Genomic DNA, 57,671 nt, shown 5'->3' on the forward strand with positions numbered 1-57,671 from the left:
CCCCATGGGTGAGGGCGCTTTGCTTGCGAAGCACTGCTTCGCAAGCGCCCGAACGCACAGCCGCCAGCGGCTGGGCCGGACCCCGGAGGGGGGTTTACGGCGTGTCCTGCCCACCCACACCGCGCCGCCATCCCTCAGCAAGCCCGCTGTTGCTGTGGCTGTTGCTCCGGCTCTGAGCAGGTGCAGGGCTGCAAGCCCTGCCGAAACACCCCCAACCATGACTGCAGTCACTTGCCCGGATGCCCCGCGCTGGCGAAAGTCGAGTGGTTGACGATCGGCTCGGCCCGTTGCCGGCCGCACGCAAGCGAGAGAGAGAAACGCTGTGCAACGACGTGAGTTCCTGGCTTTTTCCGGTCTGGGCCTGGCGGGCCTGCTGCTGCCGCATTCCCGTGCCATCGCCGCCGAGCAACTGCTCGCCCCGGTCGACACCCTCCAGCGCAGGCGCCTGGCGGACGTGGCGCTGGCCACCGCACGCACGGCCAAGGCCAGCTACTGCGATGTGCGCATCGGCCGCTACCTCAACCAGTCGGTCATCACCCGCGAGCATCAGGTCGGCAACGTGACCAACCGCGAATCGTCCGGCGTGGGCGTGCGGGTGATCGTCAACGGGGCCTGGGGCTTCGCTGCCACCCACCAGCAGACCGAGGCCGCCGTACGCGCTGCGGTCGAGCAGGCGGCCGCGATCGCCCGCGCCAACGCCAGCATCCAGACCCGGCCGGTGCAGCTGGCGCCGACGCCGCCGGTCGGGGAGGTGCGCTGGCAGACCCCCGTCCGCAGGAACGCGATGGCGGTGCCGATCCAGGACAAGGTCGAACTGCTGCTGGCCCTCAATGCCGCCGCGCTGGATGCGGGCGCCGACTACATCAATTCCACCCTGTTCCTGGTCAACGAACAGAAGTACTTCGCCTCCAGCGATGGCTCGTTCATCGACCAGGACATCCATCGCATCTGGCTGCCGTTCACCGCCACCGCCATCGACAAGGCCAGCGGCAGGTTCCGCACCCGCGCCGGCCTGTCCTCGCCGATGGGCATGGGCTATGAGTTCCTCGATGGCGATGCGCGCGGCAAGGTGCACCTGCCCGGTGGCATCACCGCTTACCGCGATTCCTACGACCCGGTCGAGGACGCCATTGCGGCCGCCCGCCACGCGCGCGAGAAACTGAAGGCGCCGTCGGTGAAGCCCGGCAAGTACGACCTGGTGCTGGACCCGTCCAACCTGTTCCTGACCATCCACGAAAACGTCGGCCACCCGCTGGAGCTGGACCGCGTGCTCGGCTACGAAGCCAACTACGCCGGCACCAGCTTCGCCACGCTGGACAAGCGCGATGCGGGTTTCCGCTGGGGCAGCGACATCGTCACCTTCTTCGCCGACAAGACCCAGCCGGGCAGCCTCGGTGCGGTCGGCTACGACGACGAGGGCGTCAAGACCCAGCGCTGGGACCTGGTGCGCGACGGCATCCTGGTCGATTACCAGGCCACCCGCGATGAAGCCCATATCCTCGGCCGCGATGCATCGCATGGCTGCAGCTACGCCGATTCCTGGTCCAGCGTGCAGTTCCAGCGCATGGCCAACGTCTCGCTGGCGCCGGGCAAGCAGCCGCTCAGCGTCGAGGACATGATCAAGGACGTGGAGAACGGTATCTACATCCACGGCCGGGGGTCGTACTCGATCGACCAGCAGCGCTACAACGCACAGTTCGGTGGCCAGCTGTACTACCAGATCAAGGACGGAAAGATCGCCGGCATGGTCGAGGATGCGGCCTACCAGATCCGCACGCCGGAATTCTGGAATGCCTGCACGGCCATCTGCGATGAACGCGATTTCCGCCTGGGCGGTTCGTTCTTCGACGGCAAGGGCCAGCCCGGCCAGGTCTCGGCGGTCTCGCACGGTTCGTCCACCACCCGCTTCAACGGCATCAACATCATCAACACCGCGCGCAGTCTCGGCGCTTGAGCCACCCATCCTTCGACATGGAGAGCAGCCTTGCAAAGACGTGACTTCCTGGCCCTGACCGGGCTTACCGCGGGCGGGCTGATCGTGCCCTCCTTCTTCGGCAAGGTGATCGCCGCCGAGCAGCTGCAGTCCAGCCTCGACCCGGCATTGAAGAAGCGCCTGGCCGACGCGGCGCTGCAGGCGGCGCGCAGCGCCGGTGCCACCTACTGCGACGTGCGCATCGGCCGCTACCTGCGGCAGTTCGTGATCACCCGCGAGGACAAGGTGCAGAACGTGGTGAACACCGAGTCCACCGGCGTGGGCATCCGCGTGATCGTCAACGGCGCCTGGGGCTTTGCCGCCACCAACGCACTGGGTACCGCCGACGTGGCCAGGGCCGCGCAGCAGGCGGCGGCCATCGCCAAGGCCAATGCCGGCGTGCAGACCGCACCGGTGCAGCTGGCCAAGGCGCCGGGCGTGGGTGAGGTGAGCTGGCGCACGCCGATCCGCAAGAATGCGATGGAGGTGCCGATCAAGGACAAGGTCGGCCTGCTGCTGGACGTCAACGCTGCCGCAATGGGCGCTGGTGCCAGCTTCGTCAACTCGATGCTGTTCCTGGTCAACGAGCAGAAGTACTTTGCTTCCACCGATGGTTCCTATATCGACCAGGACGTGCACCGCATCTGGGCGCCGATGACGGTCACCGCCATCGACAAGAGCAGCGGCAAGTTCCGCACCCGTTCGGGCCTGTCCTCGCCGATGGGCCTGGGCTACGAGTACCTGGACGGCGCCGCCGCCGGCAAGGTGGTCAGCCCGAATGGCGTGGTCAACTACAGTTCTTCCTACGACATGAAGGAAGACGCCATCGCCGCCGCCCGGCAGGCGCAGGAAAAGCTGAAGGCCCCGTCGGTGAAGCCGGGCAAGTACGATCTGGTGCTCGATCCGTCGCATACCTGGCTGACCATCCACGAGTCGATCGGCCACCCGCTGGAACTGGACCGCGTGCTCGGCTACGAAGCCAACTACGCCGGCACCAGCTTCGCCACCCTGGACAAGCGCGAACAGCATTTCCAGTACGGCAGCGAGCTGGTCAACATCTTCGCCGACAAGACCCAGCCCGGCAGCCTCGGCGCGGTGGCATACGACGATGAAGGCGTGAAGTGCAAGCGCTGGGACCTGATCAGCAACGGCAAGCTGGTGGACTACCAGACCATCCGCGACCAGGCCCACATCCTCGGCAAGACCGAGTCCGACGGCTGCTGCTATGCCGACTCGTGGTCCAGCGTACAGTTCCAGCGCATGGCCAACGTGTCGATGGCACCGGGCAAGACGCCGCTGAGCGTGCCGGACCTGATCAAGGACGTGGAGAACGGCATCTACATCATCGGTGATGGCTCGTTCTCGATCGACCAGCAGCGCTACAACGCGCAGTTCGGCGGCCAGCTGTTCTACGAGATCAAGAACGGCCAGATCACCCGCATGCTGGAAGACGTGGCTTACCAGATCCGCACGCCGGAGTTCTGGAACGCCTGCACCGCCGTGGCCGACGAACGCGACTACCGCCTGGGCGGTTCGTTCTTCGACGGCAAGGGCCAGCCGGGACAGGTCTCGGCGGTCTCGCACGGCTCGTCCACCGCGCGCTTCAACGGCATCAACGTCATCAACACCGCACGCAGCCTCGGCTGACCGGTCAGGAGCCCTTACACCATGAGTATCTTCACCGAAGCCCAGGCCAAGGCCATCCTCGACAAGGTCATCGCCCTGTCCAAGGCCGACGAGTGCACCGCCGTGCTGGCCGGCGCGATCAGCGGCAACATCCGCTTCGCGCTGAACAATGTCTCCACCAGTGGCATCGTCGACAACACCGAACTGGCAGTCACCGTCGCCTTCGGCAAGCGCGTCGGCACCGCCTCGATCAACGAGTTCGACGATGCCGCGCTGGAACGCGTGGTGCGCCGTGCCGAAGACCTGGCCCGCCTGGCCCCGGAGAACCCGGAGTTCATGCCGGCCATCGGCAAGCAGAGCTACCGCGCCAGCCCCACCTTCAGCGAATCCACTGCTGCCATCGATCCGGCGTTCCGTGCCAAGGTCGCCGCCGATTCGATCGCCCCGTGCCGTGGTCACGGCCTGATCGCCGCCGGCTTCCTCGAGGACGGCCAGGGCTTCCAGGCCACCGCCAACAGCAACGGCAACTTCGCCTACCAGCGCACCACCAACTTCGATTACACCTGCACCGTGCGCACTGAAGATGGCCGCGGCTCGGGCTGGGTCGGCCGCAACCTGAAGGATGCGGCCGACTTCAAGGCCGACCAGGACATCCACATCGCCATGCGCAAGGCCACCGAGTCGGCCGAAGCCAAGGCGCTGGAACCGGGCAAGTACACGGTGATCCTGGAGCCGGCCGCAGCGGCAGGCCTGATCAGCTTCATGATGAACTTCTTCAGTGCGCGCTCGGCCGATGAAGGCCGCAGCTTCCTGTCGAAGAAGGGTGGTGGCAACAAGCTGGGCGAGCAGGTCTACGACCCGCGCGTGACCATGATCGCCGATCCGTGGCATCCGGACGCACCGGTGCTGCCGTGGGACAACGAAGGCCTGCCGCGCGAGCGCATGGCCATCATCGAGAACGGCAAGATCGCCAACCTGGACTACTCGCGCTTCTGGGCGCAGAAGCAGGGCAAGACCGCCAAGGCCTCGCCGGGCAACCTGCTGATGAGCGGTGGCGACAAAAGCACCGCCGAGCTGGTGCGTGGCACCCAGAAGGGCATCCTGGTCACGCGTACCTGGTACATCCGCATGGTCGATCCGCAGACGGTGCTGCTGACCGGCCTCACCCGCGACGGCACCTTCTACATCGAGAACGGCCAGATCAAGCACCCGGTGAAGAACTTCCGCTTCAACGAGTCGCCGGTGATCATGCTCAACAACATCGAAGAGCTGGGCAAGCCGGTGCGTGTGGCCGGTGATGAGTCCAGCTACGTGATGATGATCCCGCCGATGAAGCTGCGCGATTTCACCTTCACCTCGCTGTCCGACGCCGTCTGATGGATCGCCGGGCCTGCCTGCGCTGGTTGGCCGCTGCCGCTTCGGCGGCGGCGCTGCCGGCCTGGGCACAGGCAGGCCCGCGCAGTTCGCGCTACGACTTCTGGTTCACCCGCCTGCAGTACGACTCCGGTGACTGGGACGTGGACGCGCGCATGCCGTCCAACCTGATCACCTCGCTGATCGACTACACCTCGCTGCGCGTGGACCCGCAGGAGCACGTGGTGGCACTGGCCGACCCGCGCATGCTGGAAGCGCCGTTCTGCTACCTGGCCGGCCACACGCTGGTGGAGTTCAATGCCGCCGAGCGGCAGAACTTCGTGCGCTATGTGCGCAATGGCGGCTTCGTCTTCGTCGACGACTGCAACCACGATATCGATGGGCTGTTCGCCACCTCGTTCGAGGCACAGATGGGCCGCCTGTTTGGTCCCAGGGCACTGCAGAAGCTGCCCAACAGCCACCCGCTGTACCGCAGCTTCTTCCGTTTCCCCGATGGCCCGCCGGCCACCAGCTTCGAACTCAACGGCTGGGGCGACGACCTGGTGCACGACTACCTGAAGGGCATCGAGATCGATGGCCGCCTGGGGCTGCTCTACAGCAACAAGGACTACGGCTGCGAGTGGGACTACGACTGGCGCAACAAGCGTTTCCTGGCCGAAGACAACACCCGCTTCGGCGTCAACATCGTGATGTACGCGTTGAACAATTGATAGGACCGGCACGCCCATGACTTCCCCCGACCTCGATTCCCTGTTGCCACGCCTGGATGCGCTGCGCGCCACGCTTGCACGCGCCGTGGTGGGCCAGCACACCGTGGTCGAGCAGCTGCTGATCGGCCTGCTGGCCGGCGGCCACTGCCTGCTGGAAGGCGCGCCCGGGCTCGGCAAGACCCTGCTGGTGCGCTCGCTCGGGCAGGCGCTGGAACTGCAGTTCCGGCGCGTGCAGTTCACCCCCGACCTGATGCCCAGCGACATCCTCGGCACCGAGCTGCTGGAGGAAGACCACGGCACCGGCCATCGCCATTTCCGTTTCCAGCAGGGCCCGATCTTCACCCACCTGCTGTTGGCAGACGAACTCAACCGCACCCCGCCCAAGACCCAGGCCGCACTGCTGGAAGCGATGCAGGAACGCACGGTCAGCTACGCCGGCACCACCTACGCACTGCCGGCGCCGTTCTTCGTGCTGGCCACACAGAACCCGATCGAGCAGGCGGGCACTTACCCACTGCCGGAAGCGCAGCTGGACCGCTTCCTGCTGCACGTGCTGGTGGATTACCCCAGCGAGGACGAGGAGCGGCAGATCCTGGAACAGACCACCGGCGGCGCCACCGACGCGGTGCCGAAGGTGATGGATGCAGAGGCGGTGATCGCGCTGCAGGCCGCCGTACGCCAGGTGCATGTCAGCCCGGATGTGCTGGCCTGGATCACCCGCCTGGTGCGCGCCAGCCGCCCAGGCGAAGGCGCACCCGCCGCGATCAACCAGTGGGTGAAGTGGGGCGCGGGCCCGCGCGCCGGACAGTCGCTGGTGCTGGCGGCAAAAGCGCGCGCATTGCTGCAGGGCCGCTTTGCCGCCACCCGCGAGGATGTGCAGGCACTGGCCGCGCCGGTGATGCGCCATCGCCTGCTGCTGTCGTTCGCCGCCGAGGCCGAGCAGAAGCGTGCCGACGACGTGGTCGCCGCCCTGCTGCAGGCCGTGCCGTTCCCGGGTTGAGCCACCCGTGAACGCCGGTACCCCGCTGACCTTGCCACCGGAACTGCGTGCGCGCCTGCGCACGCTCCGCGTGCGGCCACGCCTGGCCAGTGGCGCCAGTGGCATCGGCCAGCACGCCAGCCGCAGCCGCGGTGCCGGCCTCGAATTCGCCCAGTACCGTGCCTACGAACCAGGCGATGAGCTGCGCCAGATCGACTGGAAGCTGTATGCACGCTCGGACCGCTTCTTCGTGCGCGAATCCGAACGCGAAAGCCCGATCACGGTCTGGCTGCTGCTTGATGCCACCGCCTCGGCCGGCCAGGCCGATCGCGCGGCACCGCAGCGCACCCGCCTGGACCACATGCGCGGTGTGGCCGCCTGCGTGGTGGAACTGGCCCTGCAGCAGAGCGACCGTTTCGGCCTGCTGGCGATCAATGGCGATGGACTGCAGTTGGTGCCCGCAGCGAACGGCGCACGCCAGCGTGATCGCGTGCACCTGCAACTGCATGCACTGCAGGCGCGTGGCGGCTGGCCTGTGGCCGATCGCCTGCGCCCGCTGTGGGAGCGCGTGCGCCCGGGCGATCTGCTGCTGGCGATCGGCGACGGTTTTGACGAGGCCGGCATTGTGCTGCTGGAACAACTGGCCAGCGCACGCCGCGAAGTGGCACTGCTGCAGATCCTCACCGCCGACGAGCGGGACTTCCCGTTCGGCGCAGGCCATCGCTTCCGCGATCCGGAGACCGGCGAGGAACTGCTGGGCGATGGCGCGGCGATCCGCACCGACTACCTGCAACGCTTCGCTGACGCACGCAACGCATTGCAGTCGCGCCTGCAGGCCAGCGGCATCGCCAGTGCCACTGGCTGGCTCGACCAGCCGCTGGACCAACCACTGCAGGCACTGTTTGGCCGCAGGGGCGGCGCATGACCCTGCTGTTCCCGTTGGGCCTGGCCGCGCTCGCTGCAGGGTTGCTGCCGCTGCTGATCCACCTCGCCCGCCGCCATCCGTACACACCGCTGGATTTCGCCGCGCTGCGCTGGCTGCGTGCACAGATCCGGCCGCGCCAGCGCATCCGCTTCGATGACTGGCCGTTGCTGCTGGTGCGCCTGCTGTTGCTTGCCGCGTTGGCCTTGCTGCTGGCACGACCTGCATTGACCGGGCCTGCGCCAGCCCTCACTGCGTGGACGGTCGTAGCCCCAGGGCTGGACGCGACCGCACTACGCGGCACCGCCGAAGCGGGCAACTGGCATTGGCTGGCGCCCGGCTTCCCTGCCATTGATCAAGTGCCACCCGCGTCCACGGCTTCCCTGCCCAGCCTGCTGCGCGAACTGGACGCACAGCTGCCTGCGGGCACCGCATTGACCGTGCACGTTCCCGATCCCCTGCCCGGCCTGGACGGCGCACGCCTGCAGCTGTCGCGCGAGGTGCAGTGGCGCCCGCAGCCGATACCGGTGAGTGAGCGACCGAGTGCCGCAACGTTGCCGCGCCTGCGCGTGCACAGCGATGCTTCGGCCGCCGTCCAGCACTGGTTGAATGCACTGCAGCGCGCGTGGGGCAGGCAGGCGCCGCTCGCGCCTCTGGTGGCGGATGCGCTGCCCGAACGCGGCGAGATCGGCGTGTGGAGCCGCACTGGCGCACTGCCGGCGAACTGGCAGGCGTGGCTGCAGGACGGCGGACGTGTAGTGACTGCCGGCAAGCCTGCCGCCGAGGCCAGCATCCTGCTGCGCAACACCGAGGGCTCCCCGCTGCTGTGGCAGCAACGCATCGGCCACGGTGTCCTGCTGTCTCTGCCCGGCGACTGGGATGCCTCAGGCAACGCTGCGCTGCGCGATCCGCAGTTGCCACGCGCGCTGCTGCTGGCTCTGCAGCCGCCTCCGCTGCCACGCCTCGGCGATGCCCAGGACCAGGCCCCCCGCCAGGCAGCACTGCCTGCGGCAACGCCGCCGCTGCGCAAGCTCACCCCGTGGTTGCTGCTGGCCATCGTGCTGCTGTTCGCGCTGGAACGCTGGATGGCCAGCAGTCATCGACGCAGGGGGCCCGCATGAACACCCTGCAGCTCGCCTGGCAGCACGCGCGCCGCCGCCGTGCGCTCGTCACCCTGCTGCTGGGCCTGCCGTGGGCGCTGGCCGCAACGGTGCTGGCGCTGCGCCTGGCGGGCTTCGATATCGCCTGCGTGATCGGCACCATCGGCCTGCTTGCCTGCGCAGCGCTCGCCACGGCACGCTCCCGCCAGCTGGACCCGCAGTGGTTGCAGCGCCAGCTCGATGGCAGCGGCGCCAGTGAGGACAGTGCCGACCTGCTGTTTGCCGATGCGCTTACCCTCAATCCGCTGCAGCAGCGCCAGCGCGCGCATGTGCTGGCCACGCTGGAACGCGCGATGCCGGAACTGCGTCCGCGCTGGCCGCGTGGAGCATTGGCGCTGTGCTGGATCGCAGGCCTGGCCATCGTTGCGCTGGCATTCGGCTGGCCACGTTCCAGCCCCGGCTCCGCGCCGGCCCGTGCGTCGGCGCCTGGCAGCACGGCTGCCGCGGGCCCACTGCACCTGCAGTCCACCCGCATGCGCATCGACGCGCCGGCCTATACCGGCCAGGCCACGCTCACCCAGAACGCACTGGATGCCAAGGTCGCCGCCGACAGCCGGCTGTCGTGGTCGTTGCGCTTTGATCGCGCACCGGACAAGGCATGGCTGCAGTTCCACGATGGTCGCCGGTTGCCGCTGAACGAACACGATGGCCAGTGGCAGGCACAGGATGTGGCGCGCACGCCGGTGCTGTACCGCGTGGTGAGCGAGCCGGCGTTGGCCGGAACCGACCTGCATCGTCTGGACGTGGTCGCCGACCGCGCGCCCGGCGTACGCGTGCTGGAGCCGGCCGCCAGCCTGGTGCTGGGCACGCCCGGGCAACGCCAGTGGTCGTTGCGCTTCGAGGCCACCGACGACTACGGCGTAGCCGCGCAGGCAACGCTGTCGGTCACCACCACCCAGGGCAGCGGTGAGAACATCACCTTCGTGAAACGCAGCGTGACGCTTGCCGGCAGCGGCGAAGCCACCGCGCGGCGTTTCGCCCACACGCTTGATCTGGCTGCGCTGGGCGCGCAACCGGGCAACGATGTCATCGCCCAGCTGGAAGTGTGCGACAACCACGCGCCAACGCCGCAGACCGGGCGCAGCAGCAGCGTGATCCTGCGCTTGCCTAGCGCCGAGGTTGCACTCGGTGCCGAACTGGAAGGCCGCATCAAGAAGACCCTGCCGGCCTATTTCCGCAGCCAGCGGCAGATCATCATCGATGCCGAGGCGTTGATCCGGCAGCGACGCAGCCTCGCCGCCGAGGACTTCGTGAAACGCAGCGATGCGATCGGTGTCGACCAGCGCATCCTGCGCCTGCGCTATGGCCAGTTCCTGGGCGAAGAAAGCGAAGGTGCACCGAAGCCACCGCCGACCAGCGACCTGCCCACCAGCGATGCGCCGACCGCAGACAGCCACGACGACGAACACGATCACGACCATGGCGCCGAGGCCGGTGCGCACGACGCGCATGGCCACGACCACGGCGGCAAGGCGTCCAATGCCGATGCGCCACCGGTGTTCGGCAGCGCCACCGATGTGCTGTCGGAGTACGGCCACACCCACGACCATGCCGAGGCCGCGACCCTGCTCGACCCACAGACCCGCGCCACGCTGAAGGCCGCGCTGGACCAGATGTGGTCGGCCGAAGGCGAGCTGCGCCAGGGCCGTCCGGAGCAGGCACTGCCGTTCGCCTACAAGGCACTGGGGTTCATCAAGCAGGTGCAGCAGGCCGAGCGCATCTACCTGGCACGGGTGGGGCCGGAGCTGCCGCCGATCGATGAAGGCCGCCGGCTGGGTGGCGATCGCGCTGGGCTGGCCAGCCGTGAACTGCCGTTGGCCGCCCGCACCCCGCCCGATCCGGCCATCGTCGAAGCGTGGCAGCGCCTCGGCGATGACACCAGCGTGCCCGACCTCGACGCACTCGCCAGCTGGCAGCAGCGCAATGCCGCCTACCTGCCCGACGCACTCGATCTGGCTGCCGCCATCGAGCAGCTGCGCATCGAACCCGGCTGCCGCGACTGCCGCCAGCGCCTGCGCGCACAGGTATGGCGCGCGCTGCAGCGACCCCTGCCGCAGGCAATGCGGCGCAACGCCGCCGATGCGATGGGGCAGCGGTACCTTGATGCGCTGGAGGTGCAGCCATGAACGCCTCCGCTGTGAACCTGTGGATTGCGCTGGCACTCGTCCTGATCGTGGTCATCGCCAGCGTGCGCCAGCTGCGTGGCAATGCCGCGCGTCGTGGCCGCCAGTGGATCGTGATTGCGCTGCAGCTGATCGCTGCCACGCTGCTGTACTTCTGCCTGGTCCCGCCCACCGGCCAGCAACCCGCGGTCGGCCTGGTCGTGCTGGGAATCGATGCCGACAAGGCCGGCGCGCTGCCGGCCAGCGCAGGCCCGCGGCTGCTGTTGCCTGAGGCTGCCGATGTGCCTGGGGGCCAGCGCGTGCCGGACCTGGCCACGGCGCTGCGCCAGCATCCGGCTTCCACGCTGACGCTGGTCGGTGCCGGCCTGGTCGCGCGTGACCGCGACGCGGTACTGCCACGCGACGTGCGCTGGCAGCCGGTAGCTCCGACGCGCGGGTGGATCGCGCTGCAGCCACCCGCCGACACCGCGCCCGGCGCACGCTTCGACGTGCATGCACAGGCGCGCGGCGTCGCCAAGGCCAAGGCGGAACTGCTTGACCCCGCCGACAGCGTGGTCGATCGCGTGGACGTTGCCGAGGACGGTCACGTGCAGCTCAGCGGCATCGCCCGCGCCGAGGGCCGCAGCGTGTTCCAGCTGCGCCTGCTCGATGCCGGCGGTCATGTGGTGGACAGCGCGCCGGTACCGCAGCAGACCCTGCCGGCGGCACCGCTGCGCATGCTGGTGCGTGCCAGTGCGCCGGGCCCGGAGCTGAAGTACCTGCGCCGCTGGGCCGCCGATACCGGCATCCGCGTGCAGGTACAGGCCGATACCGGGGCAGGTGTCAGCGTGGGGGATGGCGCGGTCGCGCTGGATGCAGCGTCACTCGCGCGCAGCGATCTGTTGCTGCTGGACGAGCGCAGCCTGACCGCATTGAGTGCCGGCCAGCTGGCTGCCGTGCGGCAGGCGTTGCGTGACGGCCTTGGCGTTCTGTTGCGTAGTGCAGGCGCACCTGCAGCCGGCGCGCGCCAGCGCCTGCAGGATCTGGGCCTGCCGGTGCAGGGCGATGGCAGCAGCCACGCCCTCGAACTTCCCGGCGACGGCGACAGCGCGGTCCTCGCCGCACGACGCGGCCCGCTCGCCGCCGGAACGCTGCCGACCGGCTACGGCGAGGAGGCTGACCGCAGCTCGCACAGTGCGCCCCTGCCCGCGCTGGAAGCACTGGCGCTGCAGGCGCCAGGCAGCAACGCCCTGCTGCGGGATGGGACGGGCAAGGCCGTCGGCGGCTGGCGCGCGGTCGGCAAGGGCCGCATCGGCCTGCTGCCGATCACCGACAGCTGGCGCTGGGTGCTGGCCGGACGCGATGATCGCCACGGTGAACTCTGGAGCAGCGTCGTCGCCACGCTGGGGCGTGCGCAGGGCAGCGGTGATGCGCTGTGGTCGCCGCAGACGCTCGGCTGGGCGGGCGAACGGCAGGCGCTGTGCGGCGTGCAGGCGCCACTGCAGGTCTTCAACGCGCGCGGAGACAGCGTGCCCCTGATCGTTGACGGCGCAACGTCGACCCTGCGCTGCGCCGGCTGGTGGCCGCGCGAGGCGGGTTGGCAGCGCCTGCAGCACGGCGACACCACGGTCTGGCGCTATGTGTTCGACCCGAAGGCCGCACCTGCACTGCACCAGCAGGCGATGATCGATGCAACCACGCGGGCGTTGTCCGTCAGCGGGCCGACGAACACGGCGATGATGCAGCCCGTGCCGGGCTCGCGCTGGCCCTGGTGGCTGGCGTTCACGGTGTGCGCTTCGCTGCTGTGGTGGCTGGAGCGGCGGCGCTGACCCGGGGTCGGATCCCTTTCGCCCGCGACAGGGCTCTGACCCCCTCCGTCATGCGTCCTTCAACGCGTGCCCGCGCGCCGGTAAACGCCGTTGAAGCGCACGTTCATGCCACCGCATTCGCTGTTGTCGGCCACGATCAGCACCTCGCCCAGCGAGTGCACGCGCACCCGGCACGTGTCCTCGACGAACTCGACATCAGCACCACGCGGCGTCGCGCGCGCTTCCACCTGGCCCATGTTCGGGCCATACGGGCGCTGTTCCGGCGTGGGGTTGGCAGAAGGCCAGTAGGCGTCGCCATCCACATGCAGTTGTCCACCCTGCACGGTGATGCGCAGGCCGTTGTCGCCGTCTTTCCAGTGGCCCACCCAGTCCTGCAGCGTTGGCACGGCCACCGGCAACGGCTGCAGCTTGCTGCGGTCCACCCAGCCGGCGCTGCCGCCCACCTTGTTCGGGAAGAACGCACAGCGGTAGCGGCCAAGGTCGCGACCGGTCACCACCGTATCGCCGTTGACCACATAGCTGCGCTGGCGGCAGGCCGGTTCGCCCTTGGCGGGGCACCCGTCCATGTCGCCGAGCAGATACAGGCGCGGTGCGTCGACCACCCGCGCCAGCGCGAACCGGCTCTGTTCGGAGGGGAACGCGCCATTGCGGCACGCGCCATCACCGGCGATGCCGGCAGCAAAGGCGGACGCGGGCAGCAATGCAGCCAGCAGGCAGAACGAACGCAGGAACATGGCAGCGCTATCGGTTGAGGAACCGGCAGGATATACCGGCCTACTTCACCGGCGGTGCATCACCGGCATCCTGCTGCTGGGAGAACCGCAGCGCACGCTGCCGCTGTTCGGCACTGAGCTCAGGCGGTGGCCGGGCGATGGCGGACTGGATCTGGTCGGGGCCACCGGTGAGCTTGTTCAGGCCCCGGCCCGCCGCCAGCACGCCCTTGACCACGCCCATCATGATGTAGCCGCCGCCCATGCTGACCTGCTCCGGTGACGGTGGCTCGCTCCAGTCGCGGCTGAAGCGGTTGTCGCCGAACTTCACCGGGTTCTTGAAGCGGTACAGGTCCAGCGGCTCGTCGTCGGGCTTGAGTGCACGCACCTCGCCGAGGGTGGTGACGTTGTCCTGCGGCAGGGCGGTGGAGATCGGCGCGGTGGCTGCTGCCGGGGCATCAGCAGGGGGAACGGGTGCAGGATCGGGCACCGATACCGGCGCGGCCTGCTGCGCCTGCGCGATGCCGGCCAGCAGCATGCCGGCCAGGAGTGCTCCCTGCGTTCCACGTCGTGCCACAGCCATCCGCCCTGTTGGTTGCGTCCAGCGCCCAAGGATACGGATGCCGGCTTCAGATTTCGTTGCTGCACTGGCAGCTGTTCAGCCAGGGGAGATGCGGCGGCGCCACGGGACGCGAGCACTGAACGGTTCACGCCCTCCGTGTGCGATGTCTCACATCCTGAGACGTGGATGTGGTGCCATGTGACCCCTCGCAATCCGTCCCGGCTCCACTTTCCATGGCTTACGAACTCGCCAAGCGCACCGCCGATGCCGAGCAGAAGCTCGCCACCCGCGATGGCCTGCCCGCCCGTGACGGCGCCCTGCTCAGCGCGCGCCTGCAGCGCCGCTACCAGGACCGCATCACCGGCAGCTTTGCCATTCCCGGCCGCGAGGGCCGCTATGCCCCCATTCCCGATGCGGTACCGTCGGCCCTGGCCGCGGCCCTGAAGGCACGCGGCATCGAGCAGCTCTACAGCCACCAGGCCGAGGCCTGGGAGGCCAGCCAGCGTGGTGAGCACGTGGCCATCGTCACCCCCACCGCCAGCGGCAAGTCGCTGTGCTACACCCTGCCCGTGGTCAGCGCGGCGATGCAGGACAAGGCCAAGGCGCTGTACCTGTTCCCGACCAAGGCGCTGGCACAGGACCAGGTGGCCGAGCTGCTGGAACTCAACCGTGCCGGCGATCTGGGCGTCAAGGCCTTCACCTTCGATGGCGATACCCCGGGTGATGCGCGCCAGGCGATCCGCCTGCATGGCGACATCGTGGTGTCCAACCCGGACATGCTGCACCAGGCGATCCTGCCGCATCACACCAAGTGGGCGCAGTTCTTCGAGAACCTGCGCTACATCGTCATCGACGAAGTACACACCTACCGCGGCGTGTTCGGCAGCCACGTCACCAACGTGCTGCGCCGGCTCAAGCGCATCTGCGCGTTCTACGGCGTGCAACCGCAGTTCATCCTGTGCTCGGCCACCATCGGCAATCCGCAGGCGCATGCCGAGGCGTTGATCGAGGCACCGGTCACCGCGATCACCGAATCCGGTGCGCCCAGCGGACCGAAACAGGTACTGCTGTGGAACCCGCCGGTGATCAATCCGGACCTGGGCCTGCGCGCCTCGGCACGCTCGCAGAGCAACCGCATCGCGCGCATCGCGATCAAGTCCGGGCTGAAGACCCTGGTGTTCGCGCAGACCCGGTTGATGGTCGAAGTGCTGACCAAGTACCTGAAGGACATCTTCGACCACGACCCGCGCAAGCCGCCGCGCATCCGCGCCTACCGTGGCGGCTACCTGCCCACCGAGCGTCGCGAGACCGAGCGTGCGATGCGCGCCGGCAACATCGACGGCATCGTCAGCACGTCGGCGCTGGAACTGGGCGTGGATATCGGCAGCCTGGACGTGGTCATTCTCAACGGCTATCCCGGCAGCGTGGCCGCCACCTGGCAGCGCTTCGGCCGCGCCGGTCGCCGCCAGCAGCCGGCGCTGGGGGTGATGGTGGCCAGCTCGCAGCCGCTGGACCAGTACGTGGTGCGGCATCCGGACTTCTTCGCCGAGGCCTCGCCCGAACATGCACGCATTGCACCTGACCAGCCGCTGATCCTGTTCGACCACATCCGCTGCGCAGCCTTCGAACTGCCGTTCCGGGTTGGCGATGGCTTCGGCCCGATCGATCCGGAAGTGTTCCTGGAAGCGCTGGCCGAAACCGAAGTCATCCACCGCGAAGGCGAGCGCTGGGAATGGATCGCCGACAGCTATCCGGCCAACGCGGTGAGCCTGCGCGCGGTGGCCGACGGCAACTTCGTGGTGGTCGACCGCAGCGACGGCCGCCAGCAGATCATCGCCGAGGTCGATTATTCCGCCGCCGCACTCACCCTGTACGAAGGCGCCATCCACATGGTGCAGTCCACGCCCTACCAGGTGGAGACGCTGGACTGGGACGGCCGCAAGGCCTATGTCACCCGCACGCATGTGGATTACTACACCGACAGCATCGACTTCACCAAGCTCAAGGTGCTGGACCGTTTCGACGGTGGCGTGGCCGGCCGTGGCGATTCGCACCATGGCGAAGTGCACGTGGTGCGTCGCGTGGCCGGCTACAAGAAGATCCGCTATTACACCCACGAGAACATCGGCTATGGGCCGGTGAACCTGCCCGACCAGGAACTGCACACCACTGCGGTGTGGTGGCAGCTGCCGCAGGCGCTGCTGCTGCGCGCGTTCGCCAGCAAGCAGGATGCGCTGGATGGGTTCCTCGGCGCCGCGTATGCCCTGCACATCGTCGCCACCGTGGCGGTGATGGCCGATGCGCGCGATCTGCAGAAGTCAGTCGGCAACGGCGATGGTGCCTGGTTCGCGATCGCCGACCAGAGCGGCCGTGGCCAGCTGCGCGGCAGCGAAGGCGACCCTGGCGCGGTGGAGCTGCTGCAGGAGTTCGTGCCGACCGTTTATCTGTACGACAACTTTCCTGGCGGCGTTGGCCTGAGCGAGCCGCTGTGGCAGCGCCAGGCCGAGCTGGTGCAGCGCGCGCGCGAACTGGTGCAGCGCTGCGACTGCAAGGCCGGTTGCCCGGCCTGTGTCGGCCCGGTGCTGGCTGCACAGGAGGAAGATGAAACCTCGCCGCGCGCGCTGGCGCTGCGCGTGCTCGACCTGTTCGACGCAGAAGCCTGCCAGCACGTGCGCGACGTGGTGGTGACCACGCGCGAGCCGATGGAGCTGCTGGCACCGTGAGCCTGAGCCTGGACAAGCTGCGCCTGCTGCGGAAGCAGGCCGGCGACCCGAAAGCAGTCACGCCGGTGGCACCCGAACCGCCCCCCCCGGCGCCGGCCCCGGTAGCCGCCAGCGATGCACGGCAGCCACCGGCGGAGCGCTCGGTGTTCGCCTGGGTCGAACAGGAAATCCGCCACAAGCCGACCGGCGCTGCCGCGCCTGTGACGGCCGCCGCACCGTTGCGTCGACCGGAAGTGGGCAGCCTGCACCGCCTGCTCGGCCTGCGCTCGCGTGGTGGAGCCGCACCGGCACGCGCCAGTGCCCAGGATCGCCAGCTCCCCGGCGAGGAAATCGCGCCGGGACTGTTCCTGATCGAGTCGCTGCAGCCGCAATCGATTCCCGCGGAACCGCTTTCCCTGGCGTTCGCCAGGCGCGAGCACGAGCACGTCGCCGCGCGCGACCTGCTGTTCTTCGATACCGAGACCACCGGCCTGGCCGGCGGCACTGGCACCCGCGCCTTCATGATCGGCGCCGCCGACTGGCATGTGTGCCCGCAGCGTGGCGAAGGCCTGCGCATCCGCCAGTTGCTGATGTCGACGATGGCCGCCGAGGACGCGATGCTGGCCACCTTCGCCCGCTGGCTGCAGCCGTCCACCGTGTTCTGCAGCTACAACGGGCGCAGCTACGATGCGCCGCTGCTGAAGACGCGCTACCGGCTGGCCCGCCAGCGTTGCCCGATCAGCGCGCTGGATCACGTCGACCTGCTGTACCCGACCCGCCGCCGCTATCGCGGCACGTGGGAGAACTGCAAGCTGTCCACCATTGAGCGCCAGCTGCTGCGCGTGGTGCGCGAGGATGACCTGCCTGGCTCCGAAGCCCCGGGCGCATGGCTGCGTTTCCTGCGCGGCGGCGATGCGGTGAACCTGCGTCGGGTGGCCGACCACAACCATCAGGACGTGGTCACCCTGGCCCTGCTGCTGCAGCGACTGGTGCGCGAGGAGCAGCGCGAGCGCGAAACACTGGCGCTGGTCGGGCAGTAATGGCCAAGGGCCGCGTTGACATGCCCTGACGGTGGCAGCGGTGACACTGCCGCCACCATCCACGCCTGGAGTCCGACGATGCGCCTCAATCCGCTTGCCCTGCTCGCCATCCTGCCGCTGGCCGCCTGCAGCCACGCCGGCAGCAGCACCACCCACGATGCCGCACCGGCACCGGTGGCCGATGCCGCCCACGAATGCAGGCCGGAAGCGCTGGAAGCCTTCACCGGCAAGACCGCCGACGAGGCCACCATCAAGAAACTGGTCGCCGACAGCGGTGCCCGCAACGCGCGCGTGGTCAAGCCGGGCATGGAAGTAACCATGGACTTCCGCCAGGACCGCGTGACGGTGCAGGTGGACGGTCAGAACCGGATCGAGCGCGCCAGCTGCGGTTGATCAACCCAGTGGGTGCCGGCCACTGGCCGGCACCCCACATTGCCGGCCAGCGGCCGGCACTACCAGTCAGAGTCGCTCGGCCTTGCCGCTGGCCAGTGCGCGCGCGATCACCTGCTGCGCCTGCCGCGACGCCTGCTCATGCACGCGTGCCTGACGCTCACCCAACGCAGCCTGCCGGCTGCCCAGCGCCGCCTGGCGGCTGGCCAGTTCAGACTGCTGGCTGGCCAGGCGCTGCATGCCGCGGGTGTGGGTGGCCCGCGCGGTTTCGTTGTCCACTTCCTGCATCGCACGACGTGCCTCTGCAGCAGCCTCACGTGCAATGGCCGCATCGTTGGTCGCGCCCGGCGCCGCCTTCGCCGCTTCTGCCGCCGCTTCGCGGTTGATGTCATGCGCGGCCATCGCGCTGCGCGCAGCCTCGGCAGCGGCCAGTGCCATGCGGCGCGCCTCCTCGCCCTGCAGGCGGCCCATCTCGCCCATCTGCCTGCCGAGTTCGCCCTGCTGGCGACCCAGCGCACTCTGTTGGCGGCCCAGTTCGCTCTGCTGGCGGCCCAGATCCGCCGCGCCGCTGTAGGCACGCTGCAGGCTCTGGATCATCATCGGGTCTCGCACCACGTAGCGCTTGTCGCCCTTGCGGAACCACAGCGCCGGGCCCTTGCCGAGCTGTCTGCGGGCCACCGTCACGTCGTCCATGCCGCCGTTGGCGAAGGTCGAATCGCCATCTACCAGCACGAAGGCCTCCGGCGGCGATTTGCCCAGGTCCAGGCGGCCGTAGGTGGTGATGGAAGTGGTGCGGGAGGTCGTGTGTTCACTGTGCATGCCGGTATCGACATCGACATCCGCATCCACGTCGACCGCCACATCCGCATCGTCCGGACCTGACAACGCCTCGACATCAGCCGGCTCGGCGGGCGGCGCGGGCGCCACCGGCACGGCCGGAACGCGCGCGGACGAAGGCGGTGCGGGCGGCGCTTTCGGAGCCTTCGGCGGCGGCGGCGGCACGACCTTCGGCGCCGCAGGAGGCGCGGGCGGTGCCGGCGGCACCGGCGCTGCGACCAGCCGCATCGGCGCCACGCCCACCACCAGCACCATCGCAGTCAACGCCATCGCCAGGATGCGCGGGCAGGACCGGCGCGACTGCAGCGAGAGCAGGCGGCGCTTGAGGCTGGTGGTATCCGGTGCGGCACTGGCCACGCCCAGATGCGGCTGCGGTGCCACGCCCAGCTGCAGCAGCAGACGGCCATAGGCCTGGCGGCTGGCACCGTGCTGGCCAACCACCGCTGCATCCACCGCTTCCTCGCGCGCCTGTGCATATTCACGCACCGACAGGCGCAGCAGCGGGTGGAAGAAGAACAGGTGCTGGGCCAGTGCAGGCAGCAGGCCCCATTGCAGGTCACGCCGCTGCAGGTGCTGCAGTTCGTGGGTCAGGGCCAGGTCCAGCGCGTCGCCCTGCAGGGCGTTGTCGCCCGCCGGCAGCAGCAGCACCGGGCGGAACGGCCCGACCAGCTGCGGTGCGTCCACCTGCGTGCTCATCCACAACCGCGGCGCAGGACGCACGCCGTGCGCATCGGAGGCCAGCTGCAGGGCCTGCACCAGCGCCTCGTCCTCGCAGGGATAGGCCGCTGCCAGCAGCGCGCGGCAGCGACGCCACTCACCGAAGGTACGCAGGGCCATCAGCAGCACGCCGGACATCCACAGCGTGGCCAGTGCGACGGCCCACCATGCCACCGCCGGCACGTCCGCGGCGGGCATCGGCATTGCGGCCAACAGCTGTGCCGAGGCCTCCGGGGCCAGCGGGTAGACCATGTCGGCGGCCACATCGGTCGCGCTCATCGCCACCGCCTGCGGCGCCGGCAGCCAGGCCAGCTGCAACGGCTGGCTCCAGAACAGGCCGAGCACAGCCTGCAGCGAGACCAGCCACCACAGGCGGCAGCGGGTCGCCGCCGACAGCGACGGCAGCGCGCGGCATACGCCATACACCAGGGCCACCAGCAGCACGGTCTGCAGGCTGGTCCAGCCCAGCCGTTCCAACATCGGGATCAGCATCGTGGTGTCCATGGCTCAGCCCTCGTGGCGGCGCGATTGGAGTTGGGCAACCAGCGCTTCCAGCTCGGCCAGCTCGTTGTCGCTGACCTCCTGGCGCTGCGACAGGTAGGCCACGAACGGCGACACCGAGCCCTGCAGGGTGTTGTCGACGAACTGCGCCACCGCGCCCTGCAGCACGCTCTGCGGGCCACGCGTGGCCTGGTAGCGGTAGACACCGTCCTGCTGCTGGCGCTGAAGATACCCCTTCGCCCGCAGTCGCTCCATCATCGTCAGCACGGTGGAGCGGGCCAGCCCACGGGCCTCCCCATAGCCACTGGCGACCTCGCCGACCGTGGCCGGCGCATGTTCATCGATGTACTGCAGCAGGGCCAGCTCCTGGTCCCCGATCGTCTTGCCACGCATGACACCACTCCCTTGACTACACGTGTCGCCACTGTCTGCGTGACGACAACTGTAGTCAACCCCCCGGAAGTCATGGGCCGACGAACGGTAGGCACCACCGCGCCCTTAAACCTTTGACGCGCCGTCTGCATCCGATCCGCAACGTCCCAGTGGAATGCCGCATGTTCCGTCCCACGCTCCGAGTGCTGCTCATGCTCATCAGTGCACTGCCCTTCGCTGCCATCTCTGCCAGCCACGACCCGGCCAACGACCAGACCCGCCGCCTGATCCGCCAGGTCATGCTGGAACAGCGCATCCCCGGCTTGCAGGTCGCCGTGGTCAAGCAGGGACAGATCGTGCTGTCAGAGGCCTATGGCCTGGCCAACGTCGAGAATGGCGTGCCTGCCACGCGCGACACCCGCTTCCCGCTCAATTCGGCCACCAAGGCGTTCACCGGCGTGGCCGCCGCACAGTTGGCACAGCGGGGGCAGCTGGATCTGGACGCGCCGGCGTCGCGCTACCTGGATGATCTTCCACCTGCGTGGAAAGACGTACGCGTGCGCCAGTTGCTGGCGCATGCCTCAGGCCTTCCGGACATCCTTGATGCGAACGGACTGCTGGGCGGTGGCTCCGAAGCACAGGCGTGGACGGCGGTGACAGCGCGGCCGCTGGAAGCGGCGCCCGGGCAGCGCTTCGCCTACAACCAGACCAACTATGTCCTGCTGGCACGGATCATCGCGCAGCAATCCGGTATGTCCTACGAACGTTTCCTGGCCACACGCCAGTTCAGCAGCGCGCGCATGGCCCGCACCACCTTCGGCGACAGCTACGACCTGATTCCGGATGCGGCGACGATGTACAGCCTGGCCCCGCGTGCCACCGATGCTGTGGATGCACCGTCCCGCCTGTCGCACTGGTTCTACGACATACCGCCTTCGCTCTGGGCCGGTGGCGGCATCCTCACCACCGCCGACGACACCGCGCGCTGGCTGGTCGCGCTGACCGAAGGCCGTTTGCTGCAGGACCCGGCCCGGCAGCGGATGTGGAGCGCAGAGCGCCTCGCTGATGGCCGCGCCGGCCCGTGGGCGGGTGGCTGGGCGGTACTGCGCGCATCGCCCGACCTTCAGGTGGCCGGTATCGGCGGTGCGCGCTCGGCCTTCGTGGTCTATCCCGAGCGCGGCGTGGCGGTCGTGGTGCTGACCAATCTTGTCGGTGCCAATCCGCAGCAGTTCATTCCGCGCATTGCCGACTTCTATGTGCGCGATGCCTCAACGCCCCGTCACGAACGGGTCGGCCTTGCACGGCCGCAAGGGGCTGTCATCGCAGGGCCATAGCGCGGCGGGAACGGCCCTGGCCACTTCGAAGTGATCCTGGTTCCAGTGCAGGAAACCGCCGTGGATGGCATTGCCATGGTCGAAGCTGCGTGCATCGGCGGCCAGTGGCTGTTCGGGGTCGGCTTCGGCCACCCAGCGCAGTACTGGCACTTTGTCCAGCACGCCGATGAAGGCGAACAGATCGCCCGCGCCCTTGTCCTGGTAGGCCGTCATGGTCGCCGCATCGGGCAATCCGGCCTGCGCCAGGATGGATGCGGTGACATCCTGCAGCGGTGCGGCTCCCTGTGCGATGTAGGCGCGCATGCCCGTGGTGGTTGCCGGGCAGCCCTGCAGCTGCACCAGATAGCCGGTGGTACCGCCACTGCCGGAGAACGACCGCATCCAATAGCGGAAACGCGGCCCGCTGCGATCAGTAACCATCAAATCCTGCTGGCCATCCTGCGCGGGAATGGAGAGCACCTCCACCTTGCTGGCGCTCTCCACGTTGCACTTCAACTGCGCCAGCACCTGCCTGGCAGGTTCGGGCAGCGTAGCGTAGCGGCCGCCGGGATGGCCGCTGCCGGAAGCCTTCGGCAATGCGGGCAGTCCGCGGTCCGTGGGAAGGGTCTGCGCAGGCAGGGCCTCCGGTTTCGCGGCCGAGCTGGCAGTGGGCGCCACCGGCGCGACGCGCTCTCCAGCGGGCGCGCAGGCACTGCAGGCCAGCAGCAGCATCAATGGAACGCTCGGCGTCAGCTGCGATCGGATCATCGATCAACGCCCTCCCATCACCGGCGCGTCCTGCTGCTGTGCCGGCGCGGGCGCAGGTGCAGCCTGTTCGCGCGATTGCTGCTGCAGCTGGCGCAGGCTGGATTCCACCGCGGTCTCGCGCACCTCGGCCGCATTGACCCCTGCGCGCAGCGCCGCAGGATCGCCCGGGCTGCCCTGCACCAGGAACAGTGTCTCGCCAGCCGCACGGCCGGCGCTGGGATTGCTGGCCACGATCTGGTCGACCCGGGTGATGCCCGCGGCCTTCGCTTCGCGCAGCATCACCAGGCTGTAGTCCTCGGCATGCTCGGCGTAGCGTCCGCCCAGGGCCTGCAGGCGCGTACTGATCTGCTGCTGCAGGGCATGATCGCGATGCTGCGGCTGACGGGGGTCATCGTTGGCCGCGAGCGGCACGTCCTGCCCCAATTCGCGCGTCTGGCCGGGTGCAACCGAGGTCAGCACGTACTGCCAGCGGTTCTGCCCAGGCGTGCCGCGCACCGTCGACACGAAGTCGTCATACTCGCCGCCACCGATGGTCTGGCAACCGGCCGAATCGGTGTTGGAACGGCTGCCACGATGGATCTTGAAGGTGTCGTTGAGGTCCTGCACGCCCTGGGTATCACGCGCATCGAACCAGCCATCGCCATTGCTGTCGCGCTCCACCCGTCCGGCGCCCGCAGTGATCGCGTCCTGCGAAGGACGCAGCGCGAACTCATCGGGATGGCCATTGCGCGGATGAGTGGTCGCGCGCATCTCGATGGTGCCCTCGCCCAGGCGCCCCAGATCCTTGACCCGGTCGCCGTTGACGTCCTCACCCTCGGTCTTGGCACGCGGCGCCACATTGCCAAAGCCCGGGCTGCGCGGCGCGGTCTTGGCATGGCCGTCGTACTGGGCGGTCGGCTCGGTCGTGGCCTGGTTGAACTCGCGCACATGGCCGCGGCCCTGCGCATCCTTCCACAGCACCACGATGCGGTCATCGTAGACCCCACGTCCGCGCGCCTCGGTCGTGCGGTTCTCATCGCGCAACCCCAGCACCACGCGGTCCTGGGTTGCCATTGCATCGTTCGCTGCGATGTTGCCGCGCTGGGCCACGATGCTGCCATAAACGTCGTACTGCTGGGCCTGGCTAAATCCCGCTGTCTCGGCAGCATCGGGCATCCGGGGCGGGCGCGTCGCCTCGCCCAAGCGATCCAGCATCGGATTCACCGTAGCTGCATCCGCTGCGGCCACGCCCCCGTTCCGGCGCAAGCCCTCAAGCTCGGCGGCCGCACGCGCCGAGATATAGCGATCCAGCGATTCCTGCACCACTGCGCTCTGGCCGTCGTGCAGGGCCTGGAGGCGGGTGGCGGCAGCACGCGCATCGTTCCGCCGCAGCAGGGCGACGACCTCGTTGGCTGCGGCATTGATATCCATTTCGGGCATGGTCGGTCCTTGAACATGGTCGGTACAGGATCAGCCTACCCCAATCGCACGGTGTGGGGCCTTTGACAGGCCGCACACCTTCGCTGCCGCCGGATCCAGGCGGGAACCGACACGACTCAGCCGCGCGGTCCACCCATCACCGGCAGGATCGCCCCGCTGATGTAGCTTGCACAGACCGGCGAGGCCAGGAACACATACGCCGGTGACAGCTCTTCAGGCTGTGCAGGCCGGCCCATGTCGCTGTCCTTCCCGAACTCGGCGACATCCCCGGCCTGCTTGTCGGCCGGGTTCAGCGGCGTCCATACCGGCCCCGGCGCCACGCAGTTGACCCGGATGCCGCGCGGCAGCAGCTGGCTGGCCAGAGCCTTGGTGAACGCATGGATCGCGCCCTTGGTGGCCGAGTAATCGATCAGCGCCTTGCTGCCGAAGAGTCCGGTTTCCGAGCCGGTGTTGATGATGCTGGCGCCCTCGCCCAGATGCGGCAGTACCGCACGCGCCATCTGGATGTAGCCGCCGATGTTGGTCTGCAGCGTCTCCTGCAGGTGCGCGTCTTCCAGATCCTCCAGCCGCTCGCAGTGCAGCTGGAACGCGGCGTTGTTGACCAGGATGTCGATGCCACCGAAGGCCTTGGCCACCTGCTTGACCGCCTTGTTGCAGAAGCGCGGGTCGCGCACGTCACCGGCGATCACCACACAGCGGCCACCTTCGCGCTCCACGTGCTGGCGGGTGATGTCGGCATCTTCGGCCTCGTCCAGGTGCAGGACCGCCACATCGGCGCCTTCGCGTGCGAACAGCACGGCCACAGCACGGCCGATGCCGGAATCACCGCCAGTGACGATCGCGCGCATGCCCTGCAGCTTGCCGCTGCCGGTGTAGTCCGGCGCGAGGAAGCGCGGTGCCAGCTCCAGTTCGTGTTCGCGCCCCGGCTTTGCCAGCTGCTGGGCCGGCATGGCCTCCGGCTGGCGGCGTGCGCCGGCCTGGGTCGCGGTCTTTTTCGTGGCCTTCTTGGCCGCGCGGGCATCCTTGGCCTTTTCCTGGTCCTGCAGGCGCCGCTGCCGGGCGGCAACGCGGGCGGCGCGGGGATCACCAGCCGCCGCCTTGCGGGTTGCGGTCTTCACCACCCGCGGGCGAGCGGGGTCGGCAGCGGTCTGGGTCGCGGTGCTGCCCTTGCGCACCTTGGGTGAGGCTTTGCGGCGGGCGGGGGTCTTTCGGGTGGTGGCCATGCAGGTCTCCTCGGGGAGGGAATGGGATCGCCGGCCAGCGGCCGGCACTACCGGGCGCGTGCGCCGCAGTACCGGGGGCGGCATCCGCCGCGACTGCAGTGTCTCCACCCAGGCTGTTGGCGGGGGTGAGCGCACCGTATCCACGATGTGCACGGTGTTCATTCCGCCACCACGTGCGCCGTCGCACGCTGCACGCAACCACACCAAGGAATCCTTCCATGAAGCATGCCATCGCCACCGCCGCCGTCTGTCTCGCCCTCGCCGCCTGCAGCAGCACGCCGGTAGCCCAGGTGCAGCCGATCGACGGCGTGATTTCCGGCCAGTGCCACAGCGACAGGGTGCGTGGTGCGCTCGGCCTGGCCGCCTCCGCCGCAACCGTCGAGCGCGCGCGCGTGGACAGCGACAGCCTGCACGTGCAGGTGCTGCGCCATGACGGCCCGCGCGTGCCGCCGGCACACGAAGGCGGTGACCGCCTGACCATCGAGAAGGGCCGCACCAACAACATCACCGCGATCTATTGCGGCTGACGCCTGCGGCTGAGCCGGCGCGCCCTGCGCAGCACGCGCAGGGTGGCCTGTTCCCACTGGCGCGGCCCACGCAGGCCGGCTAGTTCCGCCAGTTCGCCGCGCTCCCAGCCGGCGAACACGCAGGGGTCGATGTAGGCCTTGCGGCACACCGCAGGCGTATTGCCCAACTGGGTCGCCACCTTGCACACCACCTCACGCTGTACCTTGGCCAGCGCACGCTGGCTGGCCGGTTCGGGCAACTCGGTGGCCGCGAACGCTTGCACCGCGGCCAGGGTGCCGCCCCAGGTGCGGAAATCCTTGGCGGTGAATTCCTCGCCCATCACCTCGCGCAGGTAATCGTTGACCGCACCGGAGTCGACCGGCTGGATGGCACCGTCGTCGTCGCGATACTGGAACAACGCCTGGCCCGGCAACTGCTGCACGCCGCGCACCAGCGTGCCCAGCCGGCGGTCACCTACCGTCACTTCGTGCAGCTGCCCGGATTTGCCGCGGAAGCGCATCCGTACGCGCCCGCCGCGCAGCAGGTCGAGGTGCCGGTTGCGCAGCGTGGTCAGGCCAAAGGATCTGTTTTCCTTGGCATAGGACTCATTGCCTACCCGCACCAGGGTGTCGGCCAGCAGCGCGACCACGACCGCCAGCACCTTTTCGCGGGGGAAGCCGCTGTGCTTGAGATCGCGGCTGAGCCGGCGCCGCAGCGCGGGTAGTGCTTCACCAAAGGCGATCACCCGGTCGAACTTGCCGGCGTCGCGCACTGCGGCCCAATCGGCGTGGTAGCGGTACTGCTTGCGCCCGCGGGCATCGCGGCCGGTGGCCTGCAGATGGCCATTGGCGTGGGCGCAGATCCATACGGCGGTATAGGCCGGTGGAATCGCCAGCGCGCGGATGCGCTGCAGGGTGGCGGCATCGCGCACCGCATGGCCATCGGCATCGCGGTAGCTGAAGCCCTTGCCGGCGCGGCGCCGGCTGATGCCCGGCTGGGTGTCATCGACATAGCGCAGGCCCGCAGCGCGCGCGGCCTGTCGTTCGGGGGTAGAGGGGGTCGGCATGCGTGCAGTGTCGCTGCCGCGCTGCCGCGATCCTGTCGATAACACAAGACAAACACGTGAGGATCGGTTCGCCGCTATGCTCGGGCTTTCACAATCCCTTCCGGAGTCATGATGTCGTTCCCGATTCGCGCCCGTTCGCTCTCCGCCCTGCTGCTGCCGGCCGCGCTGGCCCTGACCGCCTGCCAGGCACCGGCGCTGGATGAACAGGATTCGGCCACGGCCCATGCCCAGCAGGCTGCCGAAGCCGCCAAGGCACCGGCCGACGAAGCCGGCAAGGCCACCGAGGCACCGCCGGTCGGCACCTGCGATGCCAGCCAGGTGCAGAGCCTGGTCGGCCAGGCCTACGCCGACGCGCTGGGCAAGCAGGCGCAGGAAGATGCCGGTGCCCACCAGCTGCGCGTCATGAAGCCCAACGACGTGGCCACGATGGAATTCCTCGGCGACCGCCTGAACATCGAAGTGGACGACAAGGGCCTGGTCAGCGGCGTGCGCTGCGGCTGAGGGCGACCCCGCGCCGGCACGGGGTTGCCGGCGCGTTCTGTTGCACCTGCAACCGTGTATTGCGGCGCTGCAGCAACCTGTGATCTAGTCGAGGCATCCGGTGGCCTCACGATGCGCTCCAGGGAATGAGCGGGGACGAGTGTCGCCGCCAACCCTATACGCATCGAGGTAGAGATGGCCCCCCGCAACCGCCAAGGGCTTTACGACCCGCGCTCCGAGCGCGATGCCTGTGGATTTGGCATGGTCGCCCAGCTCGACGATCAACCTTCGCGCCTGTTGGTTGATACCGCCATCGCCGCGCTTTCGCGCATGACCCACCGTGGCGGCGTCGCCGCCGATGGCCTGACCGGCGATGGCTGTGGCCTGCTGCTGCGCCGCCCCGATGCATTCCTGAAACTGCTGGCCAGCGAAGCCGGCATCACCACCGGCGCGCGCTTCGCTGCCGGCCTGGTGTTCCTGCCGCACGACACCGAGGCCGCCGACGCCTGCCGTACCCAGCTGCAGGCGCAGGTGGAAGCGGTCGGCTGCAAGGTCGCCGGCTGGCGCGAGGTACCCACCGATGACAGCGTCTGCGGCCAGCTGGCGCGCGATACCCTGCCGCGCATCGAACAGGTGTTCGTCGATGCCGGTGTCGGCCAGGACGATGCCGGCTTCGCGCTGGCGCTGTTCCTGGCCCGTCGCCGCAGCGAGCAGCAGCTGCGCGATCACGCTGATTTCTACGTCACCACCCTCACCCCCGATGCGATCAGCTACAAGGGCATGGTGCTGCCGGACAAGCTCAGCCGCTTCTATCCCGACCTGCAGCGGCGCGAACTGGCCTCCAGCGCGATCGTGTTCCACCAGCGCTTCTCGACCAACACGCTGCCGCGCTGGCCGCTTGCCCACCCGTTCCGGATGCTCGCCCACAATGGCGAGATCAACACCATCGAAGGCAACCGCCGCTGGGCCCAGGCGCGCAGCAAGGTGTGGAAGACGCCGCGCTTCGACATCGCCGAATTCGACCCGGTGATCTCCATGCACGGCTCGGACTCGCAGAGCCTGGACAACATGCTGGAACTGATGGTCGCCGGTGGCATGGAGCTGATCCAGGCGCTGCGCATCCTGGTGCCGCCGGCCACCCAGTCGCTGGAGTTCAAGGACCCGGACCTGGCCGCGTTCTACGAGTTCCACGGCCTGAACAGCGAGCCGTGGGATGGCCCGGCCGGCATCGTTGCCTGCGACAGCCGCTACGCCGTCTGCACCCTCGACCGCAACGGCCTGCGCCCGGCACGCTGGATGCTGACCGCCGACCGCCACTTCCTGGTTGCCTCTGAAGCGGGCGTGTGGGAAGTGCCCACCGAGCGGGTGGTGCGCAAGGGCAAGCTCGGCCCCGGCGAAATGATCGCGATCGACCTCAAGCGCGGCGACCTGCTCGACTCCGATGCGGTCGACCGCATCAACCGCGGCCGCGCGCCCTACAAGCAGTGGCTGCAGCAGGGCGTGACCTACCTGCAGACCGAACTGATCGACCCGTCGCTGGTGGAAGAGCCGTTCGACGAAGCCACCCTGCGCAGCTACCACAAGCTGTACCAGCTCAGCAGCGAGGAAGTGGAGCAGGTGCTGCGGCCGCTGGCCGAGACCGAGCAGGAAGCCACCGGCTCGATGGGCGACGACACGCCGATGGCGGTGCTGAGCCAGCGCAGCCGCCCGCTGTACGACTATTTCCGCCAGGCCTTCGCGCAGGTCACCAACCCGCCGATCGATCCGCTGCGCGAAGACTGCGCGATGTCCCTGTCCACCCAGCTCGGCAAGGAGACCAACATCTTCCATGCCGGTCCGGAGACGGTGAACCACGTCATCCTCAATTCGCCGGTGCTCAGCCAGCGCAAGCTGCGCCAGCTGCTGAAGATGGAGCAGTACGTGCAGGCCAACCGCCTGCTCGACCTGTCCTACAGCGAAGACGAGGGTCTGCGTGCCGGCATCGAGCGCATCTGCGCCGAGGCCGAACAGGCCGCGCGCGACGGCATGGTGATGCTGCTGCTGTCCGACCGCTACCCGGTGGCCGGGCGGCCGATGGTGCATGCGCTGCTGGCCACCAGCGCCATCCACCACCACCTCTCGCGGCTGGGCCTGCGCTGCGACGTGAATCTCATCGTCGAGACCGGCACCGCGCGCGACCCGCACCACATGGCCTGCCTGCTCGGCTTCGGCGCCACGGCGGTGTATCCGTACCTGGCCTACCAGACCCTGTTCGACCTGGGCCGTCGCGGCATCCTCAAGCTCAGCAAGGGCGGTGAGCAGTCGCAGATCGGCCGCCGCTACCGCAAGGGCGTCTACAAGGGGCTGTCGAAGATCATCTCGAAGATGGGCATCTGTACCGTGGCCAGCTACCGCGGCGCGCAGCTGTTCGAGATCATCGGCCTGGAACCGGAGGTCGTCGATCTGTGCTTCCCGGATACCGCCTCGCGCATCGGTGGCGCGGGTTTCGCGCGCCTGGATGCCGACGCGCGCGAGCTGTGCGCGCAGGCGTGGGACGCGCAGCAGGACGTGGATGTCGGCGGCCTGCTGAAGTACGTGCACGGCGGCGAGTACCACATGTACAACCCGGACGTGGTCACCACCCTGCAGCGCGCGGCGCGCAGCGGCGATCCGCGTGCCTGGCAGCAGTACTGCGATGCGGTGCATGCGCGCCCGCCCTCGGCACTGCGTGACCTGCTGGAACTGGTCCCTGCCGCCACGCCCGCACCGCTCGATGAAGTGGCCCCGGCCAGCGAACTGTTCCCGCGCTTCGATACCGCGGCGATCAGCCTCGGCGCCCTGTCACCGGAAGCGCATGAAGCGCTGGCGATTGCGATGAATCGCCTGGGGGGCCGCAGCAATTCCGGCGAAGGCGGTGAAGACCCCGCACGCTATGGCACCGCCAGGCGGAGCAAGATCAAGCAGGTGGCCTCCGGGCGCTTCGGCGTGACCGCCGAGTACCTGGTCAATGCCGAGGTGCTGCAGATCAAGGTCGCGCAGGGTGCCAAGCCCGGCGAGGGTGGCCAGCTGCCCGGGCACAAGGTCAACGAACTGATCGCGCGGCTGCGCTATGCGCGCCCGGGCATCGGCCTGATTTCGCCGCCGCCGCATCACGACATCTATTCGATCGAGGACCTGGCGCAGCTGATCTACGACCTCAAGCAGGTCAACCCGACCGCGCTGGTGTCGGTGAAGCTGGTCAGCCATGCCGGCGTCGGAACGATTGCGGCGGGCGTGGTCAAGGCCGGTGCGGATCTGATCACCATCTCCGGCCATGATGGCGGCACCGGTGCCTCGCCGGTCAGCTCGATCCGCTATGCCGGCGTGCCGTGGGAGCTGGGCGTGGCCGAGGCGCACCAGGCGCTGCTCGCCAACGACCTGCGCGGCCGTACCCTGCTGCAGACCGATGGCGGCCTGAAGACCGGGCTGGACGTGGTCAAGGCCGCATTGCTGGGCGCCGACAGCTTCGGCTTCGGCACCGCGCCGATGATCGTGCTGGGCTGCAAGTACCTGCGCATCTGCCACCTCAACAACTGTGCCACCGGCGTGGCCACCCAGGACGAGCGCCTGCGCGAGAACCACTTCACCGGGCAGCCCGAGCGCGTGGAGAACTTCTTCCGGCTGCTGGCCGAGGAAGTGCGTGGCTGGCTGTCCTACCTGGGCGCGCGTTCGCTGGAAGAGATCGTCGGCCGTACCGACCTGCTGCGCCAGATCGAATCCGCGCCGCGCGACGGCGTGCGCGTGGACCTGTCGCGCCTGCTGGCCGACAGCCACTACGAGGGCAGCCACTGCGCCGCGCAGCGCCTGTACGAATCGCCGGACAGCCTGGCCACGCAGATGGATGGCCTGCTGGCCCCGGCCATCGAGCACAAGCGCGGCGGCGAGCATCGCTTCCTGATCCACAACACCGACCGCAGCATCGGTACCCGCCTGGCGGGTGCGGTGGCACGCGCGCACGGCAACCAGGGCATGGCCGAGGCACCGCTGGAACTGCGCTTCCGTGGCAGCGCCGGGCAGAGCTTCGGCGCCTTCAATGTCGGTGGCCTGCACCTGGAAGTGGAAGGCGAAGCCAACGATTACGTCGGCAAGGGCATGGCTGGCGGCCGGCTGGTGGTGCGGCCGCCGCGTGGCGCGCGCTTCGAGGCACGCAGCACCGCCATCATCGGCAACACCTGCCTGTACGGTGCCACCGGCGGTGAGCTGTTCGCTGCCGGCCGCGCCGGCGAGCGCTTCGCGGTGCGCAATTCCGGCGCGCTGGCCGTGGTCGAAGGTGCCGGTGACCACTGCTGCGAGTACATGACCGATGGCGTGGTGCTGGTGCTGGGCAAGGTCGGGCTGAACTTCGGCGCCGGCTTCACCGGCGGCCTGGCCTACGTACTGGACGTGGACCGTGATTTCGTCGACCGCTACAACCACGAGCTGATCGACATCCATCGCGTGTCCGCCGAAGGCTTCGAGAACTACCGCCAGCACCTGCACCGCCTGATCGGCCGCCATCGCGAGCTGACCGGCAGCATCTGGGCACAACAGATCCTGGACGAGTTCCGCGATTACATCGGCAAGTTCTGGCTGGTCAAACCCAAGGCCGCCAGCATCGAGTCGCTGACCGAAACCCTGCGACGCGCCGCGTGATGTTTTCCGGTAGTGCCGGCCGCTGGCCGGCAGCGTTCCCCCCCGCATTCCAGAGCCCGCCATGAGCCGCAAGCACGCCTTCCAGTTCCTCGACCTGCCCCGCACCATGCCGCAGCGCATCCCGGTGGAACTGCGCACGTCCGGCGACTGGGGCGAGCTGTACGGAAAGTTCGGCAAGGAGGACGCCCAGTACCAGGCGGGCCGCTGCCTGGACTGCGGCAACCCGTACTGCAGCTGGAAGTGCCCGGTGCACAACGCCATTCCGCAGTGGCTGCAGCTGGTGCAGGAGAACCGCATCCACGAAGCCGCCACGCTGTGCCACAGCACCAACCCGCTGCCGGAGGTGTGCGGCCGGGTCTGCCCGCAGGATCGCCTTTGCGAGGGCAGCTGCACGCTGGAAGAGTTCGGTGCGGTCACCATCGGTGCGGTGGAGAAATACATCGTCGATACCGCGCTGGCCAGCGGCTGGCGCCCTGACCTGGGCGCGGTGCAGCCGACCGGCCGCAGCGTGGCGGTGATCGGGGCCGGTCCCGCCGGCCTGGCCTGCGCCGACCGCCTGGCCCGCGCCGGCATTGCCGCGGTGGTCTATGACCGCTACGAGCAGATCGGCGGCCTGCTGCAGTTCGGCATTCCCAGCTTCAAGCTGGACAAGGACGTGATCCACCGGCGCCGCGACGTGCTGGAGGGCATGGGCGTGCAGTTCCGCCTCGGCGTGGAGATCGGCCGCGACCTCAGCGTGCAGCAGCTGCTGGACACCCACGATGCGGTGTTCATCGGTACCGGCGCCTACCGCTACACCGATGGTGGCCTCGACGGCCAGGACCTGAAGGGCGTGCTGCCGGCGCTGCCGTTCCTGGTGCAGAACAGCCGCATCGTCGGCGGCGATGACCCGAAGGGCCGGCCGATTGCCGGCTGGGAAGACACCATCGCCCTGCCCGACCTCAACGGCAAGCGGGTGGTGGTGCTCGGTGGTGGCGATACCGGCATGGACTGCGTGCGCAGCGCGGTGCGCCTCGGCGCGGCCAAGGTCACCTGCTCCTACCGGCGCGACGAAGCCAACATGCCCGGCAGCGCTCGCGAAGTGGCCAATGCGCGCGAAGAGGGCGTGCGCTTCCTGTTCAACCGCCAACCGCTGTCGATCGAAGCCGGCGCCGACGATGAAGTGATCGGCGTGACCGTGGTCGAAACCCGGCTGGGCGAACCCGATGCCAATGGCCGCCAGAACGCCGTGCCGATCGAAGGCAGTGAATCCCTGCTGGAAGCGGACGTGGTGATCATCGCCTTCGGCTTCTCGCCGAGCGTGCCGGCGTGGCTGGCGGACCTGGGGGTGGAAGGCCAGCCCAACGGCCGCATCGTCGCCGGGGGCAAGGACCGCCTGCCGTTCCAGACCGCGCATCCACGCCTGTTCGCCGGTGGCGACGCGGTACGCGGTGCAGACCTGGTGGTGACCGCCGTGGCCGAAGGCCGCGATGCCGCTGCCAGCATCGTCCGCCTACTGGCGCACTGAGTCCGGCAACAGCAGCTCCTCCAGCAGCGCGCGCAGTTCGCACGGCGCCACCGGCTTGGCCAGGAAATGGTCGATGCCCGCATCACGGCAGGCCTCGCGTGTGCGTTCCAGCACACTGGCAGTCAGCGCGACGATCGGCACCTGCGCACGGATGGCACAGGTATCGCCACGGATCGCCCGTGCCAGCGCGAAGCCGTCCATGTGCGGCATATGGCAGTCGGTGATGACCAGATCAAAGGGCTGCGCCTGCCAGGCCTCCCATGCCTGCTGGCCGTCGTCGCAGGCGTGTACCTGCAGCCCCAGCTCGCGCAGGCGCTGTACCAGCAACTGCAGGTTGGTCGGATGGTCTTCAACAACCAGTGCCCGCGCCGGCGGCAGCGGCCGTTGCACGGCCGTCGTGAGCACCGGTACCACCGTCGGTGCCGCACAGGCCGCCAGCACCAGTTCCAGCCATACGGTGGTTCCCTTGCCCGGCACGCTGCGCAGGTGCAGCTGGCCCCCCATCGATGCCGCCAGCTCGCGGCAGATCGACAGGCCCAGCCCACTGCCACCAAAGCGGCGCGTGGTCGAGGTCTCGGCCTGCTCGTAGGCAGCGAATACCGCCTGTTGCCGCTCCATGCTGATGCCCACGCCCGTATCGGTCACCTGCAGGCGCAACCGCTGCCCGCCGTCGCGCTGCTGCAGCACATGGGCCTGCAGCACCACGCTTCCCTGCAGAGTGAACTTGAGTGCATTACCGGCCAGGTTGAACAGGACCTGGCGCAGGCGCAGCCCATCGGCCAGCGACCACTGCTGCAGCATGGGGTCGATCTCGCTGTGCAGGTGCAGGCCGCGGCTGGCCGCGACGGGCATTAACAGCTGCTGCACCGCGCGCACCAGCGCCGCAAGATCGGTCGGCCGCAGCTGCAGTGGCGCTGGCTGCAGGCGCTGGCTGTGCAGCACATCGTCCAGGATCTGCCGCAGCATCTGCGCGGCATCACCCACGGTGGTCAGCACCTGCCGCTGGCCCGCATCCAGGCCACTGGCAGCCAATCGCTCCAGCATGCCCAGCAGGGTACTCATCGGCGTGCGGATCTGGTGGCTCATGGTCGCCAGGAAATGGCTCTTGGCCAGCGCCGCCTGCTCGGCCGCGCGGCGTGCCTCGGCCAGCGCTACTGCACGCGCCTGTGCTTCACTGACATCCAACCAGTAGCCGCTCCACTCCACGCTGCTGTCATCGCACTGCAGCGGTCGTCCCTGTGAGCGGACCCAGCGCCAGCCCTGCGCCGACCGGGTGCGGAACGTAACGTCGATGGGACCGCGCACCAGCGCGGCCGCTTCGATGCACGCCATCACCCGGCTGCGGTCGTCGGCATGCACCGCGGCCAGCAGTTGCAGATGGTCGATCCGCGCAGTCTCCACGCTTACGCCGAACAACGCCTGCACGTCACCGGCGATCTGCGCCAGGCTGTAGTGGCCGGTTGCCGAACGGCGGGCCTGGTAGACCACCGCCGGCAGGTTCGCGGTGACGTCGTGCAACCGCTGCTCCAGCACGCGGCGGCGCACGCTCTCGCGATGCACGCGCCAGTAGCCGAAGGCATGCAGCAGCACGAGCGCGAGCAGGATCAGCGACGCCGGCACCAGCCAGCGCAGCGCCGAACCGGTGAGCCGCGCGCGTGGCCGGTCCGGCAGCCAGGCGCTGCGGCTCGACGCGCGACGTGCATCGCTCTCCTGCAGGAGCCGCTGGTCGAAAGCAGCGACCACCTCGGCACAGGCCGGCACGGCCGCGAGTACCAGTGCATCGCCGAAGCCCGCGGGTGCCGCGATCACCACAGCATCGCCTGGCTCCGCGCGGAGCGCGGCCTCCAGTTCAGCGAGATTGGCGACCACGGCGTCGACCAGCCCGGCACGCAGCAGTGACAGCGCGTGGTCCAGCGGCGCAGGGGCCAGCAGCTGCGCCCCCGGGGCCTGCTCGGCCAGCAATGGCTCCAGCGGCAGCCGGTCCGGGCTGGCCACGCTGCGGCCACGCAGGCCCTCCAGCCCCAGCACCGCAGCGGCGCCCTCGCGCCGCACGATCACCTGCGGCACCTCCAGGTAGGCCCTGCTGGCCACCCAGCCTGTCGGCAGCTGTGCGCGCGGCCAGCCCAGCAGCACCTGGGTGCCGGCCGGCAGTGCTCCCTCGGTAAGTACCGTCGCAGGCAACGGCTTCGCATGCTGCGCCGCCTGCATGCCCAGCAGCGGCAGGTAATCCGCGGCCAGTCCCGCAACCTCGCCCTGCTGGCTGTATGACAGGGGCGGCCGGTCGGAGCGCCATGCCACCTGCAGGGGGCCCGTACAACCGGATGCAGCGGCGATGCCGGGCAGCAACAGCGATGCCATGACGGCGGCGACGGCGCGGCGGCCGGCGACATTCACGGTAGACGTCCTCATTTCGCGGGCAGGAACCACGGCCGCGCAGCGGTACCGCTGCCAGCCACGCTAGCGAGGCAGGCTTCCGCGACAATGAGAAAAATTGGAAAAGCATCCGCATCGGCGAATGCCGACATACACTGCCGCTTCTACCCGTCCTACGGAGCGCTCGATGCGTATCGGCCTGGCTGCCAACCGTCTCCATCACCACGATGCGCGCGCGGCGCTGTTCCGCTGGCTGCGTGCCAGCGAGGCAGGCCTGCGCGAACTGGGGGTGTCACTGCATGCGGTCGGGCGCACCCACGATGCGATCGAACGGCAGGGATTCCTGGCCGGCTACGGCGGCCTGCACCGGTATCCCTACGGGCGCGAGGGGGGCCTGATGAAGCTGGTGGCCGAAGTGGTCGGCATGGGGCCGGAGCGGACACTGGACGGTGCGATCTACCTGATCGACCCGGTCGATCCGTCCTCGGTGTTTCCGGAAGCAACCGCGCTCAAGCGGCAGTGCGTGATCCACGGCAAGCCGTTCATTTCAACCGTGGCCACTGCACGCGACTGGATCGAGGTGGAGCGCATCCACGCCGGGCTGGCTGCCGACACCGGTGCCGACGACCTGCATGCCTTCCAGGGGCAGACGCTGGCGCTGATCGCGCATGATGCGATGAAGCCGGCGATGCTGGCCTTCGCCGATGAACACTTCGATGTGCTGGCCCGGTTTGGCCAACGCGTTGCGACGGGCACCACCGGGCAGCGCTTGAACGAGCTGGCCTGGAGCCGGGGTTGGCCCAGCGATACGCCGTGGGTGACGCGTTACCAGAGTGGCCCGATGGGCGGCGATGCACAGATTGCCGACCGGGTGCTGGAGGGGCGCTGCCAGCGCGCGATCTTCTTCGAGGACCCGCATGTGGCACGCCAGCACGAGGCCGATATCCAGCTGCTGGAGCGCGCGGTGACGACGGTGACCGACCAGGCGGTGTGCATCACGGCGCCGCGGGTGGCGGCACGCTGGGCGGCAGCGGCGGCGTTGCGGGCGGGGTGAGGGTTTCGGCCAACGGCTGAGCCCCTCGTGGTGGGTCGTTCAAATCAGAAGCCGTGCTCTGCCGGGCGGGGTGGATTGCGCAGGGGTCGCTGCAAGTACGTCCTTGCAAGCTCGGTCGCCGCATCCATGCGGCTCACGCCCCTGCGCAACCCACCCCGCCCGGCCACGGACAGTTTCCTGGTGCCCATCACGGAAGAAAGAAGGAAGAGCAGGAGCGGGTCGCGCGCTGCGCGCGCTTTTGTAGAGCCGAGCCATGCTCGGCTGCTGTCGATCGCGAGGGCTGGATATCCGCGCCACGCGCGTCAGCCGAGCATCGGCTCAGCTCTACAGCAGCTGGCGAAGCATCGCCTTCAGCCTGCGCCCTTCCAGCTGGAAGTAGTCGCGCTGCTCGCGCCACGCGGGGAAACGTTGTTCCACTTCGTGCCAGAACGCGGGCGAATGATTCGGCTGGATCAGGTGGCAGAGTTCGTGCACCAGCACATACTCGAATGCTTCAGGGCGCCCCAGCACCAGTGCCAGGTCCAGTGCCATGCTGCCGTCCGGCGCCAGCGAGCCCCACTGCGAAGACATCACCTTCAGCCGCAGGCGGCTGGGTGCACGTGGCAGGGTGGGCAGGTACTTCGGCAGCCAGCGGCCGACATCGGCGCGGGTCTGTGCTTCGTAGAACTCGCGCAGCAGGCGGCGCAGGGTGGCATCGCCGGCACGGGTCGGCCACTGCACGCAGGCGCCGTGTTCGTCGATCTCCAGCCGCGCATAGCGGCCTTCCTGCCAGCGCAGCGGCAACAGGTCGCCGCGCAGTGGCAGCACGCCGTCCTCGCCCGGCTGCAACGGGGCGGGCAGGCCCTGGCTCTGGTACTGGCGCAGCTGCAGCGCCAACCAGTCGCGGTGCTGTTCCAGGAATCGCTCGCCCATCACCAGGCTGGCCCGCGGCGGCAGCGTCAACCGTGCGCCGCGCTCGTCCACGCTCAGCTTGATCCGGCGCGCGCGCGGATCGCGCACGCGCAGCACCTCGATCTCGGCATCCTCCAGGCGCAGGCGAACGGTGTCGCGCTGCACGGTAGCGGGCGGGGTCGGGCTGATCAGGCGGCGCAGCAGACGGCTCATGCGCCCAGCATAGCGCTGCTTCGGGCCGCCGGATGACCGGCGGCCCACAGGGTGCCTGTTCAGTCAGCCTTGCTGAGCTTGAACGCTTCTTCCAGCAACAGGAACAGGCGGCGGATCTCGGCGCTCTGCAGGGCGAAGCGGGCGTCGAACTCGGCGCGGCGGCCGTCTTCGTCGGCATGCTCCAGCTGGTCCAGTGCGCCGTCGAGGAACTTCAGCTTGCGCACGATCAGGTCGTCGCCGATCACGAAGGACAGGTTGTCCTCGAAGATCAGCGCCAGCTTGGTCACCTGCTTGCCGGCGTCCAGGTGCTTGTCGATCTCGTCGCAGCGCAGTTCCTGGTGCTGGCACTTGACCACGGCGCCGCCTTCCACCGGATCCTTCATCTCGCACTCTTCGCCCAGGCTCAGCCCGGTCGGCAGCGGCTCGCCGGCGATCCAGCCGGTCAGGATCGAACGCGGTGCGACTTCGGCGTTCAGCGGCATCGCCGGGAAGCTGCCGAGCAGGCCGCGGATGTCGGACATGAAGTACTCGCCGGTCTTGCGGCTGGAGGTATCCACCGCCACGTAGCCGTGCTGCAGGTCGATGAAGGCATCATTGCGCGAGGACTTCACGAAGGCGCGCGGCAGCAGTTCATGCAGCAGGTCGTCCTTCATCCGCTTGCGCTCGCGGCCACCCGGGCGGCGGCCTTCCTTCTCCTCGATCTCCTCCAGCTTGCGCTCGAGCAGGTCGTTGACCACCGCCGCCGGCAGGATCTTGTCCTCGCCGCCCACGGTCAGCCACAGGTGTTCGGCGATGCGGTGGGAGAGCACTTCCTTCTCCTCGCGGCCGAACGGCGAGATGAAGCCGCGCGAATTCATTTCCAGCGCGCCGACCGGCTTCAGCAGGGCGTGCGGCAGCAGGGTGTCGACTTCGGAAAAATCGGTGGTGGTCGGGAAACGGAAGAACGTCAGGTTGCGAAAGAACATGGAATTCCGGATGGCGAAGAGGAAGGGCGCCCGACCTTAAACGGTGGGCGTCTCGGGATCTGCGTCGGCGTCGGCCGGGGAGCCGGCCAGCCAGGCATGGGCGTCGGGCAGCGGCGCGTCGTCGCGACGGCCCAGCGCCATGAAGTCGAACAGGGTGGTGTCGGCCAGCTGCGAGGGCCGGACTTCACCCATGGCGCGCGCGATCTGCTCGATGCGGCCCGGGTGGTCCTTTTCCCATTGCTTCAGCATCAGGCCGACCTGGCGGCGCTGCAGGTTCTCCTGGCTGCCGCACAGGTTGCAGGGAATGATCGGGAACCGGCGTGCCTGCGCGTACTCGACGATGTCACTCTCGCGCACGTAGGCCAGCGGCCGGATCACCACGTGCCTGCCGTCGTCGCTGCGCAGCTTCGGCGGCATGCCCGACAGCTTGGCGTGGTGGAACAGGTTCATGAAGAACGTGGCCACCATGTCGTCGCGGTGGTGGCCCAGCGCGATCTTGGTGAAGCCATGGGTCTCGGCGTAGTTGTACAGCGCGCCACGACGCAGGCGCGAGCACAGCGAACACATGGTCTTGCCTTCCGGGATGACCCGGCTGACCACCGAATAGGTGTCCTGCTCGATGATGTGGTACGGCACGCCCAGGCCTGCCAGGTATTCCGGCAGCACGTGCTCGGGGAAGTCCGGCTGCTTCTGGTCCAGGTTCACCGCCACCAGCTCGAACGGCACCGGCGCCTTCTTCTGCAGCTGCAGCAGCACGTCCAGCAGGGTGTAGCTGTCCTTGCCGCCGGACAGGCACACCATGACCTTGTCGCCGGCCTCGATCATGCCGAAGTCGGCAATCGCCTCGCCGACCTGGCGGCGCAGGCGCTTGGCCAGCTTGTGCTGCTCGCGCTCGGCCACGCGCGGATCGCGGGCGGCGCGCGGTGGGGGATCGGGAAGGGAAATCACGGCACTCATGGGTTCCATTCTAACGGCTCGGAGCCGCCCCGGCCGGGGATCGGGATTCCCCTCTCCCGGCGGTCATCATCGCTGTGTATGCTCGGAGGCTGTGGACACCTACAGCCCCGCCGAGATCGTCGAGCGCCTCGTCGCCCTGCGCGCCGAGCACCGCCTGCTGGATGAACAGATCACCCGCATGGCCGCCAACGGCGAGGACGAGCTGGAGTCCAAGCGCCTGAAGCGGCGCAAGCTGCAGCTGAAGGACTGCATCGCCAGGCTGGAAAGCCTGCAGATTCCCGACGAGCCGGCCTGAGCGGTGGCCCATCCACGCATGGCGTGGACCTACTGCTTCGCCCCGGTAGATGCCAACCTTGGTTGGCATGTCGTTCGCCGGGCAGGACCCGGCGCTGCCTTCAATCCTGCGGCGCAGGCTCGTCCGGGCGGGCCGCTTCCGGGCTGACCCGTTCGATGGTGTGGCGCAGCTCACGGCCCAGGATGAACTTGGCATCCTTGGCCCAGGCATCCAGGCGCTCGTCGAACAGCAGCTTGCTGTTCTCGTCCGGCCACACCAGGCGCAGTTCGCGCAGCTTCTGGATGAAGCCACGGAACAGGGACTTGTCGAAGAACTCCGGCGCGGCCGGCGCATAGAGCAGGCTCAGCCGCTGCGCGGCCTGCTGGCACAGGCTTTCCAGCTCGGCAGCGCCGAGCACGCCGGGGCCGTTCTTCACCAGCACCGAGATGGCAATGTAATAGCGCTCGAACGCCTGCTGCAGCGAATGGCCGATCGCGCGCAGGCGGAACACCTCGTCGGTCTGCCCGGTGTTGCGCGCCAGGATGCCGCCGTCGTCATCGTTGACGTTCTGCAGCAGGCCCTCGCGCACGAACACATCGATGGTCCGGTCGATGCGCTGGGCGAACTCGTCCTCGCTCCACGGCAGGAACAGCTCGGCCTGGAGGAACGGGTACACCGTACGGCCCAGCTGGACCAGGCCGGTGCGGCTCATGCGGCGGTTGTTCTGGAAGCAGCAGGCCACCCACGACGAGGCGGTGAACAGGTGCACCACGTTGTTGCGGAAGTAGCTCAGCAGCACTGCGGTGTCGCCACTGACGCTGAGCACATCGCCCAGCGGGTGCTTGATGCGGGTGAGGACGTTGATTTCCTCGGCGTGGGCGATGATCCGCTCCGGCGAGTGCGGCGTCACCGTCACCCGGTCCGAGTACGGCATCTCGACCAGCAGGGTCTTGCACAGTTCGATCTGCGCGATCAGGTCGGCCTCGCCCATCGCGTGCTTCGGCGTGGACAGCAGGGCCAGCGCCAGCAGGTTGATCGGGTTGACGTCGGCGGCGCCATTGATGCGCACCTGGATGCGTTCGGCCAGCGTGTCCACCGTGGTCGACAGCCAGGCAGGCTTTTCGTCCTCGGACACCGCCTCGCCCTTCCACTCCGGCGCCTTCTCGGCCAGCACGTCGTTCAGCGCGATCGGCTCGCCGAAGTTCACCACCACCTGGCCATAGTTCTGCTTGAGCACCTTGGGGATGCCCCACAGCAGCGACCAGATCGATTCCTTTTCCTTCGGCCGGCCGGACAGTTCGTCCAGGTAGCTGCCGCCTTCCATCAGCTTCTCGTAGCCGATGTAGATGGGCTGGAACAGCACCGGCTTGCGCGGCTGGCGCAGGAACGCGCGCAGCGTCATCGAGATCATGCCGCCCTTGGGCTGCAGCAGCCGGCCGGTACGCGAGCGGCCGCCTTCGACGAAGTACTCCAGCGAGTAGCCGCCGGCCACCAGCTGCGCGACGTATTCGCTGAGCACCGCCGAGTACAGCGCGTTGCCACGGATCGAGCGGCGGATGAAGAATGCACCGCCCTTGCGCAGCAGGGTGCCGACCACCGGCAGGTTCAGGTTGATGCCGGCCACGATGTGCGGCGGCACGATGCCACGGTCGTACAGCAGGTAGGACAGCAGCAGGTAGTCCATGTGGCTGCGGTGGCTGGGCACGTAGACCACTTCGTGCCCCGGCGCGGCGGCCTTGAACTTGTCCAGGTGGTGCACCAGCACGCCCGCATAGATGCGGTTCCACACGTGGCTGAGCATGAAGCTGGCCGAGCGCACTACCGGGCTGGAATAGTCCGCAGCGATTTCCCAGGCGTAGGCGTGTGCCTTCTTCCAGGCATCGGCCGGCTTTGAGTTGTCGCGCTTGGCCTGTGCGGCGATCGCTTCGCGTACCGGCTCGGCGGCCAGCACCTGGTCCACCAGCAGGCGCCGGGTCGACAGGTCGGGGCCGATCACCGATTCACGGATGCGTCGGAAGTGCGTACGCAGCACGCGCTGCAGCTTGCGCACCGTGCGCTCCGGCTCCAGGCCTTCATCCACGGTGTTGCGCAGGGAGATCGGCGGGGCGAAGCGGACGATGGTGCTGCGGCCGTTGAGCAGCACCGCCAGCAGGCGACGGAAGCGGCCGACCAGTGCCCAGTTTTCCGAGAACAGCACCGCGAACCAACCGCTCTGCTTGTCCGGGGCGCGGCCGACGAAGATCGACACCGGCACCAGGTGCACGTCCAGGTCATCGCGCACGCGGTGCGCCTGCAGGACCTTGGCCAGCGAGTCGGAGTGGGTCTTGGCGCCGCGCTGCTCGGGAATCAGCGAGTTGCTGGAGCTGCGCCGCGACAGCGCCAGGTAGGCGCGCTTGCGGCCGGTCGGGTCACCGGCCAGCGGCACCAGCGGCGACGGCAGGCCGGCCTGGCGGCAGGCCTTGTCCAGGATCAGCGCGTTGGACAGGCCGTAGTCTTCCAGCACGTACATGACCGGGCGGCCATCGTTGTACTGGCCCGGGTCTTCCGGTTCGATCTTCAGCGACAGCCACGGCTCGACCAGGCGGCCGAGCAGGCGAGCCCACAGCGGGCGGCGGCCGGCCGGACGCGCGTGCGCGGGCGGCGGTACCGGGTTCGGGCCGGTACCGGTCGAGGGGGACGCCGGCACCGTATCGGCGGGCGTCGACTGGGATTCTTCGCCGGGGAACGGCAGCGGGTTCTGTTTCGACATCGGCGCCATTATGGCTTAGGCGGCGGCGTTGCCGCTTCCCCACCTTCGGCGGGGGCTTCAGCGGCTGCCGGCGACGCAGCCGCGCGGGCCGCGTCGGCCTTGCGCAGCAGCGCGTCGGTGTCGGCCAGGGTACGGGTCAGGTACCAGTGGCCCTCGCGCCGGCTCAGTGGCAGCTGCAGGCTCATCTCGCGGCCGGCCAGGTCGTAGTGCAGGCGTACCAGCGCATTGTCGCCTTCCACCGAGAGCAGCTCGCCCCGTACGCTGCGAAGCGCGTCATCCACGCCCAGCCCGTAGCTGCCAAGCACCGCCTTGAGGGTGTGGATGAACGGCGCCAGCTGCTGCAGGCTGCCCTCCATGCCAGCCGCCTGCAGGCCAGCCTCGTCATCGAAGCCGACCTTGCCGGCCGCGCCGACCAGCGCGGCGATGGTGCTGCGTGCACGGGCGCGGTCACTGATCGGCGCGCCCTGCGCCCAAACGGCAAGGGTTTCGACCAGGGCGATGTAATGGGCCTGCTGGCCGGGCGTGTAGCCCTTCTGATGGCGCAGGTACTGCACCCCGAAATTGCCCATCGACTGCGCGGCCTGGCGCACGGCGCTGGCCTGGCCGGCCAGCTGGCGGTCGAAGCTGCGCTGCAGTTCGGTGCTGGCATCGGGCTTGCGCAGCGCGGCCAGCATCGGCAGCAGCTGGTCCCCCAGCGGCAGCTCGGTCAGCGGCCACTGGCTGTGTCCCTCCGCCCAGGCCTGCTGCAGCCGCTGATACTGGCCTGGCGGTACCGACAGCTTTGCGTAGCCGACCAGATCATCTTCGGCCAGGCGCAACGCCATCGCCTGCACCGCAGCCACCGGCTCGGCCGCTGGCCTGGCCGGATCGTTCACAGACTCGCGGCATGCCGCAACGGCCAGCAGCAGCATCGCCGCCAGCCCCCATCCACGCGCAGACCTTCCTCGCACCGCCACGCTCATGCACTCGGACTCCCCGGACCGGCCCGCATCTTGCGGCCTGCGACGTGACAGCGGCAAGCCGGGCGGTCACGTTTCCAACCAAGGGGGTCAGATCCCTTCTGCCGGCAGGCAGAAGGGATCTGACCCCAGAACCACCAGCGGGATAAAAAAAGAGCCCGGATCACGGGGATCACAGGCTCTTCAAACCGGCACGGGGCCGGAGGACAGTGTTGTGGCACATGTCCGGTCCGAGGACCGGATGGCGGCGATCCTACGCTGCCCTTCAAGTTAAGGCAACACTTCACGTAATGCCATGTATGTATTTGATTTTATTGAATCAATCGTGCTGCCAGACGGATTCAATGAAATCTACGGCGTGTTTTTCGGCGATTCGGGCATAAATCCCCGGATAGCCGGCCAGCGCGCAGCCCTCGCCCCAGCTGACGATGCCGAACTGGGTCCAGCCCTCACGCAGGCGCAGCAGCAGCGGCCCGCCGGAGTCCCCCTGGCAGCTGTCGATGCCCTCGCGGCCGGCGCAGATCACCTTGCCGCGCGACAGTTCCCCGCCGTAGGCCTGCTGGCATTCATCGAATGCCACGAACGGCACCTGCACGGTCTGCAGCTGGGTCGGGTAGACCCGGCCATCGCCGATGTCGGTGTCGCCCCAGCCGATCACGGTGAATTCGCGGCCCGGCTTGAGATAACTGGCGTCGGGCCGCAGCCGCAGCGCCACCGGCTGTGCACCGTCCAGGGGGGCGTTGAGCTGGATCAGGGCCACGTCGTGCTCCAGCGAGTTGCCGCTGTTGAATGCCGGATGGACGTGGATCGCCTTGACGTTGGAGGCGCGGGGCGAGGCTTCGGTCGACAGGGCCGCCGCGTTGCCGACGATGGCGATGCCGCCCGGCGCTTCCCCCTGCATGCAGTGCGCGGCGGTCAGCACCCACGAAGGCGAGATGAGGGTGCCCCCGCAGAAGTGGCGGTCATGATCCGAATCGCCGTCGAAGATGCCCTGGATGCTGACCATGAACGGGTACTCGCCAGCCGGCGCTGCTTCACCGCCGATGATGCGCGGTGCTTCGCGCACCTGTGGCGCAGCGAAGGCGGGTACGGCGGACGCGGCCAACAACAGGCCGATGAACAAAGAGGTGCTGCGATACATATCCCTGTACTCCTCTATCAATGGTTGGAACCGGCGCGGCCGCGGTCCGTGCCGGTGCATCGATTGGGAAGCAGGGATGAAGCCTGCAGCGCGAACGCGCGCACAGTTTCGGTGCAATGCGCTGCCTGCGACAGTCGCAGGCCAACAATTGCGAACGCCATCCCGCATGGATCGGAATGGCGTTCGTGGTGCCGGCGTGACCGGCGTCAGCGGTGGGCTCAGCGTGCAGCCAGAGCCGACGCGATTTCCTGCTGGATTGCCCGCGCAGCGGCCTGCGGATCAGCCGCCAGGCGGATCGGGCGTCCGACCACGATGGCGTCGGCGCCATCGGCGAAGGCCTGGGCCACGCCAACGGTGCGCTTCTGGTCATCGCCGACCGGACCACCGGGACGGATGCCCGGACAGACGATCGAGAACCCGCTACCGGTCGCGGCACGGATCGGTGCAGCCTCCTGGCCCGAGGCGATCACGCCATCGACGCCCGCTGCCTGGGCGGCCAACGCGCGTTCGACCACCACGTCCACCGGCTCGCGGTCGACGCCCATCTGCGCCAGATCGGCGCGCCCCATCGAGGTCAGCACGGTCACCGCCAGCAGGCGCATGTCGCTGCTGTTGGCGGCCGCGCAGGCCTCCATCATCGCCGGGTGCCAGCCATGGATGGTGGCGTAGCTGACCGGCCACTGCGACAGGCGCTTGATCACCGCTGCAGCGGTCGCCGGGATGTCGAAGAACTTCAGGTCGACGAACACGCGCTTGTCGCGGCGGGCCAGCTCGTCCAGCACGTGGAAGTACTCGCCGGAGGCGAGCAGTTCCATGCCGATCTTGTAGAACGCCACGCTGTCACCAAGGCGATCGACCCAGTCCAGTGCCTGCACGCGATCAGGTACGTCCAGCGCGAAGATCAGGCGCTCATCGGCGCGCAACGGCAGCGGTGCGCGGCTCACGGGGCGTAGTCCAGGGCGGCGCGCTTGGCGTCGTGGCGGGCCTGGCGCGACTGGCTGTAGTCGTTGTTGAACTGCGCCGGCTCGAAGCCCCCGTAGGTCGGGTTCGGCAGCATCCACCAGCGCTCGCCGAACCAGTCGTGGTACTGCTGCAGCAGCGCGTCACGGCCGTCGTTGGTGTTGGCGGTCACTTCGACGAAGTCACCCAGCTGGTCGCCGAACTGCATCAGCACGCGGTACTTCTGCCCTGCCAGGCGGCGGCGGCAGTTCTTCTCGCTGCCGGCCTGCTCGCAGCCCGGCACCACCGTGCCCAGGCCAAGGAACACGCTGTCGTCGGCCACCGGCAGGCCCTGCTCGCGCAGGTTGGCCAGGGTCGCGTCCTTCAGGTGCACGGCGCGGTTGGAGATGTAGAGCAGGGTCACGCCCTTGGCATTGGCGGCCTTGGCGAAGTCGACCACGCCCGGGATCGCCTTGGCCTTCTTTTCGGCTACCCACTGGTCCCAGGTCAGTTCGTCGTATTCCTTGCCGTCGCGCACCAGGCGCGCCTGGTAGGGCGAGTTGTCCAGCACGGTCTCGTCCACGTCCAGCACCACGGCCGGCTTCAGGCCCTTGGCGTCGTTGCCGCGCTCTTCCGGCACCAGCGCATCCCAGTGGGCTTCCTTCAACGCCGCATCCAGGTGGTCGGCGGCGGCGCGGTAGGTCTGCTCGGTGATCGCCCTGTACTCCTGCGCGCGCTGCATCCACAGCACTGCGTTGAGGTTGTCGTTGGCGGTGGCATCGAGCGCGCCGTCGGCCTTGGCGGCGGCAGCGGGCGCCTGCGGGGCCGCGGCTTCGGCGGCGGGCGCCTCCACGCGCTTGCAGGCGGACAGGCCCAGCGCCGCAGTGGCGAGCAGGGTCAGGGACAGGGAAACGGGACGACGCATGGATTCACCGGCAATCAGATATACCGGCGCATTTTACCGGCAAAGCCGGCCCCGGGACGGCTATGCTTGGCGGTTGACCCGTTGCCCTTCCGGAGGCCGCCATGACCGATTCCGCCCAGACCCCTGACGTCCCCCTGCTCGACGCCGTGCAGGCCCGCCTGCTGGGCTGCCTGGTGGAGAAGGAGGCGACCACCCCGGACACCTACCCGCTGACGGTCAACGCCGCCCAATCGGCGGCCAACCAGAAGACCGCGCGCGAGCCGGTGATGAACGTGGACGCTGGTAGCGTGCAGCACGCGCTGCGCCAGCTGGAGGCGTTGGGCCTGGCCCGCCAGCACTTCTCCTCGCGCGCCGATCGCTACGAACACCGCCTGCAGGCCGCGCTGGACCTGACCCGGCAGCAGACCGTGCTGCTGGCGCTGCTGCTGCTGCGCGGTCCACAGACGCTGGGCGAGCTGGTCACGCGCAGCGAGCGCCTGCACCGCTTCGCCGACACCGACGAAGCCCGCCATGCCATCGAGCGCCTGCAGCAGCGTGCCCTGCTGGTAGTGCTGCCGCGTGCCAGTGGCCAGCGCGAAGACCGCTACATGCACCTGCTGTGCGGCGAGGTGGATGGCGCGGCGCTGGCGGCGAAGTACGCCAGCAGCAGCGGCAGCAGCGATGCGGCCGACCCGGGCCTGGCCGAGCGCGTGGCCCAGCTGGAAGCGGCCGTGGCCGAGCTGCAGGCACAGCTGGCCGAACTGCGCGTCTGAAGCAATCTACTGGGGTCGGATCCCGCAAGGCGGGCTCTGACCCCAGTGCTATCCCGGGTTGCCGGCCAGCGGCCGGCACTACCGGATGTCCTGCCGATGCAGTGCAGACCAACTGTCGGCACCCACCATGATCAAACCTCGGCCGCGCCCGGCGTGGCATACAGCCGGCTCGGGCTGTCCACGCCCGGCAGCTGGATCACCCCGCGTTCCTGCATGCCCAGGCCCAGCAGGATCTTTCCGGACACCACGTTGTCCAGGTCGGTGATGCCATACAGATCGTGCAGGCCCAGCGCTCCGCGTGCATGCGCGAACACTGCCCGCGCCGCCTCGCCGGCATAGCCCTGCCCGGCAAATTCCGAAAGCACCGCATAGCCGATATCCGGCCCCGGCAGGCCATCACGCCGCACCAGCCCGGCGTTGCCCAGCCAGGCACCATCGGACAAGCGCTCGATGGCATACATGCCGAACCCGTTCAACGCATAGCTGTGCAGCACCCGCAGCGCGATGTACTCCCGCGCCTGCGCCTCACTGCGCACATCACGGTCGCCGATGAAGCGCAGGAAACCCGGATCGTTCAACAGCGCCAGCATCGGCACCGCATCGCGATCAGGTTCGATCGCACGCAGGCGCAGGCGTTCACTTTCAATCGGATGCACGCGCAGACCTCCAATGGAAAACCGATTGTAGAGCCGTGAGCTGGGATCGGATCCCTTCCCATCGGGAAGGGGTCCGGCCCCGGTCAATCGAACAACGCCTCGATCGCCGCCAACCCGGCACTCGCCCGCTCCTTCTTCCGCGCCGCATCGGCCACCGGGTCGGCACCGTCGCGCTGGATCTCCTCGGCCGGGATCTCCTCGAAGAACCGGCTTGGCTTCAACCGCACATGTTCGCCGAACTTGCGCGTCAGCTTGCTGTAGCTCATCCACAGCTGGATCTTGGCGCGGGTAATGCCCACGTACAGCAGGCGCCGTTCTTCCTGCAGGTTGCCCTCGTCCAGGCTGACCTGGTGCGGCAGCACGCCGTCCTCGCAGCCGACGATGAACACGTACGGGAATTCCAGGCCCTTGGAAGCGTGCAGGGTCATCATGCGCACCTGGTTGCCGCCCTCGTCCTTGTCGCTGCGCGACAGCAGCGCCAGCTGGCCGGCCAGGTCGGCGGCGGTTGCACCGCGCGGGCCGCCCTCGAACCACTGCGCCAGTTCCTCGATGTTGTTTGCGCGGCGCTGGTAGCTGGCCTCTTCCTTGGCCTGCTGGCGCAGCTCGCTCAGCAACCCGGATTCCTTGGCCACCTTGCGGATCATGTCGCCGGACGTCACCTGGCGCATCTGTGCACGCAGGTCGCGCAGGATGTCGGTGAAGCGCGCCAGGCTGTTGGCCGCGCGCGGTGGGAGCTGCTGCAGGGCACCGATGGTTTCGGCCACATGCGCCATCGGCATGTCTTTCTCCTGCGCCAGTTCGGCCAGCCTGGCCAGCGTGCCGGCACCGACATCGCGCTTGGGTGACTGCACCGCACGCATGAACGCGGTGTCGTCGTCCGGGTTCACCAGCAGGCGCAGCCAGGCCAGCGTGTCCTTCACTTCCTGGCGCTCCAGGAACATGGTGCCGCCGGTCAGGTGATAGGGAATGCGCAGTAGCTGCATCGCCTTTTCCAGCGGGCGCGACTGGAAGTTGCCGCGGAACAGGATGCAGAAGTCACTCCACGGCACGTTGCGCGATTGCGCCACGAAGGCGATCTCGGCGGCGACCTTCTCCGCTTCATGTTCGCTGTTGCGGCATTCCCACACGCGGATGCGTTCGCCGTCGGCCTGGTCGCTCCACAGCTTCTTCAGGTGCTCATGCGGATTGTTGGCGATCAGCGCGTTGGCGGCGCGCAGCACGCGGTTGGAGCAGCGGTAGTTCTGCTCCAGCTTGATGATTTCCAGCGTGGGGTAATCGCGCCCCATCTGCTGCAGGTTTTCGGGATTGGCGCCGCGCCAGGCGTAGATCGACTGGTCATCGTCGCCGACGCAGGTGAAGTTGCCCTTCTCGCCGGCCAGCTGCTTGAGCAGGCGGTACTGCGCGTCGTTGGTGTCCTGGCATTCGTCCACCAGCAGGTAGCCGATGCGCTCGCGCCAGGCCAGCGCGATCTCCGGGTTCTCTTCCAGGATCTGCACCGGCAGGCGGATCAGGTCGTCGAAGTCGACCGCATTGAACGCGGTCAGCCGCAGCTGGTAGCGCTCGTAGACGCTGGCCGCTTCCTTCTCGCGGTTGCTGCGCGCGGCGGCCATCGCCTGTTCGGGCGACAGGCCAGCGTTCTTCGCGCGCGACACCAGGTTCTTCATGTCCTCGATGTCATCGGGCTTGGCGCCGTACATCAGGTCCTTGATCTGCGCGGCGGCATCGTCGGCATCGAAGATCGAGAAACCGCGCTTCAGGCCCACGGCGGCATGTTCGATCTGCAGGAACTTCAGGCCCAGCGCATGGAAGGTACAGATGGTCACCTCGTCGGCGTCCTGCTCGCGCAGGCGCTTGGCCACGCGCTCGCGCATTTCCTTGGCCGACTTGTTGGTGAAGGTGATCGCGGCGATGCGGCGGGCCGGGTAGCGGCCACAGCCGATCAGATGGGCAATCTTCTCCACGATCACGCGCGTCTTGCCGCTGCCGGCGCCGGCGAGCACCAGCAACGGGCCTTCGACGTGCAGGACCGCGGCAGCTTGGGGAGGATTCAGACCGTGCATGGGGACAGGATTGTAGCGGGGTGCCGGCAGGCCCACCTGACTTGCATGGCGCCCGCCCGTAAGGTATTGAATCGGCACCGGAACACAGGAGCGTGGTCCATGTCCCCGACTGTCATCGCCCGTCCGCTTGCGGCCGCCCTGCTCGGCCTGCTGGCCCTGCCTGCGGCCGGGTCCGGCCCGCCGCCGCGCACGGATGCCTATGAAGCGATCGTGCTGCAGTCGCACGAGTTCCTCGTCTACCATCCGGACCTGCGCTTCCGTGGGCTCGGCATGCAGGCCCGCGAACGGGGCCGCCACGAAGAAGCCCGCATCGACTTCCGCAATGCCGCGCGCTACGGCGACAAGCTGTCACAGGCAGCGCTGGCCGACATGCTCTGGAACGGGCAAGGCGGCCCGGCTGACCGCGCCCTGGGCTACGCGTGGATGGACCTGGCGGCCGAGCGCGGCACCGAGTGGCTGGTGGTGCAGCGTGAACGCTTCTGGGAGGCACTGTCCGCCGACGAACGCGAGCGCGCGGTGCGCGAGGGCCGCGCGCTGTACGCCGAGTTCGGTGACCCCGCCGCCACACCGCGGCTGGAACGCGAACTGCGCGCCGGCAGCATGCAGCAGACCGGCAGCCGCGCCGGCTGGAGCGGCGCCATGCGCAGCCAGGGCCGCGGCGATGCCGGGCCGCGCGTGCTGCAACCGGAGAAGCACCAACTGGCTCGTTACTGGGATCCGGTGGCCTACCGGCAATGGCAGGACGAGGCGTTGGCGAAGTCGGGGCGATGACGTTGGTTTTTCCATGGCCATGGCCAGGAGGGCCATCATGAAGGCGAAACACGCTCCACTCTGCCTGTTGCTGCTTCTGTCGACGGCCGCTGCCGTCGCCGCAAAGGAATGTCCGGTTGAGGCCCCGCGACGGATTCCGCCCACCGTCCTGACCGGAGGGTTTTTCGATTCGCACCCGGACCTCTTCTGGCGAAGCATGGCCCAACGGGCCGAACAGGATAAACAGCCCGCCAGGGCCCTGGTCTACTACAAACGCTCGGCACGCTACGCCGACAAGTTCTCCCAGGCAATGGTGGCAAGGCTGTACCAGGAGGGTATCGGCATTGCGCCGGACCCGGTGATGGCCTACATCTGGATGGACCTGGCCGCCGAGCGCATGTACCACGACTTCCTGGTCCTGCGGGAACACTACTGGGCACGCCTTGATCCGCTGCAGCAGGCACAGGCGATCGAGCGCGGCCAACAGGTATACGCCGACTATGGCGACCGCGTAGCCAAGCCCCGCATGGAACGGGCGCTCAGCGACGGGCGCCGGCAGATCACCGGCAGCCGCGTCGGCTACGTGAGCTCGGCCCTGGTCGTCGTGCAGCGCCGCGGCGACGAGCAGGGCATCGCAACACCAGGCAACATCGTCTACGACAACGACTACTGGAAGGCCGCCGACTACTGGTGCCTGCAGGACAACTACTGGCGGCCAGCGCTTGCGCCCAGCATCGAGATCGGTGCACCGCAGCAGATCCGCGACGGCGGGCCGGGTGGCGACTAGAATTGGCCGATGGCCAAGCTCTACTTCTACTACTCGGCGATGAACGCCGGCAAGACCACTACCCTGCTGCAGAGCGCACACAACTACCGCGAGCGCGGCATGCGGGTGGCGATCCTGACCCCGCGCCTGGACGACCGCGCCGGCGCCGGCGTGGTCGCCTCGCGGATCGGCCTGCGCGCCGATGGCATGGCCTTCGACCGCGATACCGACCTGCAGCGCTGGGTGGAGCAGGATCTGGCGGCCAACGGCCCGATGGGCTGCGTGCTGGTGGACGAGGCGCAGTTCCTGACCCGGGCCCAGGTCTGGCAGCTCAGCGAGGTAGTCGACCAGCTGCGAATTCCGGTGCTGTGCTACGGCCTGCGTACCGACTTCCGCGGCGAGCTGTTCGAGGGCAGCCAGTACCTGCTGGCCTGGGCCGACGAGATGCAGGAGATCAAGACCATCTGCCACAGCGGCAAGAAGGCGACCATGACCGTGCGCGTGGACGAGCATGGCCACGCCGTGCAGGATGGCCCGCAGGTGGAGATCGGTGGCAACGACCGCTACGTGTCGGTCAGCCGTGCGGAGTTCAAGAAGATCACCCGCGGCGAAGGACGGATCGATCCGGCGCAGGCACCCCTGCCGCTGTAAGGGGTGTTCTTTTGCAGGGCTTGCAGTCCTGCACCTGCAGAGACAACAGCAACGGCAACAGCGGGCATTCCGTGGGATGGCGGGGCGGTGTCGGAGTGCGGGGACGCTGCAAGTACGTCCCTGTAAGCTTGGCAGCCGCATCCATGCGGCTGACACCCCGCACTCCGACACCGCCCCACCTCTGACAGATTCCCGCGGCTGTGGGTAGGTGTCGACCTTGGTCGACACATCTGTCAGATATCGAATGAAATTCCGGGGTCAGATCCGTTTTCCTTCGTAAAACGGATCTGACCCCATGAGCAATTCCGACAGACCGCAGGAAACTGTCGAAGGCGGGGTGGGTCCGGTTGCGGGGGCGTGAGCGCCATGGATGGCGCGACCGAGCCTACACGGACGTATTTACGGCGTCCCCCGCAACCGGACCCGCCCCGCCATCCCCCAGAATGCAGGCTGTTGCTGTTGCTGTTGCTGTTGCTGTTGCTGTTGCCGTTGCCGTTGCTGTTGAGGTTGCCGGCCAGCGGCCGGCACTACGGCAGGTGCCGGGCGCAGCCCGGCCGGACACCACCAGCAGGCAGGCGGCGCCCGGAACAGGTACCCTATGCCGCCATCAGATAGCCAATGTGACATGACCGACGCCATCGTCGCTCCGCAGTGGGCCTCCCGCCTGCGCGACATCGCCGACTTCCCCAAGCCCGGCATCCTGTTCAAGGACATCATGCCGCTGCTCGCCCATGGCGAGGATTTCCGCGGCGCGATCACCGCGATGGCCGACCGTTGGCGCGACCAGAAGCTGGACGCAGTGGTCGGCATCGAATCGCGTGGGTTCATCCTCGGTGCCGCGATGGCGCTGGAGCTGGGCGTCGGCTTCGTGCCGGTGCGCAAGCCGGGCAAGCTGCCGGGCCAGGTCCTGCGCGAGGAATACACGCTGGAATACCGCAGCGACTGCATCGAAGTGCATGCCGATGCGCTGCCGGCCGGCGCCCGCGTGGTGATCATCGACGACGTGCTGGCCACCGGCGGCACGCTGGTCGCTGCGCTGTCGCTGGTGCGCCGCCTGGGCGTTGAAGTGGTCGGCGCCGGTGTACTGGTCGAGCTGGACGGCCTCGGTGGCCGTGCGCGCTGGGAAACGGACCTGCCGCTGCACACCGAACTGGTGTTCTGATCGAAGGGCAGGTGCCAACCAGGGTTGGCATCTACCAGAGCGAATGGCCGGGAGCCGGTCGTTGCCAACCTTGGTTGGCAGCACTTTTCGCGACGGGTGCCATGGACGGGCCAACCAAGGTTGGCCGCTACCAGGCCAGATCGTTACCAACCGTAGTTGGCAACGCTGCTTCAATCACATCATCCGCACGCGGAAACGACGGCCCTTGATCTTGCCGGCTTCCAGCTTGGCCACGGCCTTGTTGGCCTGCTCACGCGCGATCGCCACATAGGAGCGGGTCGGGAAGATCGCGATCTTGCCGATGAACTTGCTCGACAGGCCGGCATCACCGGTCAGCGCACCGAGGATGTCGCCCGGGCGCAGCTTGTCGGTCTTGCCACCGTCGATGCGCAGCGTGCGCATCGCGGCCTGCGGCAGTTCGGCCGGGCGCGAGGTTGCCAGCGGCGTCTTCTGCCAGTCCAGCGGCTGCCCCATCTGCGCTTCGATGGCGTCGGCGCGGGTCTTCTCGCGGCCGGCCACCAGGCTGATCGCCAGGCCGCTGGCACCGGCGCGCCCGGTACGGCCCACGCGGTGCTGGTAGCTCTCCACGTCGGTCGGCAGTTCGTAGTTGATCACCGCCGCCAGCTCTTCCACGTCCAGGCCGCGCGCGGCGACGTCGCTGGCGACCAGCACGTTGCAGCTGCGGTTGGCCAGCAGCAACAGCACTTCCTCGCGGTCGCGCTGTTCCATGTCGCCATGCAGGGCCAGTGCGGAGAAGCCGAACTGCTGCAGCGAGTTGGCCACTTCGTCAACATCCTTGCGGGTGTTGCAGAACACGACCGCCGATTCCGGCGTGTACTTCAGCAGCAGGCCGGCCAGCGCCTTCTGGCGATGCGCCGGTTCCACCTCGCAGAACAGGTGGCGGATGGCCGGTGCCTGGTCGGCGCCTTCCACGGTCACTTCCACCGCGTCGCGCAGCAGGTCACGCGCCATGGCGCGGATGCTGTCGGGGAAGGTGGCGGAGAACAGCAGGCTCTGGCGGTCCCTATGGGTGCGGCCGGCGATCTCGCGGATCGGCTCCTCGAAGCCCATGTCGAGCATGCGGTCGGCCTCGTCCAGCACCAGCGTGCGCACCGCGCCCAGGTTCAGCGCGCGCTTGCGTGCCAGCTCCTGCACGCGGCCGGGCGTGCCGACCACCACATGCGGATCGTGGCCTTCAAGCGAGGCCAGCTGCGGGCCCAGCGGCACGCCGCCCACCAGCAGCAACAGCTTCAGGTTGGGGATGCCGGTGGCCAGCTTGCGGATCTGCTTGCCGACCTGGTCGGCCAGTTCGCGGGTCGGGCACAGCACCAGCGCCTGCACGCGGATCAGGCTGGGGTCGATGGACTGCAGCAGGCCAAGGCCGAAGGCGGCGGTCTTGCCGCTGCCGGTGGGTGCCTGTGCGATCACATCACGGCCATCGAGGATGGCCGGCAGGCTCTGCGCCTGCACGGGGGTGAGGGTGGTGTAGCCGAGGGCATCCAGGCCGGGCTGCAGGGCCGGGCTCAGCGGCAGGGTCGAGAAGTCAGTCATGGCGCATTGTACCTGCCTGCGCGGCCGGTCCCGCCTGATCGGATGGGGTCGAATCCCTTTCCGCAGGAAAGGGCTCCGACCCCATCGGAGTCGTCATCCACGCAGGGCGTGAATATACCCGGGGGGCGTCCACGCATGGCGTGGATCTACGGGTGGATGCCGACCTGGGTCGGCACGCTCCTGCTCAGCCAAGCACCGCCAGTACACCCTGATGGATCGCCAGGCCACCGAACAGCAGCCAGGCGAACAGGATCAGCGCCAGCAGCAGCGGCTTCAGCCCGGCCTGGCGCAGCGCCGAGACGTGGGTGGTCAGGCCCAGCGCGGCCATCGCCATCGCCAGCAGTACCGTATCCAGCTGCACCAGCCCCGCCTGCAGGCCCGCCGGCAGCAGATGCAGCGAGTTGAACCCGGCCACCGCCACGAAACCAAAAGCGAACCACGGCACCACGATGCGCGCCTTGCTGCCGTCGGCGCTGGCCTTGCCGCCACGCGCCAGCCACAGCGACAGCGCGACCAGGAACGGCGCCAGCAGCATCACCCGCACCATCTTGGTGATCACCGCCGTGTCGGCCGCTGCTTCGTTGACCGCGCGGCCTGCCGCCACCACCTGTGCCACTTCATGCACCGTCGCGCCGGTGAACAGGCCGTACTGCCGCGCGTCCATTGCCAGCCAGCCGTGCGACTGCACCAGTGCATACAGCGCCGGGTAAAGGAACATCGCCAGCGTGCCGAACACCACCACCGTAGAGACCGCGACGGTGACCTGCGCAGCGCGGCCGCGCACCACCGGCTCGGCGGCCATCACCGCCGCCGCGCCGCAGATCGCGCTGCCGGCGCCGATCAGCATCGCCGCTTCGCGCTCCATCTTGAACACGCGCATGCCCAGCCAGCAGGCCAGCCCGAAGGTGCTGGCGACCACCAGCACGTCCATCAGCACGCCGGCCACGCCGACGTGGCCGATGTCCTGGAAGGTCAGGCGCAGGCCGTACAGCACGATGCCGGCGCGCAGCAGCCAGTGCTTGGAGAAGCCGACACCGGCCGCGCTGCTCGGCGCCAGCCGCGGGTAAAGGGTGTTGCCGACCACGATGCCGGCGACGATGGCCACGGTCAGCGCGCTCAGGCCATGCGCCTGGAGCCAGGGAAGCTCGGCCAGGTACAGCGACGCCGCCGCGATCAGGCCCACCAGCAGCAGGCCGGGCAGGCGCGGCTGCCAGCGTTGGCGCAGGGCGGGCAGGGACCAGGAGGAGAGAGCGGTGGCGTTCATGGCGCGACAGGACTGGAGTGATGGGCCAAGCGTGCGCCTGTGTCACTGACCTGTAAAACGAATAATATGGGTGAAACCTACCTATAAAGCGGGTACATTCCATGCGCCTGACCTTGCGCCAGCTGCAGGTCTTCGTCGCCATCGCCGACCATGGCACCACCACTGCCGCCGGCCAGGCCGTCGCGCTCTCGCAGTCGGCCAGCAGCGCCGCCCTGCAGGAGCTGGAGGCGCACTTCGGCACCCCGCTGTTCGACCGCATCGGCCGCCGCCTGGCGCTGAACGGGCACGGCCGCGCGCTGCTGGAGCCGGCGCGCACCTTGCTGGTCAACGCCGCCGATCTGGAGCGGCAGCTGGCCGCCGGCGGCGACCCGTCGCAGGGCGCACCGCTACGGCTGGTGCTGGCCGCCAGTACCACCATCGGCAACTACCTGCTGCCGCCACGCATCGCCGAACTGCTGCGGCAGGCGCCGCAGGCCGAGGTCGATCTGCGCATCGACAACAGTGCCGGCGTGGTCGCCGCGGTACAGCGCCTGGACGTCGACGCCGGCCTGATCGAAGGCCCGTGCCATGAGCGTGGCCTGCAGGTGACCGCCTGGCAGCAGGACCCACTGGTGATCGTGGCTGCCGCCGATGCCCGCGCACGCTGGTCGCTGGATGAACTGCGCCGAGCACGCTGGCTGCTGCGTGAGCCTGGCTCCGGCACCCGCGAAGCCGTGGAACAGGCCCTGCTGCCGCACCTGCGTGGCTTCGCGCAGACCCTGCAGCTGGGCAATACCGAAGCGATCAAGCAGGCCGCCATCGCCGGCCTCGGCCTGGCCTGCCTGTCGCGCCACGCGCTGGAAGAGCCGCTGGCCCTGGGCCGCCTGCGCGTGCTCGAGACTCCGCTGCCGGCCCTGCAGCGCACCCTGTGGCTGGTGCGCCACCCCGGCAAGCAATGGCTGCCGGGGTTGCAGGCGTTGCTGGGGGAGGTGGGGTAGACATCAGATTTCCAGTCGATTCCATCCATCGACCCTTCTTGTAGCGCTCATCCACGCATGGCGTGGATCTACCGTGTCGACCAAGGTCGACACCCACCAGAGCAGAATGTAGTTCCGACAGATTGCAGGAATCTGTCGAAGGCGGGATGGGTCCGGTTGCGGGGGTGTCCGCGGCATGGATGCCGCGGCCAAGCCCCCAGGGAC

46 protein-coding genes are annotated in these 57,671 nt (G+C 68.5%); 25 read left to right on the top strand and 21 right to left on the bottom strand.

The genetic code is table 11. The features are described from left to right. The first annotated feature begins 322 nt into the window (after positions 1-322). From VG561_RS17150 to VG561_RS17190, 9 genes are read left to right on the top strand one after another with little or no spacing between them, the layout of a single operon-like run. A complete protein-coding gene (locus VG561_RS17150) occupies positions 323-1,954 on the top strand; it encodes a TldD/PmbA family protein (RefSeq protein ID WP_032957606.1) in 1,632 nt (543 codons plus the stop codon). Positions 1,955-1,984: 30 nt separating this feature from the next. Next, entirely contained in the window at positions 1,985-3,619 is a 1,635-nt protein-coding gene (locus VG561_RS17155) for a TldD/PmbA family protein (RefSeq protein ID WP_014645477.1), read from the top strand. Between the two features lie 21 nt (positions 3,620-3,640). Further along, a complete protein-coding gene (locus VG561_RS17160; protein WP_423179828.1) occupies positions 3,641-4,975 on the top strand; it encodes a TldD/PmbA family protein in 1,335 nt (444 codons plus the stop codon). After that, on the top strand, positions 4,975-5,682 hold the full coding sequence (locus VG561_RS17165; RefSeq protein WP_032957605.1) for a DUF4159 domain-containing protein: 708 nt from the start codon (positions 4,975-4,977) through the stop codon (positions 5,680-5,682). Before VG561_RS17160 ends, VG561_RS17165 begins: the two co-directional genes overlap by 1 nt. 16 nt (positions 5,683-5,698) lie before the next feature. Continuing rightward, positions 5,699-6,682, top strand: coding sequence for an AAA family ATPase (locus tag VG561_RS17170; RefSeq protein ID WP_423179829.1), 984 nt, complete (start codon positions 5,699-5,701; stop codon positions 6,680-6,682). Positions 6,683-6,689: 7 nt separating this feature from the next. Then, positions 6,690-7,586 (top strand): DUF58 domain-containing protein, encoded by an 897-nt coding sequence (locus VG561_RS17175; protein WP_423179830.1) that lies wholly within the window; start codon positions 6,690-6,692, stop codon positions 7,584-7,586. Then, positions 7,583-8,704, top strand: a complete 1,122-nt coding sequence (locus VG561_RS17180) for a BatA domain-containing protein (RefSeq protein WP_423179831.1) — start codon at positions 7,583-7,585, stop codon at positions 8,702-8,704. Before VG561_RS17175 ends, VG561_RS17180 begins: the two co-directional genes overlap by 4 nt. Further along, the gene (locus tag VG561_RS17185) at positions 8,701-10,869 is read left to right on the top strand and encodes a hypothetical protein (RefSeq protein WP_423179832.1); all 2,169 of its coding nucleotides are present in this window, start codon (positions 8,701-8,703) and stop codon (positions 10,867-10,869) included. Before VG561_RS17180 ends, VG561_RS17185 begins: the two co-directional genes overlap by 4 nt. Continuing rightward, positions 10,866-12,674 (top strand): hypothetical protein, encoded by a 1,809-nt coding sequence (locus VG561_RS17190; protein ID WP_423179833.1) that lies wholly within the window; start codon positions 10,866-10,868, stop codon positions 12,672-12,674. Before VG561_RS17185 ends, VG561_RS17190 begins: the two co-directional genes overlap by 4 nt. 59 nt (positions 12,675-12,733) lie before the next feature. Here the strand turns inward: VG561_RS17190 and VG561_RS17195 are convergent, their stop codons facing one another. Continuing rightward, on the bottom strand, positions 12,734-13,408 hold the full coding sequence (locus tag VG561_RS17195; RefSeq protein ID WP_049404222.1) for a hypothetical protein: 675 nt from the start codon (positions 13,406-13,408) through the stop codon (positions 12,734-12,736). 40 nt (positions 13,409-13,448) lie between these two features. Then, positions 13,449-13,967: a hypothetical protein gene (locus tag VG561_RS17200; protein ID WP_032957598.1), complete on the bottom strand. Its 519-nt coding sequence runs from the start codon at positions 13,965-13,967 to the stop codon at positions 13,449-13,451. A 212-nt stretch (positions 13,968-14,179) separates the two neighbouring features. Between VG561_RS17200 and VG561_RS17205 the strand changes: the two genes are divergently transcribed. From VG561_RS17205 to VG561_RS17215, 3 genes are all read left to right on the top strand, one after another. Next, the gene (locus VG561_RS17205) at positions 14,180-16,669 is read left to right on the top strand and encodes a DEAD/DEAH box helicase (RefSeq protein ID WP_197574821.1); all 2,490 of its coding nucleotides are present in this window, start codon (positions 14,180-14,182) and stop codon (positions 16,667-16,669) included. Continuing rightward, positions 16,666-17,688 carry a ribonuclease H-like domain-containing protein gene (locus VG561_RS17210; protein ID WP_423179834.1) on the top strand — a complete coding sequence of 341 codons (1,023 nt, stop codon included), beginning with the start codon at positions 16,666-16,668 and terminating at the stop codon, positions 17,686-17,688. The genes VG561_RS17205 and VG561_RS17210 overlap by 4 nt, the downstream gene beginning before the upstream one ends. A gap of 78 nt (positions 17,689-17,766) precedes the next feature. Then, positions 17,767-18,081 carry an I78 family peptidase inhibitor gene (locus VG561_RS17215; RefSeq protein WP_049404229.1) on the top strand — a complete coding sequence of 105 codons (315 nt, stop codon included), beginning with the start codon at positions 17,767-17,769 and terminating at the stop codon, positions 18,079-18,081. 66 nt (positions 18,082-18,147) lie between these two features. On the opposite strand, the gene VG561_RS17220 is transcribed toward VG561_RS17215, so the two are convergent. Both VG561_RS17220 and VG561_RS17225 read right to left on the bottom strand, forming a co-directional pair. After that, positions 18,148-20,136, bottom strand: a complete 1,989-nt coding sequence (locus VG561_RS17220; protein ID WP_423179835.1) for a M56 family metallopeptidase — start codon at positions 20,134-20,136, stop codon at positions 18,148-18,150. A gap of 3 nt (positions 20,137-20,139) precedes the next feature. Further along, entirely contained in the window at positions 20,140-20,526 is a 387-nt protein-coding gene (locus VG561_RS17225) for a BlaI/MecI/CopY family transcriptional regulator (RefSeq protein WP_142235502.1), read from the bottom strand. A 191-nt stretch (positions 20,527-20,717) separates the two neighbouring features. Here VG561_RS17225 and VG561_RS17230 point away from each other — a divergent pair, with 191 nt between their 5' ends. After that, complete coding sequence (locus VG561_RS17230) at positions 20,718-21,839, top strand: serine hydrolase domain-containing protein (protein ID WP_423179836.1); 1,122 nt, start codon at positions 20,718-20,720, stop codon at positions 21,837-21,839. Here VG561_RS17230 and VG561_RS17235 read toward each other — a convergent pair. From VG561_RS17235 to VG561_RS17245, 3 genes are all read right to left on the bottom strand, one after another. Then, positions 21,774-22,586 carry a hypothetical protein gene (locus VG561_RS17235; protein WP_041862920.1) on the bottom strand — a complete coding sequence of 271 codons (813 nt, stop codon included), beginning with the start codon at positions 22,584-22,586 and terminating at the stop codon, positions 21,774-21,776. The genes VG561_RS17230 and VG561_RS17235 overlap by 66 nt on opposite strands. A gap of 3 nt (positions 22,587-22,589) precedes the next feature. Next, complete coding sequence (locus tag VG561_RS17240) at positions 22,590-24,005, bottom strand: XVIPCD domain-containing protein (RefSeq protein ID WP_423179837.1); 1,416 nt, start codon at positions 24,003-24,005, stop codon at positions 22,590-22,592. A 116-nt stretch (positions 24,006-24,121) separates the two neighbouring features. Further along, entirely contained in the window at positions 24,122-25,228 is a 1,107-nt protein-coding gene (locus tag VG561_RS17245) for an SDR family oxidoreductase (RefSeq protein WP_075075919.1), read from the bottom strand. A 218-nt stretch (positions 25,229-25,446) separates the two neighbouring features. On the opposite strand from VG561_RS17245, the gene VG561_RS17250 reads away from it, so the two are divergent. Next, positions 25,447-25,755, top strand: a complete 309-nt coding sequence (locus VG561_RS17250; RefSeq protein WP_014645461.1) for a hypothetical protein — start codon at positions 25,447-25,449, stop codon at positions 25,753-25,755. Here the strand turns inward: VG561_RS17250 and VG561_RS17255 are convergent. Next, positions 25,743-26,801: a DNA topoisomerase IB gene (locus VG561_RS17255; protein ID WP_014645460.1), complete on the bottom strand. Its 1,059-nt coding sequence runs from the start codon at positions 26,799-26,801 to the stop codon at positions 25,743-25,745. The two genes, VG561_RS17250 and VG561_RS17255, sit on opposite strands and share 13 nt — an antisense overlap. Positions 26,802-26,912: 111 nt before the next feature. On the opposite strand from VG561_RS17255, the gene VG561_RS17260 reads away from it, so the two are divergent. From VG561_RS17260 to VG561_RS17270, 3 genes are all read left to right on the top strand, one after another. Then, a complete protein-coding gene (locus VG561_RS17260; RefSeq protein WP_197574336.1) occupies positions 26,913-27,302 on the top strand; it encodes an I78 family peptidase inhibitor in 390 nt (129 codons plus the stop codon). 174 nt (positions 27,303-27,476) lie between these two features. Further along, positions 27,477-31,931 carry a glutamate synthase large subunit gene (gltB, locus tag VG561_RS17265; protein ID WP_423179838.1) on the top strand — a complete coding sequence of 1,485 codons (4,455 nt, stop codon included), beginning with the start codon at positions 27,477-27,479 and terminating at the stop codon, positions 31,929-31,931. A 61-nt stretch (positions 31,932-31,992) separates the two neighbouring features. Beyond that, entirely contained in the window at positions 31,993-33,438 is a 1,446-nt protein-coding gene (locus VG561_RS17270; protein ID WP_262093415.1) for an FAD-dependent oxidoreductase, read from the top strand. Here the strand turns inward: VG561_RS17270 and VG561_RS17275 are convergent. Further along, entirely contained in the window at positions 33,424-35,832 is a 2,409-nt protein-coding gene (locus VG561_RS17275) for an ATP-binding protein (RefSeq protein ID WP_262093416.1), read from the bottom strand. The genes VG561_RS17270 and VG561_RS17275 overlap by 15 nt on opposite strands. A gap of 166 nt (positions 35,833-35,998) precedes the next feature. Between VG561_RS17275 and VG561_RS17280 the strand changes: the two genes are divergently transcribed. After that, a complete protein-coding gene (locus VG561_RS17280; RefSeq protein WP_014035467.1) occupies positions 35,999-36,865 on the top strand; it encodes a methylglyoxal synthase in 867 nt (288 codons plus the stop codon). A gap of 324 nt (positions 36,866-37,189) precedes the next feature. On the opposite strand, the gene VG561_RS17285 is transcribed toward VG561_RS17280, so the two are convergent. The 3 genes from VG561_RS17285 to ttcA are packed head-to-tail and all read right to left on the bottom strand — an operon-like array spanning position 37,190 to position 39,891. Next, the gene (locus tag VG561_RS17285) at positions 37,190-37,969 is read right to left on the bottom strand and encodes a M48 family metallopeptidase (RefSeq protein WP_032962385.1); all 780 of its coding nucleotides are present in this window, start codon (positions 37,967-37,969) and stop codon (positions 37,190-37,192) included. 59 nt (positions 37,970-38,028) lie between these two features. Further along, positions 38,029-38,934: a recombination-associated protein RdgC gene (locus VG561_RS17290; protein ID WP_262093418.1), complete on the bottom strand. Its 906-nt coding sequence runs from the start codon at positions 38,932-38,934 to the stop codon at positions 38,029-38,031. A 36-nt stretch (positions 38,935-38,970) separates the two neighbouring features. Continuing rightward, positions 38,971-39,891: a tRNA 2-thiocytidine(32) synthetase TtcA gene (gene ttcA / locus VG561_RS17295; protein WP_032962383.1), complete on the bottom strand. Its 921-nt coding sequence runs from the start codon at positions 39,889-39,891 to the stop codon at positions 38,971-38,973. 91 nt (positions 39,892-39,982) lie between these two features. On the opposite strand from ttcA, the gene VG561_RS17300 reads away from it, so the two are divergent. Continuing rightward, positions 39,983-40,186, top strand: a complete 204-nt coding sequence (locus tag VG561_RS17300) for a YdcH family protein (protein ID WP_032962381.1) — start codon at positions 39,983-39,985, stop codon at positions 40,184-40,186. A 100-nt stretch (positions 40,187-40,286) separates the two neighbouring features. Here the strand turns inward: VG561_RS17300 and plsB are convergent, their stop codons facing one another. The 5 genes from plsB to VG561_RS17325 all read right to left on the bottom strand — a co-directional run bounded on the left by plsB (position 40,287) and on the right by VG561_RS17325 (position 46,878). Next, the gene (gene plsB, locus VG561_RS17305) at positions 40,287-42,923 is read right to left on the bottom strand and encodes a glycerol-3-phosphate 1-O-acyltransferase PlsB (protein WP_032962379.1); all 2,637 of its coding nucleotides are present in this window, start codon (positions 42,921-42,923) and stop codon (positions 40,287-40,289) included. Beyond that, a complete protein-coding gene (locus tag VG561_RS17310) occupies positions 42,923-43,876 on the bottom strand; it encodes a hypothetical protein (RefSeq protein WP_014645453.1) in 954 nt (317 codons plus the stop codon). The genes plsB and VG561_RS17310 overlap by 1 nt, the downstream gene beginning before the upstream one ends. A 316-nt stretch (positions 43,877-44,192) precedes the next feature. Continuing rightward, positions 44,193-45,014 (bottom strand): trypsin-like serine protease, encoded by an 822-nt coding sequence (locus VG561_RS17315; RefSeq protein ID WP_164077854.1) that lies wholly within the window; start codon positions 45,012-45,014, stop codon positions 44,193-44,195. A gap of 218 nt (positions 45,015-45,232) precedes the next feature. Next, positions 45,233-45,958, bottom strand: coding sequence for an orotidine-5'-phosphate decarboxylase (gene pyrF / locus VG561_RS17320; RefSeq protein ID WP_164077855.1), 726 nt, complete (start codon positions 45,956-45,958; stop codon positions 45,233-45,235). Next, entirely contained in the window at positions 45,955-46,878 is a 924-nt protein-coding gene (locus VG561_RS17325; protein ID WP_032962372.1) for a 5'-nucleotidase, lipoprotein e(P4) family, read from the bottom strand. The genes pyrF and VG561_RS17325 overlap by 4 nt, the downstream gene beginning before the upstream one ends. 101 nt (positions 46,879-46,979) lie before the next feature. On the opposite strand from VG561_RS17325, the gene VG561_RS17330 reads away from it, so the two are divergent. After that, positions 46,980-47,630, top strand: a complete 651-nt coding sequence (locus VG561_RS17330; protein WP_046427683.1) for a YceH family protein — start codon at positions 46,980-46,982, stop codon at positions 47,628-47,630. 131 nt (positions 47,631-47,761) lie between these two features. On the opposite strand, the gene VG561_RS17335 is transcribed toward VG561_RS17330, so the two are convergent. Beyond that, positions 47,762-48,286, bottom strand: a complete 525-nt coding sequence (locus VG561_RS17335) for a GNAT family N-acetyltransferase (RefSeq protein ID WP_032962369.1) — start codon at positions 48,284-48,286, stop codon at positions 47,762-47,764. Positions 48,287-48,369: 83 nt separating this feature from the next. Further along, a complete protein-coding gene (locus VG561_RS17340; protein WP_014645444.1) occupies positions 48,370-50,346 on the bottom strand; it encodes a UvrD-helicase domain-containing protein in 1,977 nt (658 codons plus the stop codon). 99 nt (positions 50,347-50,445) lie between these two features. Here VG561_RS17340 and VG561_RS17345 point away from each other — a divergent pair, with 99 nt between their 5' ends. The 4 genes from VG561_RS17345 to VG561_RS17360 all read left to right on the top strand — a co-directional run bounded on the left by VG561_RS17345 (position 50,446) and on the right by VG561_RS17360 (position 53,675). Next, positions 50,446-51,117: an SEL1-like repeat protein gene (locus VG561_RS17345; RefSeq protein WP_014645443.1), complete on the top strand. Its 672-nt coding sequence runs from the start codon at positions 50,446-50,448 to the stop codon at positions 51,115-51,117. A 37-nt stretch (positions 51,118-51,154) separates the two neighbouring features. Further along, positions 51,155-51,883: a sel1 repeat family protein gene (locus VG561_RS17350; protein ID WP_423179839.1), complete on the top strand. Its 729-nt coding sequence runs from the start codon at positions 51,155-51,157 to the stop codon at positions 51,881-51,883. A 9-nt stretch (positions 51,884-51,892) separates the two neighbouring features. Then, entirely contained in the window at positions 51,893-52,513 is a 621-nt protein-coding gene (locus tag VG561_RS17355; protein WP_008264720.1) for a thymidine kinase, read from the top strand. Positions 52,514-53,138: 625 nt separating this feature from the next. Further along, positions 53,139-53,675, top strand: coding sequence for an adenine phosphoribosyltransferase (locus tag VG561_RS17360; protein WP_014646837.1), 537 nt, complete (start codon positions 53,139-53,141; stop codon positions 53,673-53,675). A 174-nt stretch (positions 53,676-53,849) separates the two neighbouring features. Here the strand turns inward: VG561_RS17360 and dbpA are convergent, their stop codons facing one another. Beyond that, positions 53,850-55,226 carry an ATP-dependent RNA helicase DbpA gene (gene dbpA / locus VG561_RS17365; RefSeq protein WP_032960452.1) on the bottom strand — a complete coding sequence of 459 codons (1,377 nt, stop codon included), beginning with the start codon at positions 55,224-55,226 and terminating at the stop codon, positions 53,850-53,852. 184 nt (positions 55,227-55,410) lie between these two features. Continuing rightward, complete coding sequence (locus tag VG561_RS17370) at positions 55,411-56,490, bottom strand: YeiH family protein (protein ID WP_046430181.1); 1,080 nt, start codon at positions 56,488-56,490, stop codon at positions 55,411-55,413. A gap of 101 nt (positions 56,491-56,591) precedes the next feature. On the opposite strand from VG561_RS17370, the gene VG561_RS17375 reads away from it, so the two are divergent. Next, on the top strand, positions 56,592-57,467 hold the full coding sequence (locus VG561_RS17375; protein ID WP_014646840.1) for a LysR substrate-binding domain-containing protein: 876 nt from the start codon (positions 56,592-56,594) through the stop codon (positions 57,465-57,467). Positions 57,468-57,671 lie beyond the last annotated feature (204 nt).

The organism is Stenotrophomonas sp. CASM110 (assembly GCF_049384345.1).
GTDB classification, from domain to species: Bacteria; Pseudomonadota; Gammaproteobacteria; order Xanthomonadales; family Xanthomonadaceae; genus Stenotrophomonas; species Stenotrophomonas muris.

Excerpts from the sequence above, each read along its gene's own strand:
- VG561_RS17160 (WP_423179828.1), top strand. The coding sequence starts at position 3,641 with ATGAGTATCTTCACCGAAGCCCAGGCCAAGGCCATCCTCGACAAGGTC.
- VG561_RS17165 (WP_032957605.1), top strand. The coding sequence starts at position 4,975 with ATGGATCGCCGGGCCTGCCTGCGCTGGTTGGCCGCTGCCGCTTCGGCG.
- VG561_RS17170 (WP_423179829.1), top strand. The coding sequence starts at position 5,699 with ATGACTTCCCCCGACCTCGATTCCCTGTTGCCACGCCTGGATGCGCTG.
- VG561_RS17180 (WP_423179831.1), top strand. The coding sequence starts at position 7,583 with ATGACCCTGCTGTTCCCGTTGGGCCTGGCCGCGCTCGCTGCAGGGTTG.
- VG561_RS17185 (WP_423179832.1), top strand. The coding sequence starts at position 8,701 with ATGAACACCCTGCAGCTCGCCTGGCAGCACGCGCGCCGCCGCCGTGCG.
- VG561_RS17190 (WP_423179833.1), top strand. The coding sequence starts at position 10,866 with ATGAACGCCTCCGCTGTGAACCTGTGGATTGCGCTGGCACTCGTCCTG.
- VG561_RS17195 (WP_049404222.1), bottom strand. The coding sequence starts at position 13,408 with ATGTTCCTGCGTTCGTTCTGCCTGCTGGCTGCATTGCTGCCCGCGTCC.
- VG561_RS17200 (WP_032957598.1), bottom strand. The coding sequence starts at position 13,967 with ATGGCTGTGGCACGACGTGGAACGCAGGGAGCACTCCTGGCCGGCATG.
- VG561_RS17205 (WP_197574821.1), top strand. The coding sequence starts at position 14,180 with ATGGCTTACGAACTCGCCAAGCGCACCGCCGATGCCGAGCAGAAGCTC.
- VG561_RS17215 (WP_049404229.1), top strand. The coding sequence starts at position 17,767 with ATGCGCCTCAATCCGCTTGCCCTGCTCGCCATCCTGCCGCTGGCCGCC.
- VG561_RS17220 (WP_423179835.1), bottom strand. The coding sequence starts at position 20,136 with ATGGACACCACGATGCTGATCCCGATGTTGGAACGGCTGGGCTGGACC.
- VG561_RS17225 (WP_142235502.1), bottom strand. The coding sequence starts at position 20,526 with ATGCGTGGCAAGACGATCGGGGACCAGGAGCTGGCCCTGCTGCAGTAC.
- VG561_RS17230 (WP_423179836.1), top strand. The coding sequence starts at position 20,718 with ATGCTCATCAGTGCACTGCCCTTCGCTGCCATCTCTGCCAGCCACGAC.
- VG561_RS17235 (WP_041862920.1), bottom strand. The coding sequence starts at position 22,586 with ATGATCCGATCGCAGCTGACGCCGAGCGTTCCATTGATGCTGCTGCTG.
- VG561_RS17240 (WP_423179837.1), bottom strand. The coding sequence starts at position 24,005 with ATGCCCGAAATGGATATCAATGCCGCAGCCAACGAGGTCGTCGCCCTG.
- VG561_RS17245 (WP_075075919.1), bottom strand. The coding sequence starts at position 25,228 with ATGGCCACCACCCGAAAGACCCCCGCCCGCCGCAAAGCCTCACCCAAG.
- VG561_RS17250 (WP_014645461.1), top strand. The coding sequence starts at position 25,447 with ATGAAGCATGCCATCGCCACCGCCGCCGTCTGTCTCGCCCTCGCCGCC.
- VG561_RS17255 (WP_014645460.1), bottom strand. The coding sequence starts at position 26,801 with ATGCCGACCCCCTCTACCCCCGAACGACAGGCCGCGCGCGCTGCGGGC.
- VG561_RS17260 (WP_197574336.1), top strand. The coding sequence starts at position 26,913 with ATGTCGTTCCCGATTCGCGCCCGTTCGCTCTCCGCCCTGCTGCTGCCG.
- gltB (WP_423179838.1), top strand. The coding sequence starts at position 27,477 with ATGGCCCCCCGCAACCGCCAAGGGCTTTACGACCCGCGCTCCGAGCGC.
- VG561_RS17270 (WP_262093415.1), top strand. The coding sequence starts at position 31,993 with ATGAGCCGCAAGCACGCCTTCCAGTTCCTCGACCTGCCCCGCACCATG.
- VG561_RS17280 (WP_014035467.1), top strand. The coding sequence starts at position 35,999 with ATGCGTATCGGCCTGGCTGCCAACCGTCTCCATCACCACGATGCGCGC.
- VG561_RS17285 (WP_032962385.1), bottom strand. The coding sequence starts at position 37,969 with ATGAGCCGTCTGCTGCGCCGCCTGATCAGCCCGACCCCGCCCGCTACC.
- VG561_RS17290 (WP_262093418.1), bottom strand. The coding sequence starts at position 38,934 with ATGTTCTTTCGCAACCTGACGTTCTTCCGTTTCCCGACCACCACCGAT.
- ttcA (WP_032962383.1), bottom strand. The coding sequence starts at position 39,891 with ATGAGTGCCGTGATTTCCCTTCCCGATCCCCCACCGCGCGCCGCCCGC.
- plsB (WP_032962379.1), bottom strand. The coding sequence starts at position 42,923 with ATGGCGCCGATGTCGAAACAGAACCCGCTGCCGTTCCCCGGCGAAGAA.
- VG561_RS17310 (WP_014645453.1), bottom strand. The coding sequence starts at position 43,876 with ATGAGCGTGGCGGTGCGAGGAAGGTCTGCGCGTGGATGGGGGCTGGCG.
- VG561_RS17315 (WP_164077854.1), bottom strand. The coding sequence starts at position 45,014 with ATGTATCGCAGCACCTCTTTGTTCATCGGCCTGTTGTTGGCCGCGTCC.
- VG561_RS17325 (WP_032962372.1), bottom strand. The coding sequence starts at position 46,878 with ATGCGTCGTCCCGTTTCCCTGTCCCTGACCCTGCTCGCCACTGCGGCG.
- VG561_RS17330 (WP_046427683.1), top strand. The coding sequence starts at position 46,980 with ATGACCGATTCCGCCCAGACCCCTGACGTCCCCCTGCTCGACGCCGTG.
- VG561_RS17340 (WP_014645444.1), bottom strand. The coding sequence starts at position 50,346 with ATGCACGGTCTGAATCCTCCCCAAGCTGCCGCGGTCCTGCACGTCGAA.
- VG561_RS17345 (WP_014645443.1), top strand. The coding sequence starts at position 50,446 with ATGTCCCCGACTGTCATCGCCCGTCCGCTTGCGGCCGCCCTGCTCGGC.
- VG561_RS17350 (WP_423179839.1), top strand. The coding sequence starts at position 51,155 with ATGAAGGCGAAACACGCTCCACTCTGCCTGTTGCTGCTTCTGTCGACG.
- VG561_RS17355 (WP_008264720.1), top strand. The coding sequence starts at position 51,893 with ATGGCCAAGCTCTACTTCTACTACTCGGCGATGAACGCCGGCAAGACC.
- VG561_RS17360 (WP_014646837.1), top strand. The coding sequence starts at position 53,139 with ATGACCGACGCCATCGTCGCTCCGCAGTGGGCCTCCCGCCTGCGCGAC.
- dbpA (WP_032960452.1), bottom strand. The coding sequence starts at position 55,226 with ATGACTGACTTCTCGACCCTGCCGCTGAGCCCGGCCCTGCAGCCCGGC.
- VG561_RS17370 (WP_046430181.1), bottom strand. The coding sequence starts at position 56,490 with ATGAACGCCACCGCTCTCTCCTCCTGGTCCCTGCCCGCCCTGCGCCAA.
- VG561_RS17375 (WP_014646840.1), top strand. The coding sequence starts at position 56,592 with ATGCGCCTGACCTTGCGCCAGCTGCAGGTCTTCGTCGCCATCGCCGAC.